At 63.1% G+C, this 55,793-nt stretch carries 59 protein-coding genes and 1 pseudogene (1 of these 60 running past the window's edge); 32 read left to right on the top strand and 28 right to left on the bottom strand.

What is annotated here, in order from left to right:
• Together HNQ08_RS23175 and HNQ08_RS23170 are read left to right on the top strand one after the other, a co-directional pair.
• Positions 1-742, top strand: the 3' portion of a protein-coding gene (locus tag HNQ08_RS23175; RefSeq protein WP_184137349.1) for a hypothetical protein. 521 nt of this gene lie to the left of the window's left edge; the window shows 742 of its 1,263 coding nt (coding positions 522-1,263); its start codon lies beyond the left edge, outside the window; the stop codon is at positions 740-742.
• Positions 743-775: 33 nt separating this feature from the next.
• The gene (locus tag HNQ08_RS23170) at positions 776-2,425 is read left to right on the top strand and encodes an MBL fold metallo-hydrolase (RefSeq protein WP_184137346.1); all 1,650 of its coding nucleotides are present in this window, start codon (positions 776-778) and stop codon (positions 2,423-2,425) included.
• Between the two features lie 131 nt (positions 2,426-2,556).
• On the opposite strand, the gene HNQ08_RS23165 is transcribed toward HNQ08_RS23170, so the two are convergent.
• The gene (locus tag HNQ08_RS23165; RefSeq protein WP_184137344.1) at positions 2,557-2,841 is read right to left on the bottom strand and encodes a hypothetical protein; all 285 of its coding nucleotides are present in this window, start codon (positions 2,839-2,841) and stop codon (positions 2,557-2,559) included.
• A gap of 239 nt (positions 2,842-3,080) precedes the next feature.
• Between HNQ08_RS23165 and HNQ08_RS23160 the strand changes: the two genes are divergently transcribed.
• A complete protein-coding gene (locus HNQ08_RS23160) occupies positions 3,081-3,968 on the top strand; it encodes a hypothetical protein (protein WP_184137341.1) in 888 nt (295 codons plus the stop codon).
• A 45-nt stretch (positions 3,969-4,013) separates the two neighbouring features.
• Positions 4,014-4,232 carry a hypothetical protein gene (locus HNQ08_RS23155; protein WP_184137339.1) on the top strand — a complete coding sequence of 73 codons (219 nt, stop codon included), beginning with the start codon at positions 4,014-4,016 and terminating at the stop codon, positions 4,230-4,232.
• 162 nt (positions 4,233-4,394) lie between these two features.
• Here the strand turns inward: HNQ08_RS23155 and HNQ08_RS23150 are convergent, their stop codons facing one another.
• On the bottom strand, positions 4,395-6,473 hold the full coding sequence (locus tag HNQ08_RS23150) for a UvrD-helicase domain-containing protein (protein WP_184137337.1): 2,079 nt from the start codon (positions 6,471-6,473) through the stop codon (positions 4,395-4,397).
• A gap of 171 nt (positions 6,474-6,644) precedes the next feature.
• The gene (locus HNQ08_RS28010) at positions 6,645-7,709 is read right to left on the bottom strand and encodes a GGDEF domain-containing protein (protein WP_184137334.1); all 1,065 of its coding nucleotides are present in this window, start codon (positions 7,707-7,709) and stop codon (positions 6,645-6,647) included.
• A 183-nt stretch (positions 7,710-7,892) separates the two neighbouring features.
• Here HNQ08_RS28010 and HNQ08_RS23140 point away from each other — a divergent pair, with 183 nt between their 5' ends.
• Together HNQ08_RS23140 and HNQ08_RS23135 are read left to right on the top strand one after the other, a co-directional pair.
• On the top strand, positions 7,893-8,231 hold the full coding sequence (locus HNQ08_RS23140; RefSeq protein WP_184137332.1) for a hypothetical protein: 339 nt from the start codon (positions 7,893-7,895) through the stop codon (positions 8,229-8,231).
• Between the two features lie 149 nt (positions 8,232-8,380).
• Positions 8,381-9,526, top strand: a complete 1,146-nt coding sequence (locus HNQ08_RS23135) for an alpha/beta hydrolase family protein (protein ID WP_184137330.1) — start codon at positions 8,381-8,383, stop codon at positions 9,524-9,526.
• Between the two features lie 219 nt (positions 9,527-9,745).
• On the opposite strand, the gene HNQ08_RS23130 is transcribed toward HNQ08_RS23135, so the two are convergent.
• Entirely contained in the window at positions 9,746-10,153 is a 408-nt protein-coding gene (locus HNQ08_RS23130; RefSeq protein ID WP_179164763.1) for a hypothetical protein, read from the bottom strand.
• A 506-nt stretch (positions 10,154-10,659) separates the two neighbouring features.
• Between HNQ08_RS23130 and HNQ08_RS23125 the strand changes: the two genes are divergently transcribed.
• Entirely contained in the window at positions 10,660-11,715 is a 1,056-nt protein-coding gene (locus HNQ08_RS23125; protein ID WP_229790193.1) for a DUF475 domain-containing protein, read from the top strand.
• Between the two features lie 152 nt (positions 11,716-11,867).
• Here HNQ08_RS23125 and HNQ08_RS23120 read toward each other — a convergent pair whose 3' ends face one another.
• Positions 11,868-12,338 carry an MgtC/SapB family protein gene (locus tag HNQ08_RS23120; protein ID WP_184137327.1) on the bottom strand — a complete coding sequence of 157 codons (471 nt, stop codon included), beginning with the start codon at positions 12,336-12,338 and terminating at the stop codon, positions 11,868-11,870.
• A 170-nt stretch (positions 12,339-12,508) separates the two neighbouring features.
• Here HNQ08_RS23120 and HNQ08_RS23115 point away from each other — a divergent pair, with 170 nt between their 5' ends.
• Positions 12,509-13,450 carry a DUF808 domain-containing protein gene (locus HNQ08_RS23115; protein ID WP_179164907.1) on the top strand — a complete coding sequence of 314 codons (942 nt, stop codon included), beginning with the start codon at positions 12,509-12,511 and terminating at the stop codon, positions 13,448-13,450.
• A gap of 24 nt (positions 13,451-13,474) precedes the next feature.
• Here HNQ08_RS23115 and HNQ08_RS23110 read toward each other — a convergent pair whose 3' ends face one another.
• The 12 genes from HNQ08_RS23110 to HNQ08_RS23055 form a co-directional block, all read right to left on the bottom strand.
• Positions 13,475-13,987, bottom strand: a complete 513-nt coding sequence (locus HNQ08_RS23110) for a glycosyl-4,4'-diaponeurosporenoate acyltransferase CrtO family protein (protein WP_184137326.1) — start codon at positions 13,985-13,987, stop codon at positions 13,475-13,477.
• A gap of 118 nt (positions 13,988-14,105) precedes the next feature.
• Positions 14,106-14,570, bottom strand: a complete 465-nt coding sequence (locus HNQ08_RS23105) for a recombinase family protein (protein ID WP_425321372.1) — start codon at positions 14,568-14,570, stop codon at positions 14,106-14,108.
• A 391-nt stretch (positions 14,571-14,961) separates the two neighbouring features.
• The gene (locus tag HNQ08_RS23100) at positions 14,962-15,588 is read right to left on the bottom strand and encodes an HD-GYP domain-containing protein (protein WP_189366256.1); all 627 of its coding nucleotides are present in this window, start codon (positions 15,586-15,588) and stop codon (positions 14,962-14,964) included.
• A 71-nt stretch (positions 15,589-15,659) separates the two neighbouring features.
• Positions 15,660-16,136: a hypothetical protein gene (locus HNQ08_RS23095; RefSeq protein WP_184137322.1), complete on the bottom strand. Its 477-nt coding sequence runs from the start codon at positions 16,134-16,136 to the stop codon at positions 15,660-15,662.
• 166 nt (positions 16,137-16,302) lie between these two features.
• Positions 16,303-16,680, bottom strand: a complete 378-nt coding sequence (locus HNQ08_RS23090) for a roadblock/LC7 domain-containing protein (RefSeq protein WP_139404788.1) — start codon at positions 16,678-16,680, stop codon at positions 16,303-16,305.
• Positions 16,681-16,743: 63 nt separating this feature from the next.
• Positions 16,744-17,304, bottom strand: a complete 561-nt coding sequence (locus HNQ08_RS23085; RefSeq protein ID WP_184137320.1) for a GTP-binding protein — start codon at positions 17,302-17,304, stop codon at positions 16,744-16,746.
• Entirely contained in the window at positions 17,301-18,047 is a 747-nt protein-coding gene (locus HNQ08_RS23080) for a hypothetical protein (RefSeq protein ID WP_184137318.1), read from the bottom strand. Before HNQ08_RS23080 ends, HNQ08_RS23085 begins: the two co-directional genes overlap by 4 nt.
• 514 nt (positions 18,048-18,561) lie before the next feature.
• Complete coding sequence (locus HNQ08_RS23075) at positions 18,562-19,521, bottom strand: HD domain-containing phosphohydrolase (RefSeq protein WP_229790191.1); 960 nt, start codon at positions 19,519-19,521, stop codon at positions 18,562-18,564.
• A 250-nt stretch (positions 19,522-19,771) separates the two neighbouring features.
• Positions 19,772-20,017 (bottom strand): hypothetical protein, encoded by a 246-nt coding sequence (locus HNQ08_RS23070; protein ID WP_184137316.1) that lies wholly within the window; start codon positions 20,015-20,017, stop codon positions 19,772-19,774.
• A 148-nt stretch (positions 20,018-20,165) separates the two neighbouring features.
• Positions 20,166-21,221: a GGDEF domain-containing protein gene (locus HNQ08_RS23065; RefSeq protein ID WP_184137314.1), complete on the bottom strand. Its 1,056-nt coding sequence runs from the start codon at positions 21,219-21,221 to the stop codon at positions 20,166-20,168.
• Positions 21,222-21,564: 343 nt separating this feature from the next.
• Complete coding sequence (locus tag HNQ08_RS23060) at positions 21,565-22,515, bottom strand: NADP-dependent oxidoreductase (RefSeq protein WP_184137312.1); 951 nt, start codon at positions 22,513-22,515, stop codon at positions 21,565-21,567.
• Positions 22,512-23,414, bottom strand: coding sequence for an SDR family oxidoreductase (locus tag HNQ08_RS23055; RefSeq protein WP_184137310.1), 903 nt, complete (start codon positions 23,412-23,414; stop codon positions 22,512-22,514). The genes HNQ08_RS23060 and HNQ08_RS23055 overlap by 4 nt, the downstream gene beginning before the upstream one ends.
• 168 nt (positions 23,415-23,582) lie before the next feature.
• On the opposite strand from HNQ08_RS23055, the gene HNQ08_RS23050 reads away from it, so the two are divergent.
• From HNQ08_RS23050 to HNQ08_RS28345, 5 genes and pseudogenes are all read left to right on the top strand, one after another.
• Complete coding sequence (locus HNQ08_RS23050) at positions 23,583-23,846, top strand: winged helix-turn-helix transcriptional regulator (RefSeq protein ID WP_229790194.1); 264 nt, start codon at positions 23,583-23,585, stop codon at positions 23,844-23,846.
• A 362-nt stretch (positions 23,847-24,208) separates the two neighbouring features.
• Positions 24,209-24,349 (top strand): annotated as a pseudogene (locus HNQ08_RS28350) (IS110 family transposase); the annotation flags it as partial.
• A gap of 229 nt (positions 24,350-24,578) precedes the next feature.
• Complete coding sequence (locus HNQ08_RS23040; RefSeq protein ID WP_184137306.1) at positions 24,579-24,824, top strand: hypothetical protein; 246 nt, start codon at positions 24,579-24,581, stop codon at positions 24,822-24,824.
• A gap of 62 nt (positions 24,825-24,886) precedes the next feature.
• The gene (locus HNQ08_RS23035) at positions 24,887-25,402 is read left to right on the top strand and encodes a response regulator (RefSeq protein WP_229790190.1); all 516 of its coding nucleotides are present in this window, start codon (positions 24,887-24,889) and stop codon (positions 25,400-25,402) included.
• Positions 25,377-25,775, top strand: coding sequence for an integrase core domain-containing protein (locus HNQ08_RS28345; RefSeq protein ID WP_425321371.1), 399 nt, complete (start codon positions 25,377-25,379; stop codon positions 25,773-25,775). Before HNQ08_RS23035 ends, HNQ08_RS28345 begins: the two co-directional genes overlap by 26 nt.
• A gap of 114 nt (positions 25,776-25,889) precedes the next feature.
• Here the strand turns inward: HNQ08_RS28345 and HNQ08_RS23025 are convergent, their stop codons facing one another.
• Positions 25,890-26,792: an SDR family oxidoreductase gene (locus HNQ08_RS23025; protein WP_184137302.1), complete on the bottom strand. Its 903-nt coding sequence runs from the start codon at positions 26,790-26,792 to the stop codon at positions 25,890-25,892.
• A gap of 1 nt (position 26,793) precedes the next feature.
• Entirely contained in the window at positions 26,794-27,576 is a 783-nt protein-coding gene (locus tag HNQ08_RS23020; protein ID WP_221284424.1) for an SDR family oxidoreductase, read from the bottom strand.
• A 208-nt stretch (positions 27,577-27,784) separates the two neighbouring features.
• Between HNQ08_RS23020 and HNQ08_RS23015 the strand changes: the two genes are divergently transcribed.
• The 4 genes from HNQ08_RS23015 to HNQ08_RS23000 all read left to right on the top strand — a co-directional run bounded on the left by HNQ08_RS23015 (position 27,785) and on the right by HNQ08_RS23000 (position 31,606).
• Positions 27,785-28,708, top strand: a complete 924-nt coding sequence (locus HNQ08_RS23015; protein ID WP_184137300.1) for an AraC family transcriptional regulator — start codon at positions 27,785-27,787, stop codon at positions 28,706-28,708.
• Positions 28,709-28,806: 98 nt separating this feature from the next.
• Positions 28,807-29,409, top strand: a complete 603-nt coding sequence (locus HNQ08_RS23010; protein WP_184137298.1) for a TetR/AcrR family transcriptional regulator — start codon at positions 28,807-28,809, stop codon at positions 29,407-29,409.
• A gap of 83 nt (positions 29,410-29,492) precedes the next feature.
• Positions 29,493-30,449 carry an NAD-dependent epimerase/dehydratase family protein gene (locus HNQ08_RS23005; RefSeq protein WP_184137296.1) on the top strand — a complete coding sequence of 319 codons (957 nt, stop codon included), beginning with the start codon at positions 29,493-29,495 and terminating at the stop codon, positions 30,447-30,449.
• Between the two features lie 305 nt (positions 30,450-30,754).
• A complete protein-coding gene (locus tag HNQ08_RS23000) occupies positions 30,755-31,606 on the top strand; it encodes a helix-turn-helix domain-containing protein (RefSeq protein WP_184137294.1) in 852 nt (283 codons plus the stop codon).
• Positions 31,607-31,812: 206 nt separating this feature from the next.
• On the opposite strand, the gene HNQ08_RS22995 is transcribed toward HNQ08_RS23000, so the two are convergent.
• The 6 genes from HNQ08_RS22995 to HNQ08_RS22975 all read right to left on the bottom strand — a co-directional run bounded on the left by HNQ08_RS22995 (position 31,813) and on the right by HNQ08_RS22975 (position 37,133).
• Complete coding sequence (locus HNQ08_RS22995) at positions 31,813-33,093, bottom strand: MFS transporter (protein ID WP_229790189.1); 1,281 nt, start codon at positions 33,091-33,093, stop codon at positions 31,813-31,815.
• 185 nt (positions 33,094-33,278) lie between these two features.
• Positions 33,279-33,659 (bottom strand): TMEM175 family protein, encoded by a 381-nt coding sequence (locus HNQ08_RS27195; RefSeq protein WP_221284423.1) that lies wholly within the window; start codon positions 33,657-33,659, stop codon positions 33,279-33,281.
• Positions 33,660-33,665: 6 nt separating this feature from the next.
• Positions 33,666-33,887 carry a TMEM175 family protein gene (locus HNQ08_RS27190; protein ID WP_221284421.1) on the bottom strand — a complete coding sequence of 74 codons (222 nt, stop codon included), beginning with the start codon at positions 33,885-33,887 and terminating at the stop codon, positions 33,666-33,668.
• Positions 33,888-33,980: 93 nt separating this feature from the next.
• Positions 33,981-34,823 carry an SDR family NAD(P)-dependent oxidoreductase gene (locus tag HNQ08_RS22985; protein WP_184137292.1) on the bottom strand — a complete coding sequence of 281 codons (843 nt, stop codon included), beginning with the start codon at positions 34,821-34,823 and terminating at the stop codon, positions 33,981-33,983.
• A gap of 159 nt (positions 34,824-34,982) precedes the next feature.
• Positions 34,983-35,927 (bottom strand): alpha/beta hydrolase family protein, encoded by a 945-nt coding sequence (locus HNQ08_RS22980; RefSeq protein WP_221284419.1) that lies wholly within the window; start codon positions 35,925-35,927, stop codon positions 34,983-34,985.
• A gap of 234 nt (positions 35,928-36,161) precedes the next feature.
• Positions 36,162-37,133, bottom strand: coding sequence for an alpha/beta hydrolase family protein (locus tag HNQ08_RS22975; RefSeq protein WP_184137290.1), 972 nt, complete (start codon positions 37,131-37,133; stop codon positions 36,162-36,164).
• Positions 37,134-37,362: 229 nt separating this feature from the next.
• Between HNQ08_RS22975 and HNQ08_RS22970 the strand changes: the two genes are divergently transcribed.
• The 12 genes from HNQ08_RS22970 to HNQ08_RS22915 all read left to right on the top strand — a co-directional run bounded on the left by HNQ08_RS22970 (position 37,363) and on the right by HNQ08_RS22915 (position 47,340).
• Entirely contained in the window at positions 37,363-37,974 is a 612-nt protein-coding gene (locus HNQ08_RS22970; protein WP_184137288.1) for a TetR/AcrR family transcriptional regulator, read from the top strand.
• Between the two features lie 458 nt (positions 37,975-38,432).
• Positions 38,433-38,747: an HNH endonuclease gene (locus HNQ08_RS22965; protein WP_184137286.1), complete on the top strand. Its 315-nt coding sequence runs from the start codon at positions 38,433-38,435 to the stop codon at positions 38,745-38,747.
• A 117-nt stretch (positions 38,748-38,864) separates the two neighbouring features.
• On the top strand, positions 38,865-39,368 hold the full coding sequence (locus tag HNQ08_RS22960) for a hypothetical protein (protein ID WP_184137284.1): 504 nt from the start codon (positions 38,865-38,867) through the stop codon (positions 39,366-39,368).
• A 483-nt stretch (positions 39,369-39,851) separates the two neighbouring features.
• Complete coding sequence (locus HNQ08_RS22955; protein ID WP_184137282.1) at positions 39,852-40,331, top strand: hypothetical protein; 480 nt, start codon at positions 39,852-39,854, stop codon at positions 40,329-40,331.
• 5 nt (positions 40,332-40,336) lie between these two features.
• The gene (locus HNQ08_RS22950; protein WP_184137280.1) at positions 40,337-41,056 is read left to right on the top strand and encodes a hypothetical protein; all 720 of its coding nucleotides are present in this window, start codon (positions 40,337-40,339) and stop codon (positions 41,054-41,056) included.
• 15 nt (positions 41,057-41,071) lie between these two features.
• Positions 41,072-41,497: a hypothetical protein gene (locus tag HNQ08_RS22945; RefSeq protein WP_184137277.1), complete on the top strand. Its 426-nt coding sequence runs from the start codon at positions 41,072-41,074 to the stop codon at positions 41,495-41,497.
• Positions 41,494-43,299 (top strand): type IV secretory system conjugative DNA transfer family protein, encoded by a 1,806-nt coding sequence (locus HNQ08_RS22940; RefSeq protein WP_184137275.1) that lies wholly within the window; start codon positions 41,494-41,496, stop codon positions 43,297-43,299. Before HNQ08_RS22945 ends, HNQ08_RS22940 begins: the two co-directional genes overlap by 4 nt.
• Positions 43,300-43,375: 76 nt before the next feature.
• On the top strand, positions 43,376-44,329 hold the full coding sequence (locus HNQ08_RS22935) for a hypothetical protein (protein ID WP_184137273.1): 954 nt from the start codon (positions 43,376-43,378) through the stop codon (positions 44,327-44,329).
• Between the two features lie 65 nt (positions 44,330-44,394).
• The gene (locus tag HNQ08_RS22930) at positions 44,395-45,699 is read left to right on the top strand and encodes a hypothetical protein (RefSeq protein WP_184137271.1); all 1,305 of its coding nucleotides are present in this window, start codon (positions 44,395-44,397) and stop codon (positions 45,697-45,699) included.
• Positions 45,700-45,725: 26 nt separating this feature from the next.
• Positions 45,726-46,121, top strand: coding sequence for a hypothetical protein (locus HNQ08_RS22925; protein WP_184137269.1), 396 nt, complete (start codon positions 45,726-45,728; stop codon positions 46,119-46,121).
• 51 nt (positions 46,122-46,172) lie between these two features.
• Positions 46,173-46,331, top strand: coding sequence for a hypothetical protein (locus HNQ08_RS22920; RefSeq protein ID WP_184137267.1), 159 nt, complete (start codon positions 46,173-46,175; stop codon positions 46,329-46,331).
• A complete protein-coding gene (locus tag HNQ08_RS22915; RefSeq protein ID WP_184137265.1) occupies positions 46,291-47,340 on the top strand; it encodes a hypothetical protein in 1,050 nt (349 codons plus the stop codon). Before HNQ08_RS22920 ends, HNQ08_RS22915 begins: the two co-directional genes overlap by 41 nt.
• A 307-nt stretch (positions 47,341-47,647) precedes the next feature.
• On the opposite strand, the gene HNQ08_RS22910 is transcribed toward HNQ08_RS22915, so the two are convergent.
• A complete protein-coding gene (locus HNQ08_RS22910) occupies positions 47,648-48,172 on the bottom strand; it encodes a helix-turn-helix domain-containing protein (RefSeq protein WP_184137263.1) in 525 nt (174 codons plus the stop codon).
• 110 nt (positions 48,173-48,282) lie between these two features.
• Here HNQ08_RS22910 and HNQ08_RS22905 point away from each other — a divergent pair, with 110 nt between their 5' ends.
• Positions 48,283-49,236 (top strand): tyrosine-type recombinase/integrase, encoded by a 954-nt coding sequence (locus HNQ08_RS22905; protein ID WP_229790188.1) that lies wholly within the window; start codon positions 48,283-48,285, stop codon positions 49,234-49,236.
• Positions 49,237-49,377: 141 nt separating this feature from the next.
• On the opposite strand, the gene HNQ08_RS22900 is transcribed toward HNQ08_RS22905, so the two are convergent.
• Together HNQ08_RS22900 and HNQ08_RS22895 are read right to left on the bottom strand one after the other, a co-directional pair.
• Entirely contained in the window at positions 49,378-51,891 is a 2,514-nt protein-coding gene (locus tag HNQ08_RS22900; RefSeq protein ID WP_184137261.1) for a DEAD/DEAH box helicase family protein, read from the bottom strand.
• Positions 51,884-54,022 (bottom strand): DNA methyltransferase, encoded by a 2,139-nt coding sequence (locus HNQ08_RS22895; protein WP_184137259.1) that lies wholly within the window; start codon positions 54,020-54,022, stop codon positions 51,884-51,886. The genes HNQ08_RS22900 and HNQ08_RS22895 overlap by 8 nt, the downstream gene beginning before the upstream one ends.
• 168 nt (positions 54,023-54,190) lie before the next feature.
• Here HNQ08_RS22895 and HNQ08_RS22890 point away from each other — a divergent pair, with 168 nt between their 5' ends.
• Together HNQ08_RS22890 and HNQ08_RS22885 are read left to right on the top strand one after the other, a co-directional pair.
• Positions 54,191-54,790 carry a ParA family protein gene (locus HNQ08_RS22890; RefSeq protein ID WP_184137257.1) on the top strand — a complete coding sequence of 200 codons (600 nt, stop codon included), beginning with the start codon at positions 54,191-54,193 and terminating at the stop codon, positions 54,788-54,790.
• The gene (locus HNQ08_RS22885; protein ID WP_184137255.1) at positions 54,787-55,200 is read left to right on the top strand and encodes a hypothetical protein; all 414 of its coding nucleotides are present in this window, start codon (positions 54,787-54,789) and stop codon (positions 55,198-55,200) included. Before HNQ08_RS22890 ends, HNQ08_RS22885 begins: the two co-directional genes overlap by 4 nt.
• Positions 55,201-55,793 lie beyond the last annotated feature (593 nt).

Here is a 55,793-nt window from a genome sequence, read left to right as displayed (position 1 = left end):
CGGTATGAGCGAGGCCACCTTCTACCGTGCCCTGAAGCACCCGCTGGCGCATCTGTGGCTCAGGAGCCAGAAGGTGCAGCGCATCGATCAGGACACGGCGGCCCGGCGCAACGCCGCCACCCTGTTCAGCGTCAGCCTGTACGAGCCGGTGATCCCAGAGGACCTGGAAGCCGCCTTTTTCGCCGAGAGCGTGCAGGAGGCTGAGATTTTCGTCGTGCCAGACTTTACCTTTCAACTTGACAGGACTAAAGGAAGCTCAACCACTACCCAAAAACAAAGGGATTGTGGAAAACCCGAAGGGGGCTTTGGAGCTTCCTCAGCGGAAACAGCAAGAGAAGACCTGCTGCGCTGCCTGGACGGCGCGGCACTGATCGCCCGTGCTGGCGAGCGGGGAACCCTTTCCCCCAACCTTGATTCAGTGACCAACAGCCTGGAGGGTTGTCTAGACAGATTGCGGAATGCCAATCCTCAGTTCTGGGAATTTGCCGTGCAGATCGCCATTCACCACGACGATCCGGCCACCCATGCGGTGGCCGCCATCGGGTTCTACAAAGCTTTGGTTCATCTGGGGGTCAAGACGGTGCGGCGCTGCATCCAGCGGTTGGAGAAGTGGCGGCTGAAGGGGCAGAAGATCGAGACGCCGGGGCGACTGCTGATGCATCTGCTCAACGAGAAGGCGCGGGCGGCCACTGGATTTAACATCCATGACCTGGGGACCGAACCCGGAGGAGTGGTCGCGTGATGGCCTCCGACGCTACCCGCCACAATGCCCCCTATGAGTGACCTGCATTTCCTGGGCCTGGGGGGCACCGACGAGGTGGGGGCCAGCAGCTACCTGTACCGCCTGGCCGAGGGCAACCTCCTGATCGACGCCGGGGCACGCCCCGGCTCCATCGGGGAGGCCGCGTTGCCCCAGCTCGGTCTGCTGACGGACCATCCGCCTGCCGCGATGATCCTGACCCACGCGCACCTCGATCACGTCGGCGCGCTGCCGGTGGTGGTGCGCCGTTTCCCGAAGCTCAACATCTACTGCACCGAGGCCACCGCCCGCATCGCCACCCTCGTCCTGGGCGACACCCTCAAGGTCACCACCATGCAGGGCCAGCCACTGTTCTCAGAAGGGGAGATGAAGCGCACCCTCGAACGACTGCGGCCTGTTCCGTACTTTATGCGCGTCAGTGACCACGGCTTCGCCTTCACGCTGTTCCCGAGCGGCCACCTCCTCGGAGCGGCCAGCGTGCTGATCGAGAGTGGGGGCCGTGCCATGTTCCACACCGGGGATGTCAGCAACATCTCCACGCCCGTGGTGGACGCCGCGTGGCTGCCCGCCACCGTGACGCCCGTCGATGCGGTGGTGTCCGAGAGCACCTACGGCGACACCCTGCTGCCCAGCCGCAAGGAGCAGGTCAGGGCGTTCGTGACGGCCATCGGGGAGACGTTGCGCGGGGGCGGCCGGGTGCTGATCCCGTCCTTTGCCCTGGGCCGCGCGCAGGAGATCACCCAAATCCTGCAGACGGCGATGGTCAGCGGGCTGCTGCCGAGTGTTCCGATCCACCTGGACGGGCTGACCCGGGGCATCACCGAGGCCTACGAGGACATGCTGCCGCTGTTGCCCGAGGCGCTGCAGAACCGCAGCAAGGTCAGCAAGCAGCAGCCCTTCCTAACCGGCACGGTCAACCTCGTCAAGGATCGGCGGGAGCGCGAGGGCATCCTGGCCTCGGAGCGCCCCGCCGTGGTGATCGCCTCGTCGGGCATGCTGCACGCGGGGGCGAGTCCCCAGTACGCCCGGGCGTGGCTGCCTCACGCCGAGAACGCGCTGTTCGTCGTCGGCTACCAGGATGCCGAGAGTCCGGGGCGGCGGCTCCTCGAACTGCAACAGGGCGGCGAGGTGATGTTGCCCGCCGCAAGAGGTGAGGGCTTCGAGCCGGTGTCGGCGTACTCGCGCGTCGAGCGCTTCTACCTGTCGGCGCATGCGGATCGGGGCGGGCTGCTGGGCATGATCGCGCGGTATCAGCCGGGCAAGGTCATCCTGACCCACGGCGAGCTGCGGGCGCGCAGCAACCTGGCCGGCTACCTGAACAGCAAGCACGATGTCGGGCTGCCCGCAGCGGGCGAGCTGGTGCCGCTCAAAGACAGTGGGAAGCGCCGGGGCTCATTCATCAACACGGCCCCCAGGAAGCTCGAGGCCCTCAAAGAGCGCCACGCCCGGACGACGGTCAACGTGCGTTATGACCCCGAGACGCACGAGGTGCGCATCGCGCTGCCGGACACGTTGGACGGGACGCTGTTCGGAGAGGGCGACTACACCCTGGAAGTCCTGCGTGGCAAGACCAGCCGGATCAAGCTGCGCGAGCATGACGCCGAGGCCATGGAGGGGCACCGTCAGGCCGAGGAAGACCGCACTGCTGAGAAGACGCTGGCCTAGTCGCGATGGGCCGCGCCGTGCTCATCTAGGGACATCGGCTGGAAGGCGGAGGTGGAAAGATACGGGAGGATCCCAGGTGCTGGCGGCGCAACTGGCCCGCGTGGATGTGGACCGGCAGGAGTGAGTGGCGCTTAAACGGCCCACTGCGCTGCTGAAGGTCTGACTTCGAGCGGCGTGTCCTCCGGCGCAGCCGGCGCGCCGGCTGCGCCGCCAGTCTCAGGCAGGCTTGAGGAGGGCTGCTCCACCTGAACAGCCAGGCTGAACAGGCGGCCAGCCAGATACGTCAGCGCGTCGTTGCGCACGGCGTCCCTCCCGAGGTGACCCAGGACGCGGTCCGCGACCAGGCGGCATTCGTCCGCGGTGAGCGGTGGACTGCGGCGTCGGCCCACAGTCTGAAGGTCCTGGTGGTGCGTCATGGTCTCAGTATGTGCTCATCCGGTTGACTGGAAGATGACGGCGCTGTCTGGTTTGACCTGGATAAAACCTGGAGCTTCCCTGGCCCATGTTTGCAACAGTGGAGCAGGGGCACCTGGCGGCCCACCACAGCCTGCGGCGGACACGAAAGTGAGCCGAAAAGCGGGGGTGGATTGGGTAGGGTAGACATGGGCTTCACTGCTTGTGCGTCACACCTATCCCACCCCCCTTCGGAGGTTGCATGAACCGTCTCACATCTTTGCTGGCCCTGCTCGCAGTTTCGACGACTTTTGCCCAACCCTCTCCGGTGCCTTCCCCTGCGGACCTCGCCCGGGAGCGTGAACTGACCCAGCGTGCCCTGGGCAGCGATTACGGGCCGAGCGGCATTCAGGTCAAGCTGCTCGTCGGCCAGCTGCCGCCCCAACCGCTCGGTCCCCTGCCTGGCCTGCCCTCAGGGCGCCTGGTGGGCAGCGTGGTCCGGACCAGCAGCGATTCCGACTTCCCCAACTCACAGACCATCTTCTTCGACAGTTCAGCCTCGCCCGCTCAGGTGCGGGCGGGCCTGCAAAGCGCCCTCAAGACCCTGGGCTGGACCCCTTTCAAAGGCGATTTTAGGCCTTCCCAGGAGGGAGGGTTCCAATCGGCCGAGGACATGGGCTCTCTGGCGTACTACCGCCTGGAGCAACTGGTCAGCTTCAGCGCTTATATCGGGCGGGCAGGAGGGATGACCCAGGTGACGCTGAACCTCAACAAGAACCGGAACCTGCGCGAAGAGATTCAGTTCCGGGAGAGATCAGACGCGGGCTCCCGGAGCAATCTTCCGGTGCTGCGGCCGCCGGGCGGGACCACGGTTCAGCCGAGCGGTGGGGGTGGGGGCGGCGGCAGCTGGAGCAGCTTCGCCTCAGTCCAGTCCTCCCTGAACGCCGTGCAGCTGCTGGACGCTTACGGCGTCCAGCTCAAGGCCGCCGGTTGGACGCCTTTGAACCAGAGCACGACGGGCAAGACGGTCACAAGCCTGTGGCGTTTTGTGGACCAGGACAAGAACACGTTGACTGGCGTGCTGACCTTGCAAGAGACCGCGCCTGGGCGGTACTCGGCGCAGCTTGCCAGTCTGGCCTTCAGGAACTGAGGGCTTGCTCAGGCGCCGCATGATGGACAGACCGGAGGGACGCGGATGAGCGCAGTGTCGGAGCTGTGGCCGGTCAATCTTCCCCGCCTGGGCACGGATCCGGTCGGGAAGTTCGTGGGGCTGTCGGAGCTGTCGCAACGGATTTACCTGACGGCCCTGCGAGAGGTTGCGGGAGGTGAAGGGGGGGAACTGGGCGAGCTGCTGCACCAGTTGCGAACGGACCGGCGAAGCCGCCACTTGGTGGCCCGGCTAGAACGTTCTTGAGGGCTTGAGCCAGGGCTGGGCTTTGGCGATCTTGCCCCAGCAGTCGCTGATGCGGGCGCAGTGGCCACCGAAGCAGCAGCTTTCAACGTCTTCGCGGGAGCAGCCTTCTCCTTTTTCTTCATCCTGCCCGTCTGAACGATCCATGGTTCTGGACGCAAGTCCTCAACTTGCCCGCAAGCCCTCCAGCGCCCTCGGCAGAATGAAGGTGGACAGTGGCCCCACCGCCCCCACCAGTTCTCCACTGCCCAGCTCAAATCGCAAGTCCTGTTCCCCCAGCTTCAACCGGACCATCGACTTGCCCACCCGGATCTTTCTGGCGAATTGCACCCGCGCCAGGGGCGAGTCGAACACGCAGACCGGCACGCCACGCCCACCCCCCACCGGCTGCGCCAGCCGCGCGAGCGCCGCCGCCTGCTCGTACACCCGCAAGTGATCCTCATGCACGGCCACCACCGCCTCACGCGTGCCAGACAGCGCTTGCAGGCCCGTCAACGCCCAGACCCGCACCAGGGCGCGGTCCTCCTCCGCCAGCGCGAGCAACCGCTCGCGCACCGTTTCCCGCCCCAGCATGACGTCGCCCCCGAATAGGGGATCCGCCCCTCCTGGCCGAACGATCCTGGGCGCAGTCTGGACGTTGGGTTTCCGTACCGTTTTTGCCCGTCCAGCCTGGGCAGGCTGGTTGGCGGGCCGGGTGGCACCCGGCTGCGGCGCATTCAGCAGTTCACCTGGCTTCACGAAGTCCTGCTGTGCCCACGCTTCCTTCCCATACGCGAAACGCAGCACCTGCTGCGCCCGCGTCACCGCCACGAACTGCACCGCCCGCTCCTCATCTGCGTCCCCCTGCGCGAGCGGCATCAGTTCCGGGTACAGGATCGTCACGCGCGGCCACTCCTTGCCTTTCGCCCGGTGCACCGACGCCAGCAGGACGTCCGCGTCCGCATCCTCCCGGCATAACGCCCTCAGCAGCCCCAGCGCCCCTTCCAGCGTGCCCTCCCCCGACGCCCGGGACACCACCCACGCCAGATACCGCAAGCAGCGGGCGAGGTCATACAGTTCCGTGCGCTGCTGCCGGGCTGCCCGGTCCCCTTCCGCCGCCCGCTGCTTAAGCGGCTCGTCCAGCGGGGCCAGGTACGCCCGCGCCAGTTCGGTCACGTCGTCATTGCAAAACGAACCGTGCGCGGGCAAGGCCGCCATCAACGCCTCCCGCAACCTGACTTCCAGATCCCGGCCCACCACGCTGACACTCACGCGCCGGGTCATCAGTTCCAGGGCCAGCCGGATCAGGGGCGCGTTTGTGCGGCACAGCACCGTATCGCCCCGCTCGTAGGTGGCCGTCTCCGCGCTGACATGCTCGATCACGCCGGGCGGGGCTTGCGGGGCCGGTTGAATGAAGGAGCTGTACGCTCGCGCGTACCGCACCACTTCCCGTGGACAGCGAAACGACACGGACAGCGGCAATTCCACGGCCCCCACGGCAGCCTTCAGGCGGCTCAGGGCGGCCGGATCGGCGCCGGCCCACAGATAGATGCTCTGATCGCTGTCGCCTACGAAGATCAATCGTCCTGCGTCCGTGGTGTCAGGCAGGCCAAGCAGGTGCTGCACGAACTGTTGGCGGAGCGGGGTAAGGTCTTGCGCCTCATCCACCAGGGCCAGGCGCAGGCTGTGGTGGCCGTAGCCGTGACGGACTGGGAGCCAGAGCATGTCCGTGTAGTCCGCGCTGCGGGCGTCGGCCCACAGCCGGTTACCGGCTTCATGCATGGTGGGGATCAGGTCCTGGAGTTCGTGGGAGTGGCCACGCCAGTCACTGCGGGCCGCGAGGCGTTCGGCGTCGGTCTGAGTGAGGGTCAGAAGGCCTTCCTCGCGGGCGATGTCCCAGGCGCGTGCGGCGGCGTACAGGGGGGAGCGGGGACCGCGCAGGACGCGGGCAGCCACCTGTCGGCCCTTATCGCGAACCAGTTCCAGCCCTACCGTCTGGCTGTTGAGTAACCCCAGGCCGTGGGCGTGCAGGGTGCGGGCGCGGACCTGACGGGGCAGGCGGGGTTGCAGGTCAGCGACGGCGTGCTTGTTGTACGCGAAGTAGACGCCCGGCTGCCCGAGCTGCCAGGCAGCTTCGAGCAGGGTGGTGGTCTTGCCGGCTCCGGCGGTGGCACGCAGGAAGATATGGGCGGGCGTCGTGGTGACGCACGACAGGAAGGCGCGCTGCTCGGGCGTGAAATTGGGTGGGATCGCGCGCCGATTCACTGTGGCCTCCTGGAGGCAGGATAAGCCAGACCAGCGTGACGGAGCGGGGGGTGAGGGGGGTTCTGACGGCTGAGTTAACGCCGCGGGTGCACGAACAGTCTGAGTCGGGGAGGCAGCGCGGTTGAGAGACGTCTTCGTTGAAACTGCTCCGCCTCAGCTGATCAGGTTCGACTACCGCCCTGGTCCACCCCGACGCTTGTGCCGGTACATCGCTCCATCGGCGCGCGACAGCCAGGCGTCCGCTGCCTCCCCAGCCCTCCAGCGCGCCGTCCCCACGCTGGCCGCCGCTCCTGGATGGCTCGCCCGCACCCTCTGCGTCACCGTCTCGACGATGGTCTCGGCGGAGAGGGCGCCGTCCGGCAACAGCAGCGCGAACTCATCTCCGCTGATGCGGTACACCCCCCCGTGCTCCCCGGCCTGCCCGGCAAAGCCCTCGGCAAAGCGGCGCAGCAGATCGTCCCCCGCTGCGTGCCCCAGGCGGTCATTCACCCCCTTGAGGCCATCCACGTCGATGACTGCCAGCTGCCCCGCCCACGCGCCCGTCACAGTCCCCTCCAGAGCGAGTTCTAATGCCCGGCGGTTGGGCAGCCCGGTCAGCGCATCGCGGTGGGCCAACTCGTGCAGGGCCTGCGCCCGCCCCTGGCTGTGGGCCAGCTGGTCCCGGAAACTGCTGAACAAACGCAGCACCGTGATCAGTGCCCCGTGCGCCACCAGCAGGGTAACCGGCAGGGTCACGCCGTCGAAGGGTCCGGTCTGGCCCAGCGTGCGCCAGCCGTGCGGCAGCGCGGTGAGCACCAGCACAGCCAGGGTGCCCGCCGCCGTGCGTGCCGCCGCCAGTGGGGACAGTTGCATGAACAGGGAGACGTACAGGGTGGTCAGGTGCAGCAACACGGCCAGGCGGACCATCCCGGTGGCCGGGTGGCCGGGCAGCAGGTACAGCCCCGTGACCCAGGCCAGCAACAGGATCACGGCGTAGACCCGCCCGGCATGGACCAGCAGGGCCCCACGCGCAAAAGGTGGACCGGCCAGGGCCAGGCCGCTGTAGACCATGACGAACACCAGCAGGGCCACGTAGGGCGGGGCGGCCAGACGCAGGGCGATCAGGATCACCAGCCCGGCGGACGCAGAGAACAGCGGGACCCAGCGCAGCAGGCGGACCGGATCAAGGAGATGCAGCGGCGTCTGGCCGGGTTCAAACTCAGGCTGGGAGGGAAAGCGCGGGGACAGATCAGGCATGGGAGGGAGGCACCTCGGTAGGCAACGGGTGGGGAGAGCCTCAACCAGGCATGCTGCACTGGATCTCAGACTGAGCTGGAGGGGAGCTATTTTCGGCTTGGGGAAACCTTACACCTGGGTTCCTGATCAGGTCTTAGCGGCGGCTGAAGATGGGTTGAGCCGTGCTGATCAGGGACCGACGGTATGGGCAGGCAGGAAATACTCTCGGTGGGGTGCGCCGGGGGTGCTCTCCTCAGGGCTCCCGAGCGGGCTGAGCGCAAGGTCAGGAGCAAGGCGCACCACCGGCCCACCAGGAAGGCCGCCCTGCCCACCACAGAGGGCGAGGATCGCCCCATCGGTCCCGCCGTGTGGCTGCTGGACGCCTACGAGGAGCAGGACGCCCAGGCGAAGGCGGAGCGGGCCAAGGTCTTCGTGAAAGAGCGGGTGCAGGGTCAGCCGTTGCCGCGCCTGGAAGAACTGCTGGACCTCGAAGCGTTCCGCCCGAAACGGGGCCGGGGAGCCGGGACGGCTGACAGAGGGTGAATCCTGCGAATGCCGAATTCTGGCTGCATAGCGTCCTGGCCCCTCTCTTCGACGGCCTGCGCTCACCGCGCCTAGATTCTTCTTGAGCTGGAAGGCCGATGAACACGGCGGTTCAAGCTTTCAAAGCCTCTATCAGTTACGCTGAGGCCATGCACAAAGTCACGTTGATCCTTGCCTTCGCCCTCAGTCCTCTCGCTGCGGCTGGCGGCTCAGGTGGCCCCGCGCCGGTCATCCAGCCCCCCCAGCGTGTGAACACCACGCTGAACTTCGGGGATTTCACGAGTGCGGCGCAGTGGACCTACCCCGCCGCGCAGACCGGGAAGCTGCCCGCCGTCCTGCTGATTCATGGGTCCACCCCTGCCGACATGGATTTCACCGTCACCGGCCCCGACGGCAAGGTGCTCAGCCGCATCTTCGCGGACCTCTCACAGGGCCTGAGTACTCAGGGGATCGCGGTGCTGCGCTACAACAAGCATTACGTCAGCGGTCCCGGCAAGGTGGATTACCAGAGCTTTTACACCAAGGCTGACCTGAACACCTTCCTCAAGGACGCCGAGACGGCCCTGAACGCCATCAAGGCCAACCCACGGGTTGATCCGGAGCGCATCTATGTGTACGGCTGGAGCGAGGGCAGCACTGTCGCCGCCGCCCTGGTGAACAACCACCCAGAAGTCGCGGGGCTGATCTTGCAAGCGCCTGTGACGCTGCCGTGGGCGGACCTGTTCGACAAACAGCTCACGGACGTGCAACTGCCGTACCTGAAGCAGGTGGTACCGGGGGGGCTGACCAACCAGAATCTGACCGTGGCATACACCGGCCCGGGGGGTCTGGTCGCCCGCAGTGCCCTGACCTTCGCCCTGAACCAGGAGGGCCTGGCCGCCGGGAAGTACGAACTGAACCTGGCCGCTTACGATCTGAACAGGAACGGGGTCGTGGAGCTGGACAGCGAGTACCTGCCGGGCGCGCGCGCTGTTCTGAAGTCCCTGATCGAAACTCCACAGGCCCCCCTCAACATCTACTCCCGCGCCCGTGCCCTGCCGGTCACGACCGCCCAGGCTCCCTCGATCAAGGTGCCGGTGCTGATCCTGCAAGGCCAGAACGACGCGAACACGCCCGCGAAGTACCTGAACGCCCTGACCGACGCCCTGAGGAGCAGCGGCGTCCCGACCACCGTGAAGCTGTACCCCGGCCTGGGCCACAGCCTCGGGAAGGCCCCCAGTATCGTTCAGGACAACTTCCAGCCCATCGAGACGCAGACCATCAACGACACGGCGGACTGGATCAAGGGACGCTGAACAACCCCGGCAGAGCTGCTTCGGCGGAATGTGCCCAGACGCCTTCCAAGCCCAGAGACCGATGAACACGGCACTCCAGGCCCTAAATAGCGTTCTCTGATAAGGCAGGTGAGGAGAGAAAATTTCTTCAGCGCAGTGGTTCAACCTGAAGCTGCTGAACTGACACCGCGCTGGGGTGGAGACCAGTGGTCAGGGCAGGGGCAATGCGGAGATCAGTTTCTAATCGTCGAACTCGATTTCCACTTTGTACTGCCCATTCTTGAGCTTCACGTCCAGCTCGATGTTGTTGGCCTTGCCCGTTCCCTTGCTCAGATTGGCCTTGAGGTCCGTACCGCCGTCCTCGGCTTTGCTGTTTTCCACCTTGAAGCCCTGCTTGACCAGGAAATCGCGGTAGTAGTTGAAGACTTTTTGCAGGCCGTCGCTGCTCTGGAAGTACAGTTCGTACTCGTCGTCATCCGAGGAGACGACGAGCTGGGTGGCCCCTGGATAGTTTGGAACGGTCAGTCCCTGCCAGGCGCTGGGCTGGGCTGGGGTGGCCGAGGTGGTGGGGGCAGGCGTGGTGCCCTGGGCCGCCGCGTAGGGCAGCCCAGCGAGCAGGATGGAGGTGAGGAGGACAAGTTTTTTCATGTGGCCACTTTGGCGTTGAAGATGGTCAGTTGTGTGTGGGAGCCGTAAAACGGCCTTGAAAGCCCTTTGATTCGCGGCAGGTCTGACGGCCTTCCTGGCCCTGGGAGTGATGGACGCCTCGTTCTCCCTGGATAGCCTGACCCTGACGAAGGCCCGATTGTTATCCAACTCGGATGCGAGGTTAAGTTTTGCCATCTGACATGTCCACCCTGATCTGCGTCGTGGACAATGTTGCTTGCACGAACCGCAGAGCAGACGTCAGCCGTGAAACAGACGCGGACGCCTCAGTGGGGTCCCATCCCATCGCGCGTGCTTCTTCTGGGTCAGTACGGGCATGGATCAAGGGAGAAGCGGTTGGAGGCGCGCGAGGCCAGAATTTTCAATCCCTCGTGAGGGGCACGAGGACTATGGATTTCGCATTCCGCCCTCTTCTTTCAAATTTCAGGAAACCGCATACTGATCGACCTGGTTTGCATCCTCACGGGCAACCAGCAAGGAGAACAAGCGTGATTCAAAGAGAGTTTGGCTTTGCCTTCGGTCTGAGCGCCATCGCCCTGGTGCTGGCGACGTGGTACGGCTTCAGCGTCGGCGGCATCAGCACAGCCCTGAATTTCCTGGTCATCGCCGTGGTGCTGGGCGTCATGGAAGTGTCCCTCAGCTTCGATAACGCGGTGGTCAACGCCTCGGTCCTCAAGAACATGACCGAGAAGTGGCAGCGCCGCTTTCTGGTCTGGGGCATCCTGATCGCCGTCGTGGGGATGCGGCTGATCTTCCCGATTGCCATCGTCGCCATCACGGCGGGCCTCGGCTTCGGCGAGGTGGCCAGTCTGGCCCTGAACGATTCCACCCGCTACGGCGAGTACCTGGAGCAGGCCGAGGTGGTGATCAGCGCCTTCGGGGGCATCTTCCTGCTGATGGTGGCCCTGAATTACCTGATGGACCCCGAGAAGGACGAACATTGGCTGACGGGCTTCGAGCGCCGCCTGGCCGGGCTGGGCAAGCTGGACACCATCCAAGCCCTGATCGCAGGCGTGGTGTTGCTGTCGGTCACGCACTTTTTCGTGGCCCCTGCCGAGCAACTCTCGGCGGTCACGGCGGGCATGGTAGGTCTGCTGATTTATCTCGCCATGAACGCTATCGGCGGCCTGTTTGACCCCAATGACATGGCGGCCAAGGCGGGCGCGGCAGGTCTGACGGCCTTCCTTTACCTGGAAGTGCTGGACGCGTCTTTCTCGCTGGACGGTGTGATCGGCGCTTTCGCCGTGACCAAAGAAATCGTGATCATCTCGGCGGGGCTGGCGATTGGTGCGGTCTTCGTGCGTTCGCTGACGCTGTTCCTGGTGCATCAGGGGACGCTGGCGCGGTACCGCTTTCTGGAACATGGAGCGCACTACGGCATCCTGGCGCTGGCCATCATCATGCTCAGCAGCACTAACCGCAACGTGCATATCCCAGAACTGGTTACTGGATTGATCGGCGTGACATTTATCGCGGCGGCCATCTGGTCCAGCGTGCGCGCCAACAAGCGCGAGCTGGCCGAGGGGAAATCTCAAGTGAACTGAGCGCGGGGCTGGATAGGCTGTGGAGAAAGCGAGAGCGCTTTCTCCACAGCTTTTTTGGACTTCCCCGCCTGAAGATGGAAGCTCCCGCTCACACCAGCAGTGCCGCGTCACGCCTGCGCCTGGGATTTCCACCCGTGACCGGGCAGCCCGTCCTACTCCTGCTCCTCGGCGGCGCTGTCCGTCTCGCCCTGGGCCAGACGCTGGACCACCGCCAGCGTGAACAGAAACAGCAGGGTGGCCCCCGTCGCCAACACATAGAGGTGCAGCCCGCAGGCCACGCCCACCCCTGCCGTCGCCAGCAGGCCCGCCGCCGTGGTCAGCCCCTTGGCCTTCTGGCCCCGGTCCGAGAAAATCGCCCCGGCCCCCAGGAAACTAATGCCACTGACCACCGCGCCCAGCAGGCCGATCATGTCGAAGCGCACGCCATTGTCGTCGGTGCCAAACGAGACGATCAGGGATTCGGCCAGCACCACGAACAGGGCCGCGCTCATGCCCACCAGCATGTGGGTCCGCAGGCCCGCGCTGCGGTGCATGCGTTCGCGTTCCCAGCCGATCATTCCGCTGAGCACAAAGGCCACCAGCGGGCCCTGCATCAGTTTGAGTTCGTTCCAGAAAGAGTCCATGCCCGGCAGTGTACGTAGCCCGGCCCGGACGAATGGTTCCGTGCAGGGCTGCTGAAGGCTTCATGCAGCCTTGCTAGTGTGGGCTTCCTGATGACCTCCTGGCCGCTTCCGCCCGCGCTCTTTCGTCTTTCTGGCTTTTGTCTTTCTCACCCAGGCATGGACGTGGGCCGATGAGCGGCGGCCTCGTCGCCCTGCTCGATGACGTGGCCGCCCTGGCCAAACTGGCCGCCGCCTCTATCGACGACATCGGCGCGGCGGCGGGCAAGGCCGGGGTCAAGGCCATTGGCGTGGTGGTGGACGACACGGCGGTCACGCCCCGTTATGTCACGGGCTTCACGCCGGACCGCGAACTGCCGATCATCTGGCGCATCGCCAGGGGTTCGCTGAAAAACAAGATCGTGTTTATTTTGCCCGCCGCGCTGCTGCTGAGCCAGTTTCTGCCGTGGGCACTGAATCCGCTGCTGATGGTGGGCGGGGCGTACCTGTGTTTCGAGGGGGCCGAGAAGCTGTACGAGGCGGTCTGGGGCCACCACAACCCAGAGGGAGAGGACGTCATCAAGCTCGCCAGCGACGCCCACGAGGAGAAGATGGTCTCGGGCGCAATCCGCACCGATTTCATCCTGTCGGCGGAAATCATGGCAATCTCGCTGGCGGAAGTGGCCGCGCAGCCCCTCTTTTCCCGCGCGCTGATCCTGGTGCTGGTGGCGCTGATGATCACGGCGCTGGTGTACGGCGTGGTGGGCTTGATCGTGAAGGCTGACGATCTTGGCGTGCGGCTGGCGGCTACTGGTTCCAGGACGGCGCAGGCAGTGGGGCGCGGCTTGGTCAAGGGCATGCCAGTGGTGATGTCGGCGCTGTCGGTAATCGGCACGGCGGCGATGCTGTGGGTGGGCGGTCACATCATCACCGACGGGCTGGACAAGTTTGGGTTGAGCTGGCCCGCCCACACGCTGCACGAATTGGCGCTAGCAGCGGGCGGGGCCATCCCTTTCGCAGCGGGCGTGGTGGAGTGGCTGGTGGAAACGCTGGGGTCTGCCCTCGTGGGCGTGCTGCTGGGCGGACTCATCGTGGCGGCGCTGCACCTGAGGCCAAAGAAGGGCGGGGCGCATTAAAGGGCCTTGGCGGGCCATCTTCGTTTACCCCTGAAGCTGCTGAATGCGCCAGCGCAGCAGGCGCTGCAACATCATGGGGTAGACGTGCAAAGGCACCGTCAGCACCAGCAACCCAGTGACCACGTCTGACTGCGAAAACCACAGTGGAAGGGCGATCAGACAGGTGGTCAGGAACGCCCAGGCGTGGCCCAGTTCGGAACGCCAGGTCTCCTCCGCCAATCCCGCAAGCGCCCCCCGCTTCCCGGTATACCCTCTGGCCTCCCGAATCATCCAGTTCCATCCGATCAGATCGAGGCCCCGGTCAAAAGCCCTTACCCCCAGCCTCCGGTACCACTGGAACTCACTCGGTCCCACGTTGAAGGTGAGGGGTCCAGCCGTCCTGCGGAGGCTCTGAGGGACAACCTTGACCGCCACAATCATCAGCAGCCAGTGAAGGAGCCAGGCGAAAGCGAATGCTGGGACCGCACCGAGGGGCAGGAACTGGCTCGTCCAGAGCGCGAGCGCCACCGTCAGTCCACTGGCCAATCCCCAGTTCATCTTTTGACCTCGGTGAGCGGAATGAGGGGCGTGGGGTAGGGGGCTGGCATGAAGAAGGCGACCCGGAGGTCGCCTTTGATGTTGCACAGGATAGCGCGGTATGCACCCGGTGTCCAATTTATACGTCCCGTGCGGTCTTGAGATACTGATAGACCGTCTCCCGGCTAATCCCGAGGTCTCTGGCGAGGCTGGCTTTCGACTCGCCCTTCTCCGCGCGCCGCTGCAACTCACTGACCTGGGCAGCGGTCAGGGTCTTTCTGCGTCCCTTGTACCCCCCAGCCTTTTTGGCCGCCGTGATGCCTTCGCGCTGGCGCTCGCGGATCAGGGAACGCTCGAACTCCGCAAAGGCCCCCATCACGCTCAGGAGCAGCTTGGACATCGCGGAATCCTCTCCAGTAAAGGTCAGCCCTTCCTTGATGAACTCGACGCGCACGCCCTTCTCCGTCAGCCCGTTGACCAGGGAGCGCAGGTCATCGAGATTGCGGGCCAGGCGGTCCATGCTGTGCACTACCACGGTGTCCCCCTCGCGGGCGTGACCCAGCAGGGCGGTCAACTGCGGGCGCTGGGCATTGCCGCCGCTCACCTTGTCGGTGAAGACCTTGTCGAAGCTCAGCCCATCCAGTTGGCGGATGGTGTTCTGGTCATTCGGACGAGACGCGGGTGTAGCCGAGGCGGTGGCCTCTGGTGGATTTATTCATGGCGGCTCCTGTCAGGTTAGGGTCTAGACCCCGACAGCCTACTGTCGGATAACGCTAAAATCAACCCTAATCTGACGCTTTTCAGCCCTCCATCTGACGTCCAGTTGGGGTATACCCAAAACTGACAGTCTGAAACTACCCGTAGAGAGCCTCAGCACGTTTCCTAAGGTCGCCAGGCCGAGCCAGCGTTTTGAGCAGTCCAGCCGGTCATATCGGAATGAAACGAGAAATGGGGGTAAGATTCAATGAGGCTGACGGTCTGACTCTCCAACAGGCTCAGGTCTTGGAGCCTGAGTGGAACGGCCAGCGCAGCACTTCGCCCAGTGCCGCCACGATTTGCGGATCGAAGTGGCTGCCGGTCTGGGCCTTGAACTCCCGCTGTACGGCCCCCGGCTCCCACGCCCGCTTGTAACTGCGCGGCGAACTGAGCGCGTCGTAGACATCACACACCGCCAGAATCCGCGCCAGCAGGGGAATGGCCTCGCCAGAAAGACCAGCCGGATAGCCCGTGCCGTCCCAGCGTTCATGGTGATGCCGTGCGGCCCGCCGGACCGTACGGGACAATCCAGGCAGCAGGCGGATCAGGCGGGCGCTGTATACCGGATGACGCTGCATCTGGCCCCACTCGTGCGCGGTGAGCGCCGTGGGCTTGCGGCGCACCTGAGGCGGCACGAACAGCTTGCCCAGATCATGAATCAGGCCTGCCCGGTACACCTCGCGTACCTGAGCCGCAGGCAATTCCAGCTGTCGCGCGACCGCGACGGCCAACAGCGCCACCCGTCCAGCATGGGCGGTTGGCGACCATGCTGCGGCGCATCGGGCCAGCCGCATGGGGTGTTCAGGTTGTTCGGAGGTGGCGGGCCTGTGTGACCGGGCACTGACCGCCGGCGCGGAAGCTCTCATCATGCATCACCTGTCTGAAGGGCGGACAACGAAACGCCCTCACCAGGACTGGTGAGGGCGCTGCACACCGCTTAAAGCGGGCTGAAGACGAACTTGTCGCTGGTGCCGCCGCGCAGCACGCTGTCGGTGTGTTCGCCCGTGAACAGCTCGCCGGTGATGGCTTCCAGCGCGCCCCACACCGCGCCCAGCGTGAAGGTGCACTTGCGGTCACTGCCCAGGGCCTCGCCCGCCAGACACATGGTGTCCTGGGTCTCGATGACAATGTCCTCGCCCTCGCGGTAGGACGCGGTCACGGCCGCCAGGCAGGTCCCGTCCTTACCGATGGCCGCGTTCAGCAGTCCCGCGAGTTGCTCGACGGGGACGTTGCTGCCGGCCACGCCCAGCTCGGTGGCCAGATTCCGGCCCCGCACCTTGCCCGCGCGGATAAAGACCACGGCGGCGCCGTCTGGGCCGAGGGTATCCTCGACACCGACGATCACGGCCTTGAAGCAGACGATGGAGCTGAAGTCGCCCAGCTGAGGGCGCAGGGGAGCAATGGTGGCAGTCATGGGAGTTCTCCTTGGGTACAGGGTGCCGAGCAGCCCCGCGAGTGAAGTGGACAGTGTGGCCATGGGGCCTCCGGGAAGGGAGCGTTGGTGCTCCAGATGGCGGTGCGGGTGTTCGCTGCCGCTCGCAGGACATCAGGGTGACGAACAGTGAGCGGCAGTGCTGGCCTTACAGGATGATGGAGACGCTCTGGGCCGCGTCGCGGGCTTCCATGTGCAGCAGCCCCAGATTGACGCCCGCGGGCGCGACAACGGCCAACACGCCTTTCTTGCCCGCAGCGTAGATGTAGACCTGCCCATCGGTGCCGCCCACACTCATGTCGGTGAGCTGGCCCGAACCCAGGGTGTCGTTGATGCGCTTGCCCAGCCCCAGGGCGGTGGCGGCCATGGCCGCCACGCGGTTGGCGTCCACGCCGCCGCCCATGTCCTGCGCGATGGGCAGGCCGTCGACGGTGGCCACCAGCGCGCCGCGCAGTTCAGGCAGCGCGCCGCGCAGGGTGGTGAGGGTGGAGGTCAGCTGGTCTTGCTTGCTCATGGTGGCGGTCATGGTGGATCCTTTCCGGGAAGGGGGTGCTCCCGGGACACGTGAAAAAAGGCGAATTCAGAAGGGTCAGTGGATGAAGGGGGAAGGGTGGTGTTCGGTCCGCAGCGCTGGGGCCAGCTGCAGTTCCAGCAGAGTGGCCAGCGTCCGGCGCACCTGATCCGGGCAGGTGGCGTTCAGGCCCACCACCTGCGTTTCAGGCAGGCCGAAGTACAACGCCACGTCCTCCGGCAGCCACACCGAGGCCTGATCCTGCCGGGTCACGCCCACCAGAAACGGCACCGGAATGCGGCTGGTGATGAAATCGAGCATGTTGCGGGCGTGGGCAAAGTCCTCGGGGCGGTCTCCGGCCACCAGCAGCACCAGTCCGAGGGCGCCCTCGCACAACACTTCCCACATGAAGTTGAAGCGGTCCTGGCCGGGCGTGCCGTACAGGTGCACGTCCTGACCGTCCAGGCGCAGGGTGCCGAAGTCGAAGGCGACGGTGGTGTGTGTCTTGCCGATGTCCTCGCTGGCCTCGGCCTCGGTGGCGACGACGGGGGTCTCGGAGATGGTCTGGACAAAGGTGGTCTTGCCGGCGCCAACAGGCCCGGAGACCACCAGCTTGAGCGGCGCCTCGGTGGCGGTCATGCGGCGCCTCCCTGGGTGAAGCGGCGAAGCGCACCCAGCAAACGCTGCACCAGCGGTTGGGGGGCAGGAGAAGTGGGGGGGAGCGTGACGGGCACGAGGTCATCTACGGTGAAGATCCCGTGTCCATGCGGCAGCGCCGGATGGTGGGCCGTGGGTGGTGGGCGTGAGACCGCCGCCCGCTGGGGCGCGATCAGGTCCATGGCCCGCAGCCGGTACAGGACCGTCTGCATGTCGTGTGGTGACAGCCCCAGCTGCGGCGCGAGTTCGGCGGCGCTGCTGCCCCCCGTCAGGTGGGGTTGCACGAGGGTCCAGAGTGACGCGAGCGAACCGGGCACGGGCGGGGAATGGGGCACGGGCACGAAGCGTGTCTCGGGATGCGGCAGTTGATCGTCGGGAATCACCGGTCCGGTCGTCCCAGGACTCGCCGACTCGACCAGCTCGTGAACCAGGCTGGCGAACGGCTGATCATAGAAACGAACGTCGCCCACGAGCAGGGCCTGTCGGTGGAACTCGAAGGCCCCGTGACTCTGGGTGTGCAGCTGATAGAGGATGCCCCGTGCCCGGGCCAGGGCTTCCACCGGAAATCCGTCCAGGTACATCGCACGCAGCTGCCCTCTGTTCAACACCAATTCAACGGTCTTGCCCTGATAGGCGGCATGAAAAAACAACGTCCCGGTGTGGCGGTGCAGGACTTTTGCCAGGTCAGCGAGCGTTTGGTGTTTAAGGTCGCCGAACAGGGCCATATCAACTCCTTGTAAGAGACGAGAAAGGGTGTCTGAGACGGGAAGCAGCCGCAGCATCTGCTGGCCGGGTTTAGTTGTATCCGGTTCAATGTGACAAATTCATCACTGGGCGGGGCGTCCTCCTGAATGAGGTATCAAGCCCTACACTTCAGGAACGACGTCAAGGCGAAGTCATGGGCAGAACGCCGTTGCCAGCGATCTTGACCGGCCACAGCCGCCCATCGGGTGCCCCCGCCCAGCACGGCTGTGTAGGGCCTGAATCGACCTCCTAACGGCTGGAACGATGGAAAATGAGGAAAAAATAAGCCCGACGGGCGAACGGCGCCTGTTAGTGTTCTGTGAGCTTTGCGGCACGGGTTGGGTGCCCGCCCGCGCCGCGAGGACAGCGGCCGGACAAACGGTCCGCTCGAGCGTGCCCGCTGCCCTGTTCAAGGCGGGGGAGGGGCGTGTCACTGACCCTTGCGTTTGCAAGAGAATGGGGGATCGGTTGTTCACAACGCAGCACAGAGGCCGCTCACCCGGAAGTCAGTGCCAGGAACACGCGCACCACCTGCGGATCAAATTGGGTGCCCGCCTGCCGCTCGATCTCCGCCTGAGCCTGTTCCGGCGTCCAGGCCGCCTTGTACGGCCGCACGCTGACCAGCGCGTCGTATACGTCCACCACCGCAAAGATGCGCGCCAGCAACGGAATCTGGTCCCAGGCCAGTTCGTCGGGATAGCCCTGTCCGTCCCAGCGTTCATGGTGGTGGCGGATGACCCCCAGCGCGGCGGGTGGCAAGAGGCCCAGCGCGGCGGCGAAGCGTGCGCCCTGGGCGGGATGGGCTTGAATGAGCATCCGCTCATCCAGGTCCAGGGCAGCGGGCTTGCGCAGCACCTGGTCTGGAATGCCAATCTTCCCCACGTCGTGCAGGGTCGCGCCCAGTTCGAGGGCTTCCAGATCCGCCGCACCGAGTCCCAACGCCCGTCCAAGGGCCAGGGCCTGCCCCACCACCCGGTCCGTGTGCCCCCCGGTATCTCCATCCCTCACTTCCAGCGCCAATCCCAGGGCGCGCACCGCGGCGCGCTGCGCGTTCAGGGCGGCCACCTCGGCCTGCTTTTGCGCGTCGATGTCGGTGCAACTGCCCACCCAGGTCACGTCGTCCGCACCTGGGGCGCTGACCTTGCGTCCTCGCACGACGAACCAGCGGTGCTGGCCGTGGGTATCGCGCAGCCGGTATTCGATGTCGTAAGGCTGTCCGCTGTGAATGGCCGCGGTCCACACTTCCAGGGTGGGGGCCACGTCATCCGGGTGCAGGGCGGCCTCAAACCCGAAGCCCTGGGCCTCGCCGATCAGGCCGGTGTACTCGGTCCAGCGGCCATTGACATGGGTCCAGCGGCCGGCGGCGTCGGCGGTCCAGAGCATGATGGGCATCTCCTCGACGAGACGCCGGTATTCCGGTGCCGGCCCCAGCGTCATGGGGGACAGATGGGTCACCCGCGAAGTGTAGGGGGGGGCGTGATGCGCATCAAGGCCGGGCGGACGCCGAAAAACTTCATCCAATGGGGGAGAGACCGATCACAAACGCTGGTGCGCACTCGAGTGCTCCACCATCCCCGGGTTATGACCAGGCACGACGAGGCGCATCAGCGCTGGGTGAAGACCCTGTCTCAGAGGCTGGGATGGGCTGGAGCCAGCCACCATCGTCCTCAGTGACCGCCGAAAGGGCTGGTGGGGCAAGCGGCTTTTATTCGGAGCCTTCAGGGGTGTCCAGGTTCTGCAGCGTGCAGCGCTGGGCCTGGTCACGTTCCAGCGCGTCAATCAGCTCGGCCATGTTGCCCAGCTCCCCCTCGGCGTACCGCTTGAACAGAGGCAAGAACCGCTGGGCGACAGGGTGCAACGAGCGCTGCTGCCGGTTCAGTCGTTCCCAGCGCCACAGCCGCTCCACACTCCACTCTTCGGGCGTCATCGGCGTGCCGTCCGGATGCTTCATCCCTTCCCCTGTTGACGCTGTGTGCTGGGCCGGGCTCCAGCGGTCCCCGCCCCGTCTCCTTGCGCCCACCGCGGATCATCGAATGGGTGGGGGGTGCCGGCCCGTCGCGGCGTTGGCTGCGGACAGGCGAAGGGTGGAGTTGGCCGATTCACCGGCCTGGACCGCCCCGGCGCTTGTGCCGGTACATCGCCCCGTCCGCGCGCGACAGCCAGGCCCCCGCCGTTTCCCCGGCCCGCCAGCGGGCTGTTCCCACACTGGCCGCCGCCCCCGGATACACCGCCTGCACCGTCTGGGTGACCCGGCCGATGAGGCCCTCGGCCGCGAGTGCCCCTTCCGGCAACAGCAGCGCGAACTCATCTCCGCTGATCCGGTACACCTGCCCGAGCGCGCCCACCTCCTGCGCAAAGCCCTGAGCGAACCGGCGCAGCAGATCGTCCCCCGCCGCGTGTCCCAGACGGTCGTTGACCGCCTTAAGGCCGTCGACGTCCACCACGGCCAGGCGCAGCCCCGCGCTGGAGGCGGCCACCACCGCCTCCAGGTCACGCTCGAGCGCGCGGCGGTTGAGCAGGCCGGTCAGCGCGTCACGGTGGGCCAGTTCATCCAGCGCCTGTGCCCGTCCCTCGCTGTAGGCCGCCCGCTCCCGAAAGGTGCTGAACAGGTGGAGTGCCGTGATCAGCGCGCCGTGAGAAAACAGCAGGGTCACCGGCAGGGTCAGGCTGTCGAAGACCCCGGTCTGACCCAGCGTCCGCCAGGCGTGGGGCAGTGCGGTGAGAATCAGCAGGGTCAGGGTGCCCCAGGCCCAGCGGGCCGCGCCCGCCGGTGACCCCCGCACAAACAGAAAGACGTACACAGTGGTGAGGTGCAGCAGAACGGCCAGGCGGACCATCGGCGTGGCGGGATGGTCCGGCAACCGGTACAGCGCCAGGCCCCAGGCCAGCAGCAGGGTGAGGGCGTAGACCGGCGCGGCGCTGTGGAGCAGGGGGGCTCTGAAGGTGCGTGGGCCGAACCGAGCCAGGCTGCCGTAGACAATGATCAGGCTCAGGAGGCCCACGTACGGCGGGGCAGCGATGCGCAGGAACACCAGAATCAGCAGGCCGATGGCCGCCGCGAGCGGGGGAATCCACCGCACCAGCCCGGCTGGATCAGCAGGCAGCGTGGAAGCCTGTTCAGGCTGGGGAGGAGCTGGGGCAGGTGGCAGGTTCATGGCAAGGAGGCCCTGGAGCACTGAGGCAAAGGAAACGGGAGGCGGCGGCACGCCAGCCCTTGCAACCGGTCCAGGGTGTGGGTGGAGCTTAAAGGCCGCTGGCTTTCCAGGTCATCACATTTGCGGCGTGGGTCATGCATGAACGGCGGTCAACACGCTTTCAACGCCGTGCTGACCAAGGGTTTCTTGCGTTGTTCATCTTCAGAGACCCCTGCCAGGGAGGACTGCAAAGCCGCGGCGGGAACGTGAGCGCTGGCGGTCCAGAACCTGACTGCTTCAAGCGCATGTCAGGCTTCGGTGCCTGCCAGGACCGCTGCGCAGAGCCAGGGCATGCTGTGAACCATCACTCCAAAGACAGCACCACTTTCCCGCGCACCTCCGGCCCCTCGGCATATTCATGTGCGGCGCGAATGTCGGCCAGGGCAAACACCCGGTCCACCGGCACTTTTAATTCGCCGCGGTCAATCAGGCGACTCAGAAAAGCCAGATCCAGCCCACGCTCGGCGGTTCGTACGGCGGCAAAGCGCGGCGCGGCACCCGGCAGCATGGCCGCAGCGTCCGACAGCCGGGTGGGCAGGCCACGGGTACTGACCAGCACGCCGTGCGGGGTCAGCGCGTGGTTGACCGCGCTGAACTTCAATGCGGGCGGCGTGTCCAGGATCACGTCCCACGGCTGGCCGATGTCGTTCCAGTCCAGTTCGTCGGTGGACAGGGCCTCGTCCACGCCGAGCTCACGCAGATACTCCAGCTTGACCGCGCGGGCCACACCGGTCACGTGCGCCCCCATGATCCGGGCCAGTTGCACCGCGAACGCTCCGATGCCGCCGGACGCGCCGTAGACCAGCACCCGCTTTTTGTCCTGGCTGTGTTGCAGGTGCCCCTCGCCGCGCAGGGCTTGCAGGGCCGTCAGGCCGGACAGGGGCACCGCCGCCGCCGTGACCAGATCAACGCTGTCCGGGGCCAGTCCGACGCGCGCCTGAGACACGGTGACGTAGTCGGCAGCGCCGCCCCCACCGTGCCCCAGCAGAGCGTACACCCGGTCTCCTGGACGGTAGGCGGTGACCGCTGGCCCGCAGCCGGCCACCTCACCCGACACATCGAAGCCAGGCGTGAACGGCAGTTGCCCGGCCATGAGGAGACCCAGCCCGCCGCCGCGCAGGTTCAAGTCGGTACCGTTGATGCTGGACCCGTGAACGCGGATCAGCACTTCGTCCCCCTTCGGGGCGGGCCACGGCACTTCCTCGACGTCCAGCACTGAAGGCTCACCAAAGCGGTGGAAGCGGGCCGCCCTCATGTCTGCCCGGTCCGCGCGAACAGGTCTGCGTGCTGACGCACCCACTGCTCCAGGGTGGTCTGTTCCACGGGCAACTGCGCCAGGACACGGTCCATCTTCACCACCATCGCGTCCATGGGGGTGGCCTGTCCGGCCCGGTAGGCGGCGACGATGCCGGCCTCGGCTTCCGGTCCCATCACGCGGCCCATGATCGCCCCGAACTGCTCGGGGGTGATGGCTTCGTACCGAATCTGGCGGCCCAGCGCGCGGGAAAAGGCGGCGGCGATGTCCGCGCCGCGGAGCGCCTGTGGGCCGCCCAGGTCAAAGGCCTGCCCGGCCAACTCAGGCCGTCCCAGCGCGGCCACGGCAAAGCGTCCCAGGTCCTGCGCGGCCAACCAGGATGTGGGGCGCTCAGCCTCCACCGGATAGGCCAGCACAGCCTGGGCCCTCAGGCGCGGCAGCACCCACGGGCCCAGGAAGTTTTCCATGTATGCCGTGGGCCGCAGGATGATGCTCGGCACGCCGCGGTCGCGCAACAGCTGCTCGAGATGAATGCGGTAATCCATCATCGGCATTCCCGTCGGCTCGGCGGGCGTCTGCCCGCTGGTGTTGAGGACCAGCAGCTTGACTCCATGTTCTTTCGCAGCCTGGATGGCGTTGCTGGCGGAGTCCAGCGGGTTGCCGCCGCCCGAGAACGGCAGCATCAGGAACACCCGGTCCACGCCCTGCGTCGCGCGGCGCAGGCTGTCCAGGTCCGCCAGATCGCCCGCCACCACTTCCGCGCCCCTCTCGGCCAGCGCGCGGTGCTTCCCTGGGTTGGTCACCAGTGCCCGCACGCGGTATCCGGCGTCCAGCAGGCCATGGGCCACGGGCGCCCCCTGCACCCCACCCGCGCCGTACGTCAGGATCAATTCGCTCATGGTCTGTTCTCCCTGTTGACCCGGTGAAGGTGCGGATCAGGTCAACCACGCTAACAGGGACGCTTCAATTTGTGAAGCAGTTTCCAGAAACTGCTATAGTTTCTTGAAATGAACTTTGACGTCCAGATTCAGGATCGCCCCGAATGCACGGTGGAGTGAGCGTTGGCCGTGATCGAGGGCAAGTGGACCACCCTGATCCTGCGCGATTTGCTCTCAGGCACGCGGCGTTTTGGTGAGTTGCGGTCCAGCCTGAGCGGCATCAGCCCCAAGACCCTGACGGACCGCCTGCGCGATCTGGAGGCCCAGGGTGTGTTGACCCGTCAGGTGTTCCCGGAAATTCCGCCGCGCGTGGAATACACGCTGACGGACAAAGGCCGCGCGTTGGGCAGTGTGGTGCGGGCGCTGGCCGAATGGGGGGCAAAGTGGACGTGAACGGAAGACCTGGTCGGTTCAGGCCGGGGCGCAGGGCGGTAGACCGATGAAAACCCCGGCCAGAAGGCCGAGCAATAGCGCAGTTCGCCTCAATGTCGCAGTTTGACCTCCAGGGAAAATCTAGGTGACGGAGAACTCGGAGGCAGGTGCAACACCCCTGGCCGCCCAGCTCCGAGAACTCAACCCGGGTCTCGTCGTGTTGGAAGTCACTGGCGGTCTGGAGCGGGAGGTCGTCCTCACCCTGGCGGAACGAGACGTGCCGGTAGTGATTGCCAAGGCGCGCCAGGTTCGCGATTTCGCCAAAGCTACCGGTTGTCTCGCCAAAACGGATCAACTCGCCCCCCTGCTCCTGGCAGTGTTTGAATCCGGTGCTCCAGACGGCTTTTCGTCGTCTCGTCGCACCAGGAAAACCCAAGAAAGTCGCGCTCGTGGCGCGCAGGCGCAAGTTACTGGTGATCCTGAACGCCAGCGTTCGATCTCAAGTGCCGCCACGGCGCCTTTGACTGCCCACCTGGTTGCTGGAGCGCAGGAGTTCAAGCCGCGCGGGCATGACGCCAAAGAGGTGCAGGGGTAGCGATAGGCCGAGGAGAACGGCAACCGGTAGACCACACCACGGCCACACGGCCCTCTACATGAACGAAGTGTTTCCTTTTTGCAGTTAGGACAACCGGTCAATCCCACACCGCGTGCTGACCCACAGTCCAGCCCCCTCCATGAACTCAAAATGAAGACATGACAGACCACAGGAGCCTCCCCACCGACGCACCCGCCTGTGACCTCTCACTGACCCCGGACGAGTACCGCCTGATCGCCGACCTGCTGCTCGAGCACCTCGAGACCCACACCCTGCGCGACGAGCGGCTCGAGGGCCTGGTCAACCGCCTGTACGTCCTCGCCGTCCGCACCACGCACTCTGACGCTGAACGGCTGCTTGAAAGCCCGTCGGCCCGGACCTCACCCCAGCCCTCCACAGACTGACCTGCGGCGCGGCTGAGAGGACGCTCAAGGCCCATTCACATGCCTCGGAGCTTGCAGGCCAAATGATCTCTACCCTGGGGTATGGACGACAGGTGGGCACCATGCGGCTTCCAGAGCGTTCCCGCAGCAGACCTTCAGCGGCGGCGCGTCCGGCTGGACCGGGTGATTCACTGCCGCGAAGCACCGTGCCTGAACGCCAGGTCCGGGGGGACGGCGTGACGCGGGTGCTGCTGGTGGAGGACCACCCTATGGACGCGCTGCTGTTGCGCGAAGAGCTGGTGTTGCTGGGGGTGGACTGGCGGATTGAAGAGGTGCCGACGTTCACAGACGCCATGACAAGCTGGCCTGGTGGAGCGTTTGAGGTGCTGGTGCTGGACCTGAGTCTGCCGGATGGGCAGGGCCTGGAGCTGCTGGGCCGTGCGCTGGAACTGGCCTCAGGGGTGCCGGTGGTGGTGTTGAGCGGCCACGTGCACTCGGCGCTGGCGGCGCAGACGCTGGCACTGGGCGCCAGGGGCTACGTGGTCAAGGATCTGGACGCGGCCGCGCAGCTGCGTGACCTCGTCGTGCAGGTCAGCTGAAGCGGCTGCGGGCCGGCGTCGCGCGGCCGGATGCGCTGGACCAGGTGCTGTGCGGCAAGGGGGAAACGGCCGGGAGGCACGCCACCCTGGGAACAGCAGGGCGGCGGGCGGACTGGGTTCGGCTCACGCCCGTCAGAGATTCCAAGCTGACCTGGATCGGTTTTCGGGGGCGGCTCAGCTCCTGGACGATTGGCGGGCGTTCTACAACGCCCGCAGACCCCACTCGTCACTCAGCTACCGAACCCCAGACGAGTTTGCTGAGCAGGCCAGGGGGCGGCCTGCCGCCCGCCTTTGCGGAGACAACACCGCAAATGTGGCCGTCAGCCCGTCCCCTGGGCGAGCAGGGAAAGCCGATGTTGTACCCTTGACCTGAGCCGAGTCTCGACTCGAAACCGTCCAACTTTTGGGGCCAGCCCAAAGCCACGCCCATCCTGGCTACGCGAAGGTCTGTAGCGTGAGCCGGTCCTCCCGTCTCTGCCATCGACCCTCACTCGCGGTTCTGGATTACGGGGTGGAGCAGGTCGGCCAGATCAACGCGGGTCAGGAACTCCTCCCGAATCCGGTCGGCCACCGCACTCACCTCCTCCGAACCGTCGTTCGCTGGGTCCACATGGCTGCGGAAGGGACGCTCTCCGGCGGGCAGGGCCACGATCCGGGCGATCTCATCCGACACCAGCGAGGCGCTCGCGTCCGGTGGCGCCAGCTCGGCGAGCTTCCCGGCGACCGATTCCAGCAGGCCCGGGTACTTCTCCTCGTACTCCGCCGCCCTCTGCTTGTCGTCTGCCGTCCCCGCGCTGGCGAAATGGTTGGTGCCCGTGGTGAACGAGCCCGGCACCACGATGCTCGTCTCGATGCCGAAGCGGGCCAGTTCCGCCGCGTAGCTCACCGCCAGCGCGTCCATCGCCGCCTTGGCCGCGAAGTAGGGAGCGAGGTAGGGGGGCGTGCCGCCCCGGCTGCTGGTGCTGCCCACCCACAGCACCAGGCCGTGCCCCTGGCGGCGCAGGTGGGGCAGCGCCGCGCGGTTCAGCCGCTGGGTGCCCAGCACGTTGGTGTCGTACACCTGCGCGAGCTGCTCCGGCGTAAAGGCCTCGGCAGCGCCGCTCACCATGTGCCCGGCGTTGTGAACGAGCACGTCGAGCCCGCCCGCCTCGGCGAGCACCCGGGCGACAGCGGCGTCCACCGAGTCCTGCGAGGACACGTCCAGCTCGACGGTGCGCAGGTCCACTCCGTGTTCGCGGGCGTAGGTCTGGGCGTCGCGGACGGCGCCCGCGTTGCGTCCCTGCGTGTCGCGGATGCCCGCGTAGACGAGATTCCCGGCGTCGGCGAGGGCACGTGCCGTCAGCGCCCCGAACCCGCTGCTCGCCCCGCTGATGACGATGGTCTTGGGCATGTCAGATCGCTCCTCCGTTCACGAGCACGACCTGACCGTTGATCCAGCGCCCCGGCCCGGCCAGGAACGACACCACCTCGGCGACGTCCTGCGGGGTGCCCAGGCGCTCCATCGGGTTCATCCTCGCCATCCGCTCGATGGTGGCCTCGTCCTTGCCGTCCAGAAACAGGTCGGTGGCGATGGGGCCGGGCGCCACGGCATTGACCGTGATGTCGCGGCCCCGCAGTTCCTTGGCGAGGATGCGGGTCAGGGCATCCACCGCCCCCTTGGTGGCGGCGTAGGGCGCGTAGGTGGGCAGCGCCAGCGCCACGACCGAGCTGGAGAAGTTGAGGATCGCGCCGCCGGCACGTACCCGGCGGGCCGCCTGCTGGTTCACCAGAAAGGTGCCCCGGACGTTGACCCGCTGAAGCCGGTCGAAGTCGTCCACGCCGAACTCGGCCAGCGGTTTCAGGATCATGATGCCCGCCGCGTGCACGACGACATCGACGCCGCCGTAGGTCTGCTCGGTGCGGCCGAAGAGGGTTTCGACGGCCAGCTCGTCTGAGACATCGACTTTGATGGCGGTGGCGGTGCCCCCGGCAGCCCGGATGGCGGCCACGGCGTCGTTCGCTTCCTGATCGCTGTTGGCGTAGGCGATGACGACGGCCTGGCCGTCGGCGGCGAGGCGCTCGGCGCTCTGGCGCCCGATACCGCGTGACCCGCCGGTGACGATGGCGACGCGCCCAGGGGTGGTGGGGGTGGTCATGGAACATTCCTCCAGAATGAGAGCTGCGGGACCCGGCACCGTGCCAGGGCCTGCGGGTGAGGTGACGACACTGCGGGAAGGTGAGCGAGAGCTGTTCTCCCCGTTCGTGCCCGCCTACTCTCCTCCAAAACCCGCCCCGCCCGATAGCGCGATGCTGGAGAGAACTTGCCTGATCCTGCAAACGGGATCGGGGTGACCGTGAGGTGGCCTGGAATGGTGAGACGCCCTGTGGGGCAGACTGTCTGCTATGACCGTCTCCCCGGTGCTCGCTGCCCAGCCACTGACCTTGACCGAGTTACTCACCCGCCATGCGACCCGGCTGGGCCTGCAATCCACCGCCGTGCCCGGTCTGCACCTGTACCGGGCGGTGGCCGCGTCGGAGCCCGTGCACACGGTCTACACGCCCTCGGTGTGCCTGGTCGCGCAGGGCCGCAAGCTTGTGCAGCAGGGAGAGGCGTCGCTGGCGTACGGCCCGGAGGACCTGCTCCTCGTCTCGGTCAGCCTCCCGCTCACCGCCCGGATTCTCGAAGCGTCACCGGACAGGCCTCACCTCGCGCTGCACGTGGACCTCGCCCCGGCCCTGATCGCGGCCCTGGCGGTGGAGTTTCCGGAGACGGCACCGGGCGCGGGCAGCCAGGCTGGCCTGGTGGTGACCGCTCTCGAACCGCTGGTCCAAGGCGCCGTGCTGCGACTCGTTCGCCTGTTGGACACGCCGCAGCACATTCCCGCGCTGGCCCCGCTGATCCTGCGTGAACTAGGGTACCTGCTGCTGGTCGGCCCGGAGGGGGGCCGACTGCGGGCGATGGTGCAGGCGGCCGGGCAGACCCACCGGATCGCCACCGCTATCGAGCGGCTGGTGCGGGAGTACGACCGGCCCCTGCGGGTGGAGCAGATGGCCCGGGACGTGCACATGAGCGTGTCGGGCTTCCACCACCACTTCAAGGCGGTGACGGCCCTGAGTCCCCTCCAGTTTCAGAAGCGCCTGCGGCTCCAGGAGGCGCGCCGGCTGCTGCTGGGCCGGGAACTGGACGTGACCGGGGCCGGCTTTCGGGTCGGCTACGACAGCCCCTCGCAGTTCAGCCGCGAGTACCGCCGGCTCTTTGGGGTCTCGCCCCGCCAGGACGTGATGCGCTGGCAGGTGGGCGGCCCAGTTGTACCGGGGGCAGCGTGACCCTCCCCGCCCGCGCGCCGCGCCGAACGGTGATGGGATTGACGGGGCGATCCCGACCGCCCATACTTATCAGTGATAGATTTCCTACAGGAGGAAGGATGACAGCCCAGGCCAGGAGAGCGAGGCAAAAGCAGGCGACCCGTGAGGGCATCCTCCAGGCCGCCCTCACCATCGGCGAGCGGGAAGGCTGGCCGGCGGTCACCATTCGCCGCATCGCCGACGCCGTGGAGTACACCTCACCCATCATCTACCAGTATTTCGCCGGCAAGGAGGCTGCCCTACAAGCGGTCATGGAGCAGGGCTACGACCGCCTGCTCCTCGCCCTGCAAGCCGTGGGGGCCGAACCCGACCCCGAGCGGCGGCTGCGCGGGCTGTGCCGGGCGTACCTGCGTTTCGCGCAGGACCACCCCGCCCTCTACGAACTGATGACCGGCCTCGGCGGCGTCCGGCTGGACGGTCGCGCGCGGCATGAGGCCGCCTCCGGGGTGATCCGTCTGACGCTGGAGGCCATCGGCGCGTGGGCGCGGCACAAGGGCGTCTCGCTGCCCGACCCCCTGGCCGCCAGCGAAACCGCTTGGGGCGTCCTGCATGGCATGGCGACGCTCGGCCTGCTGGAGGACATCGGCTTCGAGCGCGCCCGGAGCCTCGCCGAGCATGCCGTCTCCGCGCTGCTCAGAAGCTGGGAGGCTCCTATGACCTGATTTTTTGCCCTCCTTTCTATCATTGATAGAAGAATTACCGCTGGAATTTCATTTGCCCTCTCGCCATCCCTCAAGGAGACCCCATGACCTCTACTGACCTGCATGTCGTCCTCGGCGCTGGCCCTGCCGGCACCACCCTGGCTGCCGAACTCGTTCGCCGGGGCCACCGGGTCCGCCTGGTGGATCGCCGCGCCGACACCCGGCCTCCCGCTGGGGCGGAACACGCCAGCGCTGACCTGAGCGACGCGGACGCCGCCACCTCAGCCACCCAGGGGGCCTCGGTGATCTACCACTGCGTGAACGTCCCCTACCACCTGCAACCCCGACTGATGCCCGGCATCGGTGAGGCCATCCTGAAGGCCGCCGAACGCCACGGGGCCCGGCTGGTGGTGCTGGACACCCTGTACCCCTACGGCGAGGTGGGCGGCGAGCACCTCACCGAGGACACGCCCTGGGCCGCCACCACCGTCAAGGGCCGGCTGCGCGCCGACCTCGACCGGCGCTACTTGCAGGCGCACGCTCAGGGCCGGGTGCGGGTGGTCGCCGGGCGCTCGGCGGACTTCTACGGGCCCGGCGTCCTGAACTCGACCCTGGGCGGGGCGGTGTTCCCGGCGGCCCTGACGGGGGGCGAGGTCATGACGATGCTCGACACCAGCCTCCCGCACAGCTACACCTACATCGGCGACGTGGCCTGCGGGCTGGCGACCCTGGGCGAGCGCCCGGAAGGAGACGGGCGCATCTGGCACCTGCCGACGGTGCCCGCCCGCTCCACAGACGAGGTGCTTGAGCTGGTCGCCCACACGGTGGGGCGTCCGCTGCGGATTCACAACCTGCGGCGGGCTGAGGCCTACGGGCCCTTCGACCAGACCTTTATGGACAGCTACGCGGAGATGCTCTACCAGCACCGCCTCCCGCAGAACATGGTCTCCGAGGCGTTCGAGCGTCAGTTCGGCGTCCACCCGACGCCGCTGGCGCAGGGGATCGCGCAGACCGTGGCGTGGTACCGGGACTTCCTGTCCAGGCAGGTCCAGTCTGCTTGAACGGGTTCACCTGCTTCCCGCTCACGAGGCGTCCGGTCATCATGCCCGGAGTGCCGAACCATCTCACGGCAACCGAGCCCGATTCAGTCAGGAGTGGAAAGGCTCCACTTCAGGGGACTTGTCTTGATGTCCCTCAGACTCTTGGAGGTCGACGCCTGACCATGTGTCCACTTCTCCAAACGGCGCGCGCTCATGTCGCCGGGTGAAGCAAAGTTCGCCCCGCCATTCCTCGGTCCACCCTTCGCCCACCCCATCTCGGGCAAGCCCCAGCAGAAGTGGTCAACGGCTCGTCCACGGAGGCTGACGTGCTGAACTCCGGAGCATCCGGTGCGGACATTCCCTACCACCTCACCAACTTCGTCGAAGGGATCGGCCTCTTTTGCGCGGCCATCGCGCCCACCCACTTTCCGGAACACGCCCACCCCGAAATCTCCGTCGATGTCTGCTACGAGAATACGGCTTGTCTCTCGACGTGGCAGACGGCAGGAGGTCGGCAGCTCACCCGCCTGCTGGGGGACGGGAACGTCTCGATCATCGGGAGCGGCCAGCCGCACGGCAGCGAGTGGCTTCAGGAGGCCGAGCACCTTATCTTCTACCTGACGCCGGCCTTCGTGGAGCGGGCTACCCGTGACCTCCTGCGCCGGGGGTCCGTGGAGATCGTCGAAAATCGCAGCGCGGACGACCCCCTGATCCGGCAGCTCGCCGGGACCCTGCGTTCGGAACTGCGGCGGGAGCACCCGCCCGAGCGCCTCTACGTCGAGTCCCTCGTGAATGTGCTCGCCGTTCACCTGCTGAGAACCTACTCCGCTGAGAACAAGGCGCTCCAGGAGCCGAGGCACGGCCTGTCCAGGGGAAAGCTCGAACGGGTCGCCCATTACGTGCTCGACCACCTGCACGAGGACCTGAGCCTCGCCACCCTGGCGGGGATGGCGGGTCTCAGCCCCTACCATTTCTCGCGCCAGTTCAAGCGCGCCACAGGGACAACTCCTCACCAGTACATCGTGCTCCGGCGCGGCGAGCGGGCCAGAACCCTCCTCTCGACGCCCAGACTCTCCCTGGTCACCATCGCGAACACGGTCGGGTTCACCCACCAGAGTCACCTCACCCACCACGTCCGGCGTCACTTCGGCGTTGCCCCCTCGGCCCTGCGGCAGTAGGCGTCCTCATACGTCGCCCCTCCTGACATCCCGACGGGAAGCACAATTTTGCTCAAAAACAGCACGTTCTTGAGCGACGTCGTTCTCCCAAGGTTTTACTATCTCGGATAGGCACCTTGAACTGAACCCATCAGGCCGGATCAGGAGACCAGGTCCTTTGCTCCCGTGCTTTCGTGGAGGTCGCGGTGGGCTGAGCTGTCACGGCGTCAGGTGACGCGCTCCCGGGCGTTGGTCCGGTCGGCTGGTGCTCGGCGACCAAAGACGCTGGAGGCGAGCAGCCCCAGGCCGACCACGCCCGCCAATGCCGCGCCCCAAACGAAGCCGACAGCGGGTCGAGCGGAAGGCGAGGTCAGCACCAGCGGGCTGAGAAACTGGCCCAGGAAGACCGCGCTGCTCATGCCCGCCGTGATACGCCCGCGCCAGGCGGCGGGAGTCACGTCGGCCAGCCAGGCGTAGAGGTTGGGGAACACCAGCCCCGCGCCTAGGCCGCCGACCAGCAGGCCCGGCAGCACGCCGCCCAGACCGTCCGACCGTGAGACGATCAGCCAACCAGCTCCCAGCAACAGGAAGCCCAGCGCCGCGACCCGGCGCGCATCGAAGCGGCCCGCCAGGCGCGCATACAGCAGCGAGGTCAGGGCCGCGACCAGGGTAAACCCCCCCAGGATCAGGCCGGTGGTGCCGGGCGAGACGTGCAGGAACGCCAGCAGAAAGGGGCCCTGGGTTGGCATCAGGTAGAAGGTGAGCATGTACAGGAGGGCCAGGGCGTACACCAGCCCGATCAGGCCCCAGCGCGGCCTGACCTTTCCGGTCTCGCTGGCGCCTGCCCCCGGCACGCCCGGGGGCAGGCGCCAGACCAGCGGCAGCAGCAGCAGGGCCAGCAGGTACAGGCCGAAGGGCACCCGCCAGCCGAAGCCGGCCAGCACGCCGCCGAGTGGCAGCAGCACGGCGCCGCCGAAGTTGGTGGCCGCTGCCTGACGACTCAGGAACTGGCCCCGCGCAGGGCCGCTGAACAGGTCGTTGATCAGCGCGCCGGTGGCCGTCATGGTGCCCGCGACCGCGAGCCCCAGCACGATTCGCCCCGCCAGCAGCGCGCCCAGCGAGCTGAAGATCAGGCCGCTGGCCCCGCCCAGGGTGAAGAGCAGCAGTGCGATGATCAGCACCGGGCGGCGCCCGAACCGGTCGGCCAGCATTCCAGCGATGGGGGCCGTCAGCGCGATGACCAACCCGACGAGGGTGACGAGGAGTTTGACCAGGAGGTGGGCGTTCGGCACCCCGGCGAAGTGTGCCTCCAGGGCAGGCAGGGCGGGCGCGATAGCCGCCGCCGCCATCACCGTCAGCGCCGAGAGCAGCAGCAGCGTGAGCTGGATCAGGGGTCCTGAGTCGAGCGTGGTGGTCCGCATGGTGTCGGCAGCCTGGGCCCTGGTATGGCCGTTCCACATCCCAGAACGACGCGAGTTCTTCAACAGGTCTGATCCTTGAATGGGCATGGAGGTCCTCCGTTTTTCATGCATCCCCCTCCCCCTGCTTGCGGGTCGGATGGGGGTGAAGCCACTGGTCGCCAGTGGCTCCAAGAAGTGGACAGTTTCAGGTGGAGACAGTCAGAGCGAATCCGGGACGACATGGAGGGGGAAACGAAGGTGGTTTGGCTTCCCGTCACACCCAGTTCAACGGCCTATCGCGGTCTCCTTGCCAGCACCGTGTGGCCCTGGCCCGATTTCTCCGCCGCCTGCCCGCTGCGCCGGTCCGGCGCCAGCCACGTCAGCGCCACGAAGACAAGGCACAGCCCGGACACCCACACGCCCACCGGTCCGGCCACGGGAGCCACCACGGACACGACGTAGGCGACCAGCGAGGCGGCGATCCTGCCCCGACGCCCCAGGCCCTGCGGGGGGTTGGCGGGGTCGTGACGGATGACGTGAATCAGCGCGCTGAACGCCACGGCATTGAGCAGTGCGTCGGCGGCGTAGACAGTCATGGGGACGGGGGCGAAATGCGTCTCGCCCGCCCAACCGGTCACGAAGGGCAACAGCGAGAGCCAGAACAGCAGGTTCAAGTTGGCTCAGAGCAAGCGGTTCGACGTCTGACGCACCGAGCGGAGCAGGTGGTGGTGGTTGGTCCAGGCGAGGCCGACGAGTACGAAGCTCAGCACGTAGGCGAGGAAGGTGGGCCACACCCGCAGCAGGCTCGACCACGCCTGCCCCTGCGGATGGGGCAGCTCCAGCACCATGATGGTGATGATGGCGAACACGGCGTCGCTGAAGGCTTCCACGCGGGTGGTCATGGAAGAACCGCGCGCTTCACCGGTTCACCCTGACCGGTGACAGAAGCTGAGCAGACCCCCGTGGAGGATCGTCGTTGCGGCATGGCTGGTCCTTCAGGACAGCGCGGCAGGATTCTTCTGCTCGCCCTGGGCGGCGTTCGAGACCGCCGCCCACTCCTCCCAGACGGCCAGGCGCCCGGCATAGGTCGTCCGCACCTCGGGCAACGATTCGCTGCCCAGGATCAACCGCAGGGGCGGAGTCTCGGCGTCCACGAGCTGGAGGACGGCCTGCGCGGTCGCCCGGGGGGCCCCGCGGTTCTCGTTCACGAGTCTCCCGAACACCTGCTGACGGAGATCGGCATAGGCGTCCAGGGCCGTCGCTTCCTTTCTCGAGGCGCCAAATTCGGTGGCGTAGGCGCCCGGTTCGATCAGCGTCACCTTGAGGCCGAACGGCTTCACTTCCGCCGCCAGGCTTTCGTGCAGCGATTCGGTGGCGGCCTTGGTCGCGCAGTACAGGCCGATGAGTGGCCTGGGGACGATGCCGAGGGTGCTGGAGACGCCGATGAGGTGTCCGCTGCCCTGACTGCGCAGCAGCGGCAGCGCGGCCCGAATGACCCGGTGCATGCCGTAGACGTTCGTGTCGAACAGCGCGTGCACGTCGGCGTCGCTCGCTTCTTCAACCATGCCGACCAGGGTGTAGCCCGCGTTGTTCAAGACGACATCCAATCGGCCAAAGTGGGCGTGGGCTTGCCCGACCGCCTGCGTGGCCTGCTCGGCGGCGGTCACGTCGAGCGCCAGGGACAGGACGGCGTCGCCGTAACGCTCGGTCAGGTCGGCCAGATCGGCGACCCTGCGGGCGGTGGCGGCCACCCGGTCGCCACGTTGCAGAGCGGCTTCGGCCCAGACGCGCCCGAGACCGCGGGAGGCGCCGGTGATGAACCAGATTTTCTCAGCCATACGATTCTCCTTGACTTTGGGCTTGTGAGAGAGGGAACTGCCCGGCACACCTGACCCTAAAAATCAGTTCCTCTCCATGGTCACTGGTTTCCGCCACCTTGGCGGGCCGCCGGAGGCCATCCGTGTGGTCACCCCTGAGTTCCCCCACCCCTCGGCGCTTCACTTCCATTCGACCCGGCCCAGCGGCTTGGGGCTGTCCATGAGCGCGGCACACGCGGCGGACCAGGCGGGGTCTCCCGGGTAGAGCGCGCTGCGGAGGTAGGCCCAGGTCAGCCGTTGGACCCAGGCGACACGCTCCGGGTTCTCGTCCGTCGTTTCTGTCACGAGGTCTCCGGAAATTCCGCCGAGCATGTGTTCTGCTCCGAAGAACGTCACCAGACACTTGTCCTCCGGGCTCAAGGTGTAGGCATCCGTGAACCAATCCGGTCCACGAACGCTCAGCGGAGAATCGTCCTGATCGCCCGCCACCACGAGGGCCGGGGTCGTCATCTCCGCGAAGCTCGGGTTCATGAACGGAAAATGCTCGGCCGCAAACGGAGTGAGATCCTCACCCCCCCGGCCCGTGGCCGAAAGCAGCACGCCCACCTTGATGCGCGGGTCGGACATGTCCTTTCCCGGGAAGCCGCCGGAATCGAGAACCCGCGCGCCCAACAACATCCCCGTCGTCTGAGCACCGTACGAATGACCGGCGGCGGCGACACGGCTCCGGTCGAGGCGCCCCTGAAGCCCCGGCACGGAAGCTTCGATGAGATCGAGGCCGTCGAGACTGCGTTTCATGTCTTCGACCCGGAACCGCCAGATCGAGGGGGTCCGGGAGTCCTCCGGGCTGAGCCCCAGCGTCTTGGAGTCGAGAAAGGTCGGCTGGATCACGACGAAGCCGTGCGCCGCCCAGAAGTTCACAAGAGGGGCATAACTGTTGCAGGAAGCACCAAAGCCGTGCGCAAAGACCATGATCGGCAATTCGCGCCCGGTCGCGGGGGCGGAGACTCGCACCTGCAAGTCCTCGCCACGGCCTGGAGCGGACAGGACCACCGGACTGACCGATACAACGGGAGCAGGCGTACTGGTGGAGGCCGCAGCAGGTAAAACAGTGGATTGGCTCATGAACATCTCCTTGTGAGGCCTTGCTTTGCAAACAGGACGGGAACCTCGTTCGTGCTCCACGGTTGAAGGAGAAGAACGAGCCCGCCAATCACCTGGGAAGGTCCACCGCTGGGCGTCGAAGCGGTCACTCCGGCGGGGACGGGCGCGGCAGAATGGAGAATTTCGGCTTGGAGGGAGAGACGGCCGGAGCGGTCCCCGGTGGACGAAGCCCCCAACCCTGCACCGCTCAGCGCTTCACTTGCGTTCGACCCGCCCCAGTGGATGGGGACTGTTCTTCAAGGCTTCAGTCGCATCTTCCCAGGCAGGGTCTCCGGGGTAGAGCGCGCTGCGCAGGTAGGCCCAGGTCAGCCGCCCCACCGCCTCCACACGCTCGGGGCTCTCGTCCGTCGTTTCCGCCGCGTCGTACCCAGCCACTCCGCCCAGGCCGTGTTCTGCGCCAAACAGGGTCAACAGGCACTTGGGGCTGGGACTCAGGACGTAGGGGTCCGCATGCCAATCCGGCCCACGAACCGTCAAGTGGGGGGAGGCGTCCCGGTCGCCCACCACGACGAGGGCTGGCGTCGTCATCTCCGCGAAGCTGGGGTTCAGGAAAAAGGGGTACCGTTCGGCTGCGAACGCGCTGAGGTCGGCCCCGCCTCCACCGGGTGGGGTCAGCAGCACCCCCGCCTTGATCCGGGCGTCGGCCAGGTCCACTTCCGTTCCGTCGTGGGGATCGGTGTACCGAGCACCGAGCAGCATCCCCGCGGTGTGTCCGCCCATCGAGTGCCCGGCGACAGAGATCCGGCTGCGGTCCAGACGCCCCTGAAGCCCCGGGACAGATGCCTCGATGACGTTAAGCCCGTCGAGGATGCGCCTCATGTCCTCGGCCCTCGACCGCCAGAAGAGGGGGGCCTCGGGGTCGTTCGGGTTGACGACGTCGCGCAGCGTCTTCGAACTCAGGTGGGTGGGCTGGATCACGACGAAGCCGTGAGACGCCCAGAAGTGGGCGAGCGGGCCGTAGCCGTTCAGGGAGGAGAGGTTGTTCGAGTTGCCGTGGCCGTGCGAGAGGAGGACGATGGGCAGGTCGCGGCCGGTCATGGGCGCGGACACCCGCATCTGCAAGTCCACGGTGCGCCCTGGAGCGGGCAGCACCACCGGGGCGACCGAGACGACCGGAGTGGAGGCGCTGACGGGTATGGTTTCGGCTCGGTGGCTTGGCTGGCTCATGGTCTGAACTTCCTTTCTTGAGGTTCGCCGCTGGTCTGGGTCAACCATTGGCAATGGACGTGGACACACATGACGTGTGCTCCTGGACGTCGCTCCGGGCTCACGAAACTTGCCTTCTTGAACTGCTGTGTACCCGATGCCGTCCGGCTGTGTTAGCCTGGGGTAAGCGGAACGACGTTCCGATACGATACGGAACATTGTTCCGTTTGTCAAGCCAAGGAGTAGAAAGATGGAGACCTTGACCGACAGTGATGAGCGAGCACGGCAAGCCGCCCAGCCCAAACGGGCCGACGCCCGGCGCAACCAGCAGACGCTGCTCGACGCCGCCGCCGCCCTGTTCGTGACGTCCGGCGTGAATGTGCCGGTGCGCGAGATCGCGCTCAAAGCCGGGGTCGGGGTGGGCACGATCTACCGGCACTTCCCGACTCGGGCGGACCTGATCGTCGCGGTCTATCGTTATCAGGTCGAGGCCTGCGCTGAAGCCGGTCCACAGCTCCTGGCGAGCAGCGCCAGTCCTTACGCCGCGCTTGGACAGTGGATCGACCTCTTCGTGGATTTCCTGACCACCAAACACGGGCTTGCGGCCGTCATGCAGTCCGACAAGGCCGGCTTCGACACGCTGCACGCCTACTTCCTCGACCGCCTAGTGCCAGTGTGTGCCGGGTTGCTGGACGCCGCCGCTCAGGCCGGGGAGATTCACCCTGGCCTGGAGCCCTACGCCCTGATGCGCGGCGTAGGTAACCTCTGCGTCGGCGCTGGCGGTGACCCTCGCTACGATGCCCGTCGGCTGGTCAGCCTGCTTGTTGCCGGACTGCAAATGCAGTCCGCGTCGCCGACCTAGCGGAATACCAGCAGGAGGTTCCGCTCTACTGGCGGAGGTAGAATGCACTCCGGTGAGCACCAGACATGGCAGCACCAAAGCTAAAGCACATCACCCTCCAGTTGTACTTTTCTTACGATAGTAATCCGCTGCTCTGATTCTCAGGTTCCCCCAATAAGCTGCACATCCGGCGCCGCTTGATCGCCTCCCATCACGCGTTGGAGCAGTTACTGGGCTGCGGCGGCGGGCATGACGGTGGACTGCACTGAGGCGCTACTAAGGAGTAGCGCTCCTGCGAAGCACAGGCATCGGAGGGACATGCCTGATGATGCCGACGCGGGGTGAGAAGCCCGCCACAGCCTCGCCTGTGGGGGAGCGAAGGACTGGGTGGCTGAGGATCACTCGGCCGGGTAGACTGGACCTGATTTCAAGCTATGTGAGACGTCACTGAAGGGTCGAGGCGTAAGGAGTCAAGGAGCATGAAGCGCCGCAAGGTCTACCGCAAGACACGCGACAAGGCGACGGGCAAAGTCCGCTCCCTGCACCGTGTCCTGGCCGAGCAGCTGCTGGCCCGTCCCCTGGCCCCCGGCGAGATCGTCCACCACCGCGACGGCGACAGCACCAACAACGATCCGGCCAACCTGCTGGTGCTGCCCAGCCAGCGCTACCACGCCCACATCGAGTACCACCTGCGCTGCGCCCGAAAGGGAATGCCCAGCCTGTTCCCCGAGCTGTTCCGCGACGTGACCGAGTGTCGTCAGGGCACGCTGTTCGAGAGCGTGCTCCCCTTCTAAATTGCGGGGACGGGCGGCCACTACCAAGCAAGCGGGTGAGGACGGCGGCTGGGAGGGATCATCCTCCCTCCTGTTGATATTTATGTAAATATCTACTATTGCTGCTAGACTATCGCTATGACAAAGCAAGCTCTCCAGGCAGTTTCAGCCCTCATCGACGCCCTGCCCGAAGGGGTGGCCGCCGTCCGCTTTTACCGGGAGTATCAAGCGGCTTTGCGGACGGGCGAGATCGTGGCTGTTCCCGTTGCCGACTCCTTCACCATCGGTTGCCGAAAATGCAAGGACGATCTGGTCAGAACCGATCTTTCCTTTGACCGGTGGTATGACAAGACGGTGCGTTCACTGGCATTACACCGGGCCAGACAGGGGGTGGTGGCCCATGCCGACGACGTGACGAGCGGCGCAGTGGACTTTGACCGGGTGGCCGCACAGTACCGTGAGCAGCTCCAGGCACGGGTGGCGGCGCGAACCGCTGTGAAGCGTCCCAAGGTCCGGCAAACGCGGTCCAAGCCCAAGCTGGGCGACGCTGGGGCCGAGAACATGGCCGCGCAGTCTCAGCCCCGTCAAGGCTCTGAGCGAGGCGCAGGTCACCCAACAACCCCCTCAACTGGCGAAGACTGATCTTGATCTAAACCATCAGCAGAACTGAGAGCTCAGGCGGCGCGCAGTGGCGTGGCAAGGCGTGAGCCGACGGTCCTATGGCCTGGCGACAAGGAAGGCTGTGAACGCCTCCGCCTGGGCAGGGAAGGCGCAAACGCCAGGGCCTTAGCCCAGACCTCGTGGGCTTGAACGGCGGTGTTGAAGTGGGGCCATGACAGGTCCCGCCACTGGCGGGAGGCCGCCCGTTGGGGTGGCCGGAAGTCTTACTTGAGGAGCGGGCGGCCAGCGGTCCTGCCAGGACCGTTTTTGAAGGTGGGTATGGGGCAGTTTCGTGTTGAGGTGCGTAAGGCAGGATAAGGGTCCGATTCCGCCCATTCATTTTCCGTTTGCTGGCGGGTCTTTTTCCAGAATCTGCCTGCTGTGAACAGATTCTGTGTTCAGCAGCTGCACAAGTGCCTCTTTAATTGCGGATATTTACGCTAATATCTGTAAGCAGGAGGCGACATGAGGGACGCAACAGAAAAGATTCAGGTGCGGGTGTCAGGAGAGGTGGCCAGCTTTTTGCGGGCCAAAGCCGCAGAGTCCGGCATGCCGCTGACCGAGTTGGGCGGGGCCTTGCTGTCCTACGCCGCCCAGGCGGAGGCGAACGAGGCGGGTGAGGCCCTGGTGCTGCCCACGGTCCGGCAGGTGATCCGACAGGAGTTGCAACAGTTTTTAGAGCGCACCTTCGACTTCCAGGTCAGAACCTACATGGAAGCTGGAACCGCGCGCCGCATGGTGCAGGCCGCCATGCACTATGAAACGCCCATGTCCGTGGAACGCATCAAGGCCATCGAGAAAAAACAGTGGAGCCAGACCTGGGCCGCCAGCCGCAAACACGTTGACGAGCTGACCACGCTGAACGAGGTGTACCGCCAGAGCGCGGGCCTGCACGCCGACAAACAACAAAGGCTCACGGGCGCTGACGAACAGGGCCTGGAATGACGCCCGTGAGGCACACGGACATAGACGATGTGCTGGGCAGCCGCAAGGCGCGGGGCAGCCGGAACGTTCAGCCGCCCACCACTGGACGGAGCCAGCGGCCAGGGCTCCAAACCGTCGTCAAAGCCCGCTACCGTACGCTTCCCGCCACAGGCGCGAATCCAGGCCGGGGCCGGGCCAGCGCCGTCCTGCGAAACATCGACTACTTCACCACCCGCCCGGACTACGAACATGCCCATCGCATCAGCCGTGACCTGGTCATGCCGGAAGGCCGCGTCAACCTCCAGGCCCACCCGGAGCAGCGGCAGGCCCTGTTCGAGCGGTTGGCGGCGGACCGGTCGAAATACCTCTACCACGTCGTTCTCAGCAGCGGTGACCGGAGCATGTCCGAAAAGGACACCGAACGCTGGGCCACAGCGCTGCTTCACGCCCAGGGTGTCAGCCGCTACTACCTGGCGGTGCATGCCGGCCACACCGGACACACCGAACATCCGCACGCCCATGTCGTCTTGCCCAGAGACACCCGCCTCACCCGTGAGGACTTCTTGGCCCTGCGGAAAACGGGTGATCTGGAGCAGCAGTTCCACAGTCGGCTCTACCGCCACCTGGAGGAGAGTTGGAAAGAAAGGTTCGCAGATCAAACCACTTCATCTGGCGGAACGCCGCGCGGCATCGAGGAGAGCGAGTCATCCGACCAGAAAAAGACCATCGACATTCAATTCGGTTGACCAGGAGGTCCATCCATGCGTTTGCAAACCATGTACGTGGACATGCGCCCCATGCTCACCAAGTGGCTGGGGATCGTCTCCACCGTCCTCTTCTTGCTGCTGATCCTGATGAGCTTGCAGCCGGACCTGAGCCGGGCCGCCGCCACGGTGAAGCGGGCCTATGAACAGAGTCACCAGGGCGGCTCATTCAGCTTCGGCTACCTGGACCACTGCTTTCGCTCCAGCGGGTGCCTGCAAACCTTTCTCGTGACCTGGAGCTGGAGCGCCCCGCTGCCGATCAAGGCCCTGCTCCTGGGCGGGCTGCTGTTCAGCGTCCTCAGCGCCCTGCTCGGTTTGGTGTGGCGGCCTGAAGTGGTGGCGATGCGCGACACCCGCGTCAACGCGGCGAAAGTCGAGGCGGCCAAGCTTCACTCGCCCACCCCACCCCGGCGCGCCCTGTGAGGGTCAACTACGCGAAGTTCATGCTGCGCTACCTGCTCGCCATGCTGGTGGTCAGCGCGTCGCTGGCGCTGTTCATGCTGGGCCTGTGGCCGCTGGCCCTGGCCTCATTGCTGGCTGGATTCTGGTTCGTCCACAACTTCAAAGACACGGTGGCCGAGCGCCGTTACGACGGCCACTTCGCCCGGCCCGCCGAACTGGACACCCTCACGCACCGTCCTCTGGAAGGAGACGGAGTGCTGATCGGGTCCGCCTACCGCACCCTGCTGGCGGTGCGGCCCGGCTCGGCGGGCAAAAAGGAACTGGGCCATTTCATGTGGTTCGGCCCCAACCGCAGCGGCAAAGGCCTGAGCATCACCTCCAACCTGCTGCAATGGCGGGGCAGCGCCCTCGTTGTGGACATCAAGGGCGAGATCAGCGAGGCGACGGCGGGCTACCGGCAGGACGTGCTGGGGCAAAAAGTGATCATCCTCAATCCCAGCAGCTTCGAGCGCAGCCACCGCTTTGACCCCTTCGCGGAGATGGAAACCGACGAGCAGATTTTCAGCGCGGCCACCGCCTTCATGTCGCCGGATCAGGACGGCGAGAACGCCGTGTTCGCGCAGCGGGCCGCTGCCGCGCTGGCCGCCATCATCAAGGCCGCCAAGGTGAACGGCTGGCCGGTCATTCCCACCCTGGACGGACTGCTGTACGACGCCGAGGGCCTTAAAGGCGCGGCCCTGAAGCTGCACAAGCTGGGCGACCGGATGGTCAGCAAGTGGCTGACGGCTTTCCTGTCGAAAGCGCCCGACAAGATGGACTGGGCGGCAGCGGAAAATGACCGCTTTCTCAAAAACAGCTGGCAGCGCCTGGTCACGGCGGCCCAGTACCTCACCACCGACGGCGTGATCCACATGACCAGTGCCAGCGATTTCCGCGCCAGGGACCTGATGGACCGGCCCGTGACGGTGTACCTGGTCTTCCGGGAGTCGGAACTCGATCTGACCCTCCCCCTGTTCAATCTGGTGGTGGATTCGATCATTCGGACCATGCTCCGCACCTATGACCTGAATGTGCCGCACTATTCGCAGCACGGCGTCAAAACCCTGGGCATCTTCGACGAGGCCTACCGGGCGACGCCGCACAACCTGCCCGACTACAGCGCCACCGTGTCAGGCCGGGGTATTTACCTGTGCATGTACGTGCAGAGCCTCGCACAGCTCGGCGAGCGCTGGGGCCGGGGCGGCAAGACCACCTTGCTCGATAACATCCACACCAAGATCTTCCTGCCATCCGTGGACCGCAACGAGTCGGACAAGGAAAGCACCGCCGCCTTCGTGTCCAACAGTTGCGGGCAGTACATGGTGGAAGACCGCAGCCTGAACAAGCAGGAACACGCGCATGAACTGTCGAGCGGCGTCCGGTTGACGACACGGGAGCTGATCACCGCCGCCGAGTTCGGCCAGCTCAAGCCCACCCACAGCGTCATCCTGACCAACGAGCTGCCGCCGATCTTCGCGCACCGCCTGGAGCCGTGGCGGTTCAAGAGCTTTGAGGTGGCTCAGGCCTTTCCCCTGCCAGAGATTGACGTTTCCGATGATCTGGAAACGCCGGAAAGGGCTGAGGTGGCGGCTGAGGCTCCGCCGGTCACGCGGGTCAACCGCGCCGCGTTGGAGCCGCAAGCGGCTCAGGTGACACCATCCGTTGGAGCGGATCAGGCGGCCACCACCCCCCAGACGGCTGATCTTGACGGGGCCGCCGCCTCCGGAAAGTCGTCCGCAGGCATGGGGGAGCGACACGAAGAGGAGCCGCTGATCGGCTTCTAGGGTCTGATGGTTGGATTGGACCTCTGAGGGGTAGGGTAGTTTCTACTCTTATAGATATTTATGTTAATATCAGTATATGCGGCGAACACAGATCTGGGGAGTCTCGGCAGGGTTATTGTTGTTCGGCACAGTCTTCGCACAGCAACAGGGAACAGTGAATTCCGGCGTGAGCCGCACCTTCAGGGTTGCCGATCTGACCGGGGACAAGTTGGGGCGGATCGTTGCCAGCACTGAGTTCCAGGTGAGTCTGACGTTGCCTGCCGAGGTGCAGAACGTGGGGGTCAATGCCGTCAAGCAAGGCGTCCTGATCCCCACTGTGGACGAGTCAGACGGGCGGGTCATCTACCTCGACGTTCTTAAAGCGGGTGGCTTTGCCACCCTGAATATTCGTCTGGTGGACCGGGGACAGCCCACCATCCTCAAGCTCACGGTGGAACTGAGCAACAAAACGGGCGGGGTGCTGTCCTATACCGTTCGGGACGATCAAACTGCCGTTGCCCCCGGCAAACCGGCCCCCGCTCCTCTGCCCAGGCCCCCAACCGCTCCAGTCAAGACGTCCACGCCTCCAGCCGTCAGCAAGGCCCAGGCGGTCCCCAACGTGCTGCCCGTGCCTATTCCGGCCGGCCGCCCAATCGCTCGCCCACCTGCGCCTCTGGCGGCCCCTGTGTTGAGTTCAGCCACGGGGAGTCCCCTGCGGATCGACCTGATCAAGGACCAGGCCGCCAGCACCCCCACCACCGACTTCTACACCTATACCGTGCGATTGGTGGAGCAGGTGGAGAACCTTCAATTCATTCTGTTGCCCAAGACCTTGGTCCGTGCGGGGGGAGGATTCGATTCGGGCGCGGTCCAACTGGAACCGAACCGGCCTGCTGTCGTGACGGCCGCTGGCCTCCGTGGCCGGATCTCGATTGACCGGCGAATGATGAACGCCAAAACCAACATCCTGCTCTTTACCTTCTCGCCGGTGGAGCCACGAACCCAGAAGGTGCTGGCGAACCGCTATGTCGGCGTCATGGTCAAGCGGTGAGGCCCTGGCTTCTCCTTTTCGCTGCGCTCTGCACCTCAGCCCCCGCAGGGGCCGGCGATGCCCCGGTGTACCGCCACCGCAACAATATCTACAACCAGACGTCGCTCACGCCAATCCCGCACGCCCGCTTTCTCAACGTGGACGCCTTTCAGAAGTTCAAACAGTGCCAGGCCAGGGGCAAAGAGAGCAGCGGGTGCGGAACGTATGAGTTCACCGCGCCTTACAGCCTGGACAGCGAAACCGTGCGGGTGGGTCAGGCGTTGAGAACGGCGTGGCAACGGCTGGAGGACCGCTACTACTGGCGGGCGCTGGTCCGATTGAACAATCCCCTGATGAACCTGACCCACTGCGCCCTGGACTGGTCCAGTGGCAACCACAAAGCGCAGGCCCCTGCCATCGTGTTGAACACGGACAATGGCATGGTTCCCACCCAGCTCGCGGGGAAAATCCCGTCGCAGCAACCGGATGACCGCCTGAAGATGGACCGTTACCGCCTGCTGCCCACTGTTCCCAACAGCGATTATTGCGGGAAGCTGGACCCGGACCCGTCCCTGATGTATCTCCCCGGCACCTGCGTCTGGATCGGCAGCAGCAAGCTCTTTTGCATCGAGGGGGACAAACCGAGCCTGAACCCGCTGGCCCCGGCCCCCCTGGGCTTCCGCTTTGACCTTGCGGACGCACGAATCCAAAAGGCCACCGGGGAAGCCCAGACGGAGTACACGGCGGATTACCTGCGGGATGTCGTCCAGGCGCTGGCCCCCAACGGCAAGTTTTTGCCGCTGCCGTGGTCCGGTTTGAACGACGCCATCGTTGCGCCGGTCATGAAGTTGCAACCCGATCTGGCCTTCCTCCAGAGCAAAGCCCAGGAGGCGGGCCAGGCGCTGGGCGGGGTGTTCAGGGCCACGGCCTACGCCTACTACTTGCAGGGGCTGGGCGGGCCGTCTGCGGCGTTGCGGGTCCATACGCTGCCCATCAACAAGGACGTGCTGGGGATTCCAAATCCGCCCGGCGTCTGGAAACTGGAGGAGTTCAAGCGGCGCTTTCCCCTCAACAATCCAGCCATGTACGAGCGCTTCGGGTACACCACCCTCTTCGAGGCGTGGAATGAGGTCAGGCCGCACCTGCTGCCCGAGGAGGCCAGCGCTAAACCGCTGCGGCAGATGATTTACCTGGCCGTGGGTAACAACGTCTTCCTCCCGTCTCCGTTCCCAGTACCCACTCCCGCTCCCATGTTGATCCCGAACTACAGTGCCGGGCTGCCCTATGCAGGTCCGCAGACCCGGTTCGCGTGGGTGAGCGTGGCCGAGGGCTATGAGGTGCCGCGCGTGAAGGGCCAGCCTGCCGCCGATTACCGGGTGGTCACCCGATGAAGAGGGGGGCCATTCTCCTCTTCGTCTTGGCGACCACCGCCGCGGCCCAGCAGCCCAAATTTGAGACCACCACCGATCTGAACGCAGTGCTAGGCCTGATGAAAGGCCAGGTGGATTTGTATGGGGACAGGTTTGGGACAGTGGCCTTTCAGCGCGGCATCCTGACCCTGGCCCAGTCCAAAGCCATTACCGTCCGGGTGCTGACCAACCCGGCCAGCGCCCCGAACATGCGTCCCCTGAAGAACGTGGGGGCCAGGGTGTTCACTCTGCCCAGCCGATTCACTGGGGGAATGGTAATCGTCCGGGGGAAGGCCGTGATCATTCCGACGGGAAATGGCTTCAATGTCCTCAAAACTACTACTGAAGTGGGGCGAATTCAAGGTTTGATGGAGCAGTATTGGACAGTCGCGAAGCTGTATTAACCGGGTGCCTGGCAGTGGGGCGGGCAGCTGTGCCGCAGTACAATGCCCAGCATGCGCCTTGCCGCCCTCACCTCCGCTGAGATTGCCGATCAGCTGGCCTGGATGCACCCCGCCGATCAGGGCGAGAATGATGATCGGCCCAGCCTCGACGAGCGTAGCGTCCTGGCGGATGACCTGGGTTGTCACGAGGAGGCCAGAGCTGCTGCCTGAGCCGCGTGGTGTGCCGAGCTGGAGCCCGAGCATCAGGACGACGCCGCAGACTGGCTGGACGTGGAGCCCTGTCCGGAAGGGGGGCAGTCTGGACTTCAGCATTCCTGCCGGTGCCGGGGCGCTGGCCGTGCGGCTGGACGAGCTGAGCCGGATCTTCCTGGCCGCCCGGTTGTACCTGTACGGCAAGGACGGCCAGCCTCCGAAGCAAGTCGTCATGCACCTGTGTGCCGAGCTGCTGGCCAGGTCGCTGGGCATCTGTGACAACACTCTGCGCGAGTGGACGGCCCAGCTCCAGGCGGCCGGTTACCTGTTCGCCCGCGCGCACTACACCACCGCCACCCTAGACGGCCAGCGGGTGACTGCCATTGACGGGATGCTGTACGCCGTGCGCCTAGTCCCCAGCCATGAAGCCCGGTTGAGATACCGCGACTACAAACGCCAGTACCGGGACTTGGACGCGGACCGAGCCGCAGGCCGCACTGCCCATAACGCGATCAGGAATGCAGAGCGGCGCTTCGAGGAAGCCAGAATTACAGAGTGCGTTGTAGACGATGAAAATTTTATTGAGGGGTCACCAGATCCCACAGGGCAGATGCAGGCGGAAATGTTCGAGCAGCTCCGACGTTGGGCCGTTATCCCCGGTAACGTGACCACCCAAAACCCGTTAAAAGCTGACCCCGCACTAATCGGCGCTGACGAGGCCGAACGGCTCTTGCAAAGCGTTCAGGACGTGGTTTATGCGCTGCCGCTGCTGCTTGAGGCGCACAAGTCCAGGCGGACGGCGCTGGTCGGCATGATGGGGGCGGCCCTGGCACGAGACCTAAAGGACCACCACAGCCGGTTGTACTACTGCAAAGTAATCTGGCAGGCTTGGCAAGCAGAGATCGAAGGACGGGATGGCTTGCAGGCGCTGGCAGCGGAATTGCAGCGCCTAGAGGTGGACCGGCGCGAGTGGAAGAGCCTCAGGCGCCCAGCAGCGTTGCTCGCGACCCGACTTCAGGCGGTGTGACTTCCAGCGCTACCTGCGCGCCGAATGCCCCATACTCCTATTACGAAGAAGGAGACTCGGCCCAGCCTGGAAGGCGCTCGGCCTGAACCGCCAGCGCGAACAGGCGCTGGGCGAGATAGTTGAGGCTGTCATTCCACACCGGGTCAGCGCCGACGTGATCCAGAAAGCGATCAGTGAGGAGCCGGCACTCATGGGCAGTGAGCGGGGAGCCCCCCCGGCTCACTGAGCCTTGAGTGTCCTGATGGCCAGTCATTTCCCCAGTATGTGCTTATGAGTTGATCTGAAAATGACGACGCTAGTACAGCGTTCAATTAAATAGACATCCAGCACGCGCTCCATCTCGTACAGGAAGTTCGCTGTCAGTTGCGCGATGCACCGTTGCCTTTTGTGGTGCAGCTGGACCGCGTTTTTTGAGCATGTAGAACACCGTCGACGGCGCAATGCCGTCGACGACATTCAATTCCACCGCTTTTTCTGCTAGCAGACGAATGCTCCACCTGGCATGACCTTCGGGGGCTTCACTGCACGCGAGCGCGGTGATGGCCGCCCGGTCCTTGCCATCAAACTTCGCGGGTCGGCCTGTATGCGGCGCATCGAACAGTGCTGCATACAGGCCACCCAGGACAAAGCGCTTTCGGGTGGACTTCACCGTCTGGACGCTGATTCCAAGGGCTTCTTTAATGTCCGAGTCGGCCATCTGCTGATGGGTCATCAGTAGAATGCAGGCGCGGGTCATGACCCGCGCCTTGCCACTCTCTGTCGTGACCAGGGTCTTCAGCGTCTGCTCCTGCTCCTCACTCAATTCCACTTTGTAGCGTAGGGGACGGCTCATACTCGACTATGACAAATTGAAGAACGCTGTACTAGTCTTGATTTACTTCTTCTTTCTTGATTGTGCTCAGGACAGCGAGCCGCCTGTTAAGCCTTGTTATCATGGGGTAAATGACCCCCTTCGAAATGGCGGTAGAGCTTTATCGGGGCGACCTCGTCGCCCGCGCTTCCCACCTCGCCAGCCTGCATCCCGAGGAGCTGCGCCGCCGCGCCGTCCAAGCCGCCCGCGACAAGGACACCGCCACCCTCTGGGCCTTGACTGAGGCTTACCTGACCACCCACGGCGTAACCGGCGCACTCGTCAGCCGGCACACCCTGCGGGTCTACGGCCAAGCCGCCCGTACCTTCATGGCCTACGCCACCGAGCACGCCGTCAACCTGCTGAACCCCAGCGCGAATGTCGGGTTGCTGTACCTGCGGCACCTGGAGGCGGATAACAAGAGCGCGTCCACCGTACGCGTGATGCTGGCCGGGGCGCGGACGCTCTACAAGGCGCTGCGCTGGTCCGGGGCGACCACAGCGGACGCCTTCGCGGATGCGAGGGCCGCTCGTGACTTCACCGCCGCTTGGGACAAGCGCCAGCCCTACACCGAGGAGGAGATCCAGAGTCTGCTGGACCACGCTGACGCCCGCATGCGGGCGCTGCTGCTGCTATGCGGGCACACCGGACTGCGGATCGGGGAAGCCCTGCTGCTGGCCTGGGCTGATGTGGACCTGGGTGCCCGCGCCCTGACCGTCAGGAATGGCAAGGGCGGCAAGACCCGACGGGTCAACCTGTCCAGCTCGCTGGTGGCTGCCCTAGAAGCGCTGGCAGGTGAGGAAGGACCGGTGATCGGCGGCGGTGCGGACGCGGCCCGTGAGCGGCTGCACTGGCTGTGTAAACGGGTCGGGGTTAGCAACAGGGGCTTCCACTCGCTACGCCACTACGCCGGAACCCGGTTGGTCCGCGAGGGCCACACTTTGGACGCCACCGCCCGCCACCTGGGCCACGCCTCGATCGAGACCGCCCGGATCTATGCCAAGTGGGCCGATGATAGCCTGCGCGAGACGCTGGACAGGTGGTAATGCCTGTTTATAGGTCAAGAGGCAAAAAGCTCTTCATTTTATTAGGATTAATAATGATTGGATTAGAAAAACTTTAGTATTAAGCCTAGATTCTATAGTGTGAAAAAGATTTATTTAAAATGACTCAGACAGCCTCAAAATTTAGTCATTTTCAGAAGATTCTAGTGCAACATCCATTTTTGATATATAATTGTAGTTTTTATCTATTATAAATTTGAAGAATTTGTCATAATCAGTAGGAGTTAGAAAGTGAAAGTGATATACTATTTCTTGCTGTTTTGAGTTTATCAGTGAGAAGTGTTTCTTCGCTGCATGAAATTTTGCTTTGTTTTCTTGAGAAGGATCTTTCGAGTCTTCGTCTGATTTTATCTCAATTACGAAAATAATGTTCCCAATTTTAATAAAAAAATCTGGATTGAAACTTCTATTTATAATAGATTTACCTTGTCGGAGAGAATATTCTATCGAGTAAAAATTATTATCCGTAGATTTTATCCAACTAGTAATTGAGGTTGCTGAAGCTTGCTGGGTCAATTTGCTCAGAAAATCTTTTTCCGGCCTACTACTTGCTATAGCAAGATTCAATGGTGTTTTAAAGAGATACCTATTTTCGATTTTATAATATGCTGATCTGGGCAAAGAGTCATCTGATTCCATTTCTTTAATGACTGCTTGTGTTACTGGATCGCTGTTTTTCACTGAATCATGATCAATAAATATCGTAGATATGCCTCTCCTCAAAAGGGATAAACTAATACTATCTCTTGGGCGACTCTCCGTTTTAATTACACGCAATTCCTTTTCTGTGTTTGTATATCTCAAAGTGGCGTTTGACCCGCTACTTATCGATCCGAAAGCTGCTTGCAAATGCTGGCGGTTAGCCTCACTCACAAAGTCACTATCCTCGCCTGCATTCCTGAGTGAGGCTCGAATCATTTTCTCTAGCCAATCCTTGTTATATTTTGATGAATAATCTGTATGTATTTCAAGATCAATACTTTGTAATTTTTTTAAAATATGATTTGCTACTTCTTCAACAGAATACATGCGATAACGTATTTTTGTTAAAGTAGATCTTCTAACATCTTCTTTATCTCCAATTCTACCATAATAAGTCTCTCGATCTAGATATTCAGATTGAGACTCCAATAAAACAAACTCTTTATTAAAATCGAATTCAGTAGCTTCTTCTATTTCTCCTAATATTGTAGTTTTCTCGTAGATAAATTGATGTATAGTAAAATTGTAATCTGGTTGTTTATCCAGAGTAAAAGAAAAAAGTTTTACCTCTGATTCTAGAATTGAGCTTACAAGATGCTCAATCCTCCCAGACCAGGAGTCATGGTTGAAGACTTTTACGATCGGACGCTCACCTTTATACTCATTAGGTACTCTAAGACCGCGCCCGAGCACTTGAGAAATAAGCAATTTGCTATTAAAAGCCCGTTCTTCATGAGGTACAATCTGAAAAACATTTTTAACATCCCAGCCTTCGGTGAGCATACTTACAGAGAATATCCATTCAATTGGATTCGTCCGTGAATCGACACTATCTAAAAGAACAACATTAGAAGCATGCTTCGGTGATGATGTTACAACAAGTATTTTATCAGACACATCTTCTCTAGATTTGCCCTCATGCTCAGCTAGGAATTTTACAAAATCTTCAGCTAATCTTTCACAACTCGTGATATCCTTTGTCACAAATATAGATAGTGGCTTTAAATTGCTGTATTTTTCCCTATTGAGCTGATGATTAGAATATATTTTTTGAAATTTTTCGTATTGTGATTCGGAAACATCTTCCGCCACATAGTCAACACCCTTAGCAAATCCCTGTTCAATTAGATCCTGCAGTGGTAGTCGAAATATTACGTCTGAAAAATAATCATTGCCGATGTAGCAAGTACCAGAAAAGCCGAGAATATACTTAAAATTGAACTCTTCATCTACTAAGAACTCTTTCCATTTTCCCATATCTTTCTCTGAGGAATTATAAACATGATGAACTTCATCATTTAAAACAAGAGTCCTTGGTCCTTTATCTTTTAAACTATCTCTGATAGAAGACCCAACACCCCTTAGAACTGCATGAAAGTTTTCTATGCAAATAGTTCCTTCAGTTATTGATTCAGTTGCGCTAATAATATGTGGATTCAATATCTGAGAATTTGTCGGAAGCAGAGAACTTAAAGAAGCATTGCCCGACAGCAATCTAAATTTTTCTAAAAGGTGCTTTTCAATTGTTAGGGAAGGACATAGTATCAGTACCCTGTCAACTAGACCGTGCGCGAGTGCTATTCGTGCAATAGCATACATCACATAACTTTTTCCTGCAGCCGTAGGTAAGTCAATTGATGCGGAGACTTGATTTGGTAATTGGAACTCAGAGATGAAGGCTGCAGACTTACCATATTTTCTCTCTAGTATTTGATTACTGACATAGTTTTCTTCAGCTAAGTCCTGTACGCTGGCGTATTGATCACCCGCAATATAGCGCATAGCGATTCTGATTGCTTCCTTCTGATATTCTCTGTCTGAACAAAGTTCTTCAATAAATTTTTCATATAAAGTATAATCATATTTTGAAGGATCTATATTTTTGCTTACATTTAGTACTAAATCCTGAATTTCATATTTTCGATGATCAATCATTGGTATCCCCTTTTCTAATCGTATTTTTAGACAACTTTGCGGGTATGTTATCCCAGTTTTCTATAAAATCTGATCTACTTTTAATCTCAGTATACTCATTGCCGAAAATATCGATATATATAATCATGCAGTGTTCACCGAGGTCTCTATAAGAGAAACTAATAGATGGTGGTGAAGTTTTTATTTCATTTGCATAAAAAACCTCATCCATACTAAATGCGGATATAGTAGAATCCGCTTCAAATTCATTTGTATAATCAAAATCTATTAATATCATTGATAGTTTATCAATATCTGAAGATTGAGCTGTATTATCAACACTTAATGCGCGACTGACGAAATCATCAATTATGATGTAAGCCTGATCACCAGCGCGAGTAAAAGTACATTTTACTCGCGGCTGATTCATAAAGTCGAATCCTACACTTTCCACGACAATATTAATTTCCTCTGAATTTATTGGCTGTTTGGGTGCTTGAAATTGTGTTAGATGTAACTCGTTGATTATAGAATAGGGGATTCGTAGTATCCAATACCGCACTTGATCTTTATCAATATAGTCATTTAAAAAAACTACACTTGCTGCTGGAGCGATGATATATATTTCATCAGTGGCTTTCCCATCAAGCGCTTGATGCAGATTATCAATAAAACCAAGATCTAAGACAGCGCCATTTCCTAGCAAATGATCAAAAATTAATACGTCGTCTCCTGATCGTTTGCCATCGAATTTGATCCCATTGACAAAATGTACGAGATCATCACATTGAAAAAGAGCCAAAGCGAAAAATCTCCAATCTCCTTCAGATAACGTCTTCAACTTCGAAAAATCATACAGACCAGCATTGTAAAGTGTGAATCCAGTATTAGATTTGAGAATTTCGCTGCTATTAATCAAGTTCAACAGGCGTTTCTGGATTGTGTAGATTGAGAGCTTGCCAACATCAATACCAATCCATCGACGTGACAGTTTTTGAGCTGTTGATAGTGTAGTTCCTGATCCGGCAAACGCATCTAAAACCAGATCACCTTCAGAGGAAGCAAGTTCAATAATTTGACTCAACAGGGCTTCATTTTTCTCGGTTGGATATTTTGTAGAGCTACTATATATTGGTACTCCTGACCATACAGTGTCAGTAAGTTGAATATCGCTCGGCGCACGCCAGTATTGTGGTTTACCGTCTTCGTCTCCAGCCCTTAAGAATTGGAGTGATTTACCAGTATCGCGCCAGTATTCTACAAGCGTCCTATCTCCAGCTTCTTGGAGAAATCTTTGATGATTTTCGAAAGCTTTTAATGCCCTATCCTCTTTCCACGTCCATTGTCCAGTCTCAGGAGTTACGCCGAGGAGAGGGTAACGCATTGTCGGCCTGTCAGCTGTGCTCCAGAATGAATGCCAGTGACCGTTTGGATTGCTCTCGCTATGTTTTCTAACCCACGATTTGGAGAATCGTGTCTTGCCACTTTTTGAATACCATAAAAGCGTATCGTGTCTTACGTTGAGTTTGGCTATCGAATCAAATTGTTGCTGTAGGTTTTTCGCTGCACGCCCCGGTAAGATGATCTCATTTCGAAAATTATGTTCACCAAACACTTCATCTGCTATAACTTTGATGTAATGGATCTTACGCTGGTCTAAATGGATAAAAATGCTGCCATCTTCTGCTAATAGATTTCTCAGTAGGATTAACCTTTTTCGAATAAATTCAATAAATTTAGCGCCTGCAATTTTGTCTTGATAAGCTTTCTCCTCTTTGGAAGCTTTAAAATCTTGTCTAGTAGCGAAGGGGGGATCAATGTAAATGAGCTTTACCCCCGATGTGCCATCGGCGCTACTAATCTCGCCACGCTCTTTCATTTTGACTAGCGTCTTAAGAGACTGTAAGTTATCTCCGAAGATTAATTTGTTTCTCCAGTCTTCGTCGACTTCCCCATAATGGCGAATTGCCTGCATTGGAATGGCTAAAGTATCAATAATTATTTCTTCTTCTCTTATTTTGTTGGCATACGTCAATTCATATTCTCGTCGTTCTGGCCGAAATAATATATCTTTATATTCAGTTGGAACGTCGTTACCATCATTCAGTAATTTGATCAGCGTTCTTCTATCTAAATCTGAAAGCTTTGACACTAGAGATCCCCTTTAAAGCTATTGATATTATTGCCTATTTTTAAGATAACACGTCATGTATTAGCCGGACTAGTCGGTCATTGCGTATTTAGCTTATCGAAAAAATTTCGGATTGCTAGCACTTCCGTCTAACCGTCACTTCCGGCAGTTTTTTAGTAGGCTACCCCTATGCAACGAATCGCCATTACCTCTGAGAAGGGCGGCGTCGGCAAATCCACGCTGGCCTTCAATCTAGCGGGTGCGCTGTCCGAGCGCGGTTCCGTCGCCCTGGTGGACGAGGACACCCGCGTGCGTTCCTGCCTCCAGTGGGCTGAGCTGGCTCCCCTGCCCTTCGACGTGCTGTCACCAGAGGCTGCCGCCCAGGGCCTGAAACTGCTGGCCTTCCTGATCGTGGACAGCGAGGGGCGGCCCTCGCTGGACGATCTGCGCGAGCTGGCCCGGACCTTCGAGTTGGTGCTGATCCCCTGTGGCGTCTCTCGGCTGGAGATCCAGTCCACCCTTAACCTGTGGCGACAACTGCGGGCAGGGGGCGAGCTGGAAGCGGTGCGGGTGGTGATCACTAAAGCCCCGCCTGTGGGCCGGGTGGGTCAGGAGGCCCGTGACGCACTCAGGAGGGCAGGTGTGACCTGTCTGGAGACGGTGGTGCGCCGGTACACCGCCCACGAGCGGGCCGCCGAGGCGGGCGGACTGGTGCGCGACGTGCGGGACCCGCGCGCGGGGGAAGCCTGGGCCGACATTCAGGGCGTGGCCCGCGAGGTGGCATCGTGACCTCTTCCAAACCATCCAAGGGCCGATTCAGCTACGCCACTTCAGGCGAGCCGCAGAAGCCGGAAGAGTTAGCGAAGACGGGAGTGCTAGCACAGAGACGAGACACGCCGAAACAAATGGAAACAACCTCCCAGCGCCCCAATCCACCTGAGATTAACTCCCGGCAGGCCCTCAAGAACCCGGCCGCCTACGCCCTGCCCCCCCAGCGCAAGGGCCGACGTGGAGACGACGGTGGACCCAAACGCACCGATGTTCCCCGCGAGCAGCTAAATGTACGGATCAGACCCGAGCTAAAGCGAGCGGCGGCGGGCCTGGCCGGTCTTCAAGGGATGACCTTAGGCGATGTCGTCGAGGCGGCACTGATCGAATACCTGAAGGCCGCGCAGGAGGAGGAGCGCCTGTCTCTCTGAAGGAAGCCAGGTCTTAGCACACTGTGAATGCACCAGCACGGGCTGGAGTTTTGGTGTTCCTACCTGTCAGCGCGGTGGGGCGGCCACTTCCCGCCCAGAAGGGCGCTGGGCGATGCTCAGGCCGCAGGGCCGCTCTGAGCTGGTCTGACCGTCCAGATGCTCTCCCAGGCAGCGCGGGCGCGGGCGGAGGTCTCGTGGTGTGGGGCGGCCCGCTCCAGGGCTTGCCCGACACCGTGCCGCGCCTCCAGCAGGCGCGGCGATGGCCACCAGAACTTGCGACCGCTTAGGGTCCAGGAGTCTGCGGGCAGACTCCTGGACAGACAGGAAGGCCGCTGTCTGCTCTGGCCTCGGCAAGGCGTGGTAGAGAGTCACTGTCGGCCAGGTGTAGAGGTTCGCTTCCAAGCGGTGTAGGCGGCGGCCGTGGGCCTCTGAAATTGGGCAGAAGGCTGGAGCAATGGCGCGCAGGCACGTGGTCTATTGCGGCACGTTCCCAGTCCTTTATTGATACCGGCATAAGTTGGAATCCATCAGTTGGCGAGGCAGGTCAATGTACCGGACCCGCTGCCAGGCGACCACAAGCTTCGCCTTCAGCA

This window comes from Deinococcus humi (assembly GCF_014201875.1).
GTDB classification, from domain to species: domain Bacteria; phylum Deinococcota; class Deinococci; order Deinococcales; family Deinococcaceae; genus Deinococcus; species Deinococcus humi.
The sequence above is the reverse complement of the archived record's forward strand: the minus strand, read 5'-3'. Positions and strand labels throughout refer to the sequence as shown.

Coding starts and splice junctions, on each gene's coding strand:
- HNQ08_RS23170 (WP_184137346.1), top strand. CDS start 776: ATGAGTGACCTGCATTTCCTGGGCCTGGGGGGCACCGACGAGGTGGGG.
- HNQ08_RS23165 (WP_184137344.1), bottom strand. CDS start 2,841: ATGACGCACCACCAGGACCTTCAGACTGTGGGCCGACGCCGCAGTCCA.
- HNQ08_RS23160 (WP_184137341.1), top strand. CDS start 3,081: ATGAACCGTCTCACATCTTTGCTGGCCCTGCTCGCAGTTTCGACGACT.
- HNQ08_RS23155 (WP_184137339.1), top strand. CDS start 4,014: ATGAGCGCAGTGTCGGAGCTGTGGCCGGTCAATCTTCCCCGCCTGGGC.
- HNQ08_RS28010 (WP_184137334.1), bottom strand. CDS start 7,709: ATGCCTGATCTGTCCCCGCGCTTTCCCTCCCAGCCTGAGTTTGAACCC.
- HNQ08_RS23140 (WP_184137332.1), top strand. CDS start 7,893: ATGGGCAGGCAGGAAATACTCTCGGTGGGGTGCGCCGGGGGTGCTCTC.
- HNQ08_RS23135 (WP_184137330.1), top strand. CDS start 8,381: ATGCACAAAGTCACGTTGATCCTTGCCTTCGCCCTCAGTCCTCTCGCT.
- HNQ08_RS23130 (WP_179164763.1), bottom strand. CDS start 10,153: ATGAAAAAACTTGTCCTCCTCACCTCCATCCTGCTCGCTGGGCTGCCC.
- HNQ08_RS23120 (WP_184137327.1), bottom strand. CDS start 12,338: ATGGACTCTTTCTGGAACGAACTCAAACTGATGCAGGGCCCGCTGGTG.
- HNQ08_RS23115 (WP_179164907.1), top strand. CDS start 12,509: ATGAGCGGCGGCCTCGTCGCCCTGCTCGATGACGTGGCCGCCCTGGCC.
- HNQ08_RS23110 (WP_184137326.1), bottom strand. CDS start 13,987: ATGAACTGGGGATTGGCCAGTGGACTGACGGTGGCGCTCGCGCTCTGG.
- HNQ08_RS23100 (WP_189366256.1), bottom strand. CDS start 15,588: ATGAGAGCTTCCGCGCCGGCGGTCAGTGCCCGGTCACACAGGCCCGCC.
- HNQ08_RS23095 (WP_184137322.1), bottom strand. CDS start 16,136: ATGACTGCCACCATTGCTCCCCTGCGCCCTCAGCTGGGCGACTTCAGC.
- HNQ08_RS23090 (WP_139404788.1), bottom strand. CDS start 16,680: ATGACCGCCACCATGAGCAAGCAAGACCAGCTGACCTCCACCCTCACC.
- HNQ08_RS23085 (WP_184137320.1), bottom strand. CDS start 17,304: ATGACCGCCACCGAGGCGCCGCTCAAGCTGGTGGTCTCCGGGCCTGTT.
- HNQ08_RS23080 (WP_184137318.1), bottom strand. CDS start 18,047: ATGGCCCTGTTCGGCGACCTTAAACACCAAACGCTCGCTGACCTGGCA.
- HNQ08_RS23070 (WP_184137316.1), bottom strand. CDS start 20,017: ATGAAGCATCCGGACGGCACGCCGATGACGCCCGAAGAGTGGAGTGTG.
- HNQ08_RS23065 (WP_184137314.1), bottom strand. CDS start 21,221: ATGAACCTGCCACCTGCCCCAGCTCCTCCCCAGCCTGAACAGGCTTCC.
- HNQ08_RS23060 (WP_184137312.1), bottom strand. CDS start 22,515: ATGAGGGCGGCCCGCTTCCACCGCTTTGGTGAGCCTTCAGTGCTGGAC.
- HNQ08_RS23055 (WP_184137310.1), bottom strand. CDS start 23,414: ATGAGCGAATTGATCCTGACGTACGGCGCGGGTGGGGTGCAGGGGGCG.
- HNQ08_RS23040 (WP_184137306.1), top strand. CDS start 24,579: ATGACAGACCACAGGAGCCTCCCCACCGACGCACCCGCCTGTGACCTC.
- HNQ08_RS23035 (WP_229790190.1), top strand. CDS start 24,887: ATGATCTCTACCCTGGGGTATGGACGACAGGTGGGCACCATGCGGCTT.
- HNQ08_RS23025 (WP_184137302.1), bottom strand. CDS start 26,792: ATGCCCAAGACCATCGTCATCAGCGGGGCGAGCAGCGGGTTCGGGGCG.
- HNQ08_RS23015 (WP_184137300.1), top strand. CDS start 27,785: ATGACCGTCTCCCCGGTGCTCGCTGCCCAGCCACTGACCTTGACCGAG.
- HNQ08_RS23010 (WP_184137298.1), top strand. CDS start 28,807: ATGACAGCCCAGGCCAGGAGAGCGAGGCAAAAGCAGGCGACCCGTGAG.
- HNQ08_RS23005 (WP_184137296.1), top strand. CDS start 29,493: ATGACCTCTACTGACCTGCATGTCGTCCTCGGCGCTGGCCCTGCCGGC.
- HNQ08_RS22995 (WP_229790189.1), bottom strand. CDS start 33,093: ATGCCCATTCAAGGATCAGACCTGTTGAAGAACTCGCGTCGTTCTGGG.
- HNQ08_RS27190 (WP_221284421.1), bottom strand. CDS start 33,887: ATGACCACCCGCGTGGAAGCCTTCAGCGACGCCGTGTTCGCCATCATC.
- HNQ08_RS22985 (WP_184137292.1), bottom strand. CDS start 34,823: ATGGCTGAGAAAATCTGGTTCATCACCGGCGCCTCCCGCGGTCTCGGG.
- HNQ08_RS22980 (WP_221284419.1), bottom strand. CDS start 35,927: ATGAGCCAATCCACTGTTTTACCTGCTGCGGCCTCCACCAGTACGCCT.
- HNQ08_RS22975 (WP_184137290.1), bottom strand. CDS start 37,133: ATGAGCCAGCCAAGCCACCGAGCCGAAACCATACCCGTCAGCGCCTCC.
- HNQ08_RS22970 (WP_184137288.1), top strand. CDS start 37,363: ATGGAGACCTTGACCGACAGTGATGAGCGAGCACGGCAAGCCGCCCAG.
- HNQ08_RS22965 (WP_184137286.1), top strand. CDS start 38,433: ATGAAGCGCCGCAAGGTCTACCGCAAGACACGCGACAAGGCGACGGGC.
- HNQ08_RS22960 (WP_184137284.1), top strand. CDS start 38,865: ATGACAAAGCAAGCTCTCCAGGCAGTTTCAGCCCTCATCGACGCCCTG.
- HNQ08_RS22955 (WP_184137282.1), top strand. CDS start 39,852: ATGAGGGACGCAACAGAAAAGATTCAGGTGCGGGTGTCAGGAGAGGTG.
- HNQ08_RS22945 (WP_184137277.1), top strand. CDS start 41,072: ATGCGTTTGCAAACCATGTACGTGGACATGCGCCCCATGCTCACCAAG.
- HNQ08_RS22935 (WP_184137273.1), top strand. CDS start 43,376: ATGCGGCGAACACAGATCTGGGGAGTCTCGGCAGGGTTATTGTTGTTC.
- HNQ08_RS22920 (WP_184137267.1), top strand. CDS start 46,173: ATGCGCCTTGCCGCCCTCACCTCCGCTGAGATTGCCGATCAGCTGGCC.
- HNQ08_RS22915 (WP_184137265.1), top strand. CDS start 46,291: ATGACCTGGGTTGTCACGAGGAGGCCAGAGCTGCTGCCTGAGCCGCGT.
- HNQ08_RS22910 (WP_184137263.1), bottom strand. CDS start 48,172: ATGAGCCGTCCCCTACGCTACAAAGTGGAATTGAGTGAGGAGCAGGAG.
- HNQ08_RS22905 (WP_229790188.1), top strand. CDS start 48,283: ATGACCCCCTTCGAAATGGCGGTAGAGCTTTATCGGGGCGACCTCGTC.
- HNQ08_RS22900 (WP_184137261.1), bottom strand. CDS start 51,891: ATGATTGATCATCGAAAATATGAAATTCAGGATTTAGTACTAAATGTA.
- HNQ08_RS22890 (WP_184137257.1), top strand. CDS start 54,191: ATGCAACGAATCGCCATTACCTCTGAGAAGGGCGGCGTCGGCAAATCC.